Genomic DNA, 56,606 nt, shown 5'->3' with positions numbered 1-56,606 from the left:
TCGCCCCCATGACCGCCGGTGGCGGAGCTCGCTGCGGTCGCGTCGCCGCCGTCGCCGCCGATGCCGCCAACGCCGGCGGCGGCGCCGGTACCCCCAGTCCCGCCGGTCCCGCCGTTGCCGCCGCTGCCGATCAATAGCCCGCCACGGCCACCGTCGCCGCCGGTCCCGCCGCCACCGGCGGTACCCCCGTGGGCTTGCCCCGAGAAGCTCTCGGCGTCCCCGCCGGCACCGCCGGCCCCGCCATTGGCGCCGCCACCGGGATCACCGCCGGCCCCGCCCTTGCCCCCGGTGGCCGACCCCGACGAGGCAGTGGCGCTTCCGCCGGCGCCTCCGGTACCGCCGGTACCGCCGGTCCCACCGGTATCACCGGTATCGCCGTTTCCCCGGTCAGGGGGCCATTGCCGCTAACGTTGCCGCCGGCGGCACCGGTTCCGGCCGTCCCGGTGGGGGTGGGGTTGACACCGTCTGCCCCGGCCAGGCCGGTCCCACCCTGGCCCCCGGTACCGCCATCGCCGAACAGGAACGCGTTGCCACCGTTTCCGCCATGCCCGGGACTACCGCCGTTGACGCCCGCCATGGCGGTCCCGCCTTGGCCGCCGATGCCGCCGTTGCCCCACAACAGGCCGCCGGTGCCGCCGGTGCCGCCGGTGGCACCAGCCCCACCGACACCTCCGGTGCCGCCGCTACCGAGCAACCCCGCGTTGCCGCCGGCGCCGCCATTTTGGCCGGGCGCACCGGAGCCGCCGGTGCCGCCGTTGCCGATCAAGATGCCGCCGTCGGCGCCGTTGGCCCCGCTGCCGGGTGCGCCGTCGGTGCCGTTGCCGATGATGGGACGGCCCAACAGCGCCTGGGCGGGTGCGTTGACCAGTCCCAGCACGTCGCGTTCGAGGACCTGCAAGGGCGAGACATTGGCGGCTTCGGCACTGGCATAGGCCAGTCCAGCGCCGCTCAGCGTTTGGGTGAACCACTGATGAAACTGCCCGGCTTGGACACTGAGTGCCTGATAGGCGCGGGCATGCGAGGAGAACAGGGCGGCCACCGCCGCCGAAACCTCATCCGCGCCGGCGGCCTGCAGCACGGTCGTCGGCAGCACCGCCGCGGCATTGGCTGTGTTGAGCGCGGCGTCGATACGTGCCAATTCAGTCGCCGTCGATGCCAGTAGGTCTGACGCCGCCACCACGTATGACACCGCTGTACTCCTAGATATGAAAGGTATGAAAACCGTTGTTGACTTTGCGGGCCAACGCTACCGTCAAATTTCGCTGAAAGTTATTGTCTTGGAGAAAACTTCGAGACAACTAATTCATCCGGAAGGGAATTATCGCGCCGCTTATTCGGGAGCCAGAAAACCCACCGGACCGGAGGCGACACACACCGCCAATGCGGTGGTATTGGCTCGCACGGTGATCACATCGCCGGCGCCTGGCAGCCGGGCGTAGACTCGGTTGAGGCCCGGATGCACCGGAACTTTGCGCTCGGGTCCCTCCGGCAGCGCCAGCGTTATCGACCCGTCGCTGTTGGCAAGATAATTGAGTTCAACGGTCCAGTCGGCGGGCAGCAACGGGCCGTCCAGGACCAGCCGTGCGGGCTGGTCTGGCTGCGCGAAATAGCCGCATTGGGGCATGGGGCCGGGAACAATCGTCCGTATCCAGGTAACTCGCGCATCGACCAAATTTCCAGAGCTGGTAAACATTCTCAGTTTGGTTGTCGCCGTCGCGAAATCGGGGCGGTTCGGCAACAGTGCGAACATATGGCTGGCCAGGTTTTCCGGCCAGGCCACCCGTTGCAGCACCAGTGGATCGACTTCTTGATCCAGTAGCGGGGCATTCGAATTTATCTGGGCGCCAGCCAAGCTCGCTTCCGCATTCTGCAGGTATGACTTGGTCGGGTTGTCGCGCCAGCTGGTCAGAAAGGTCGCCGTCGAGTATAGGCTGCTGGCCAGGAATAGCATCGCCGCGGCGGTGATCGTGCTGGCCCGGACGCGCGAGGCATTCAACCAATCTGACGGCCGATTCGCCGCGGTCAAGGCGACGGCGGCCAACAGCGCCAACACCACCACCAGATCGGGGAAATAGCGCAGCGTCTGCGCCAATTCCAGGGCGGTGAACCGCGATGAGCGCATCAGGTAGATCGGCACCTGGCAGGCGACGGCGTAGCCGGCCGCGGTCAGCCACACCGCGCCGATGCGTCGTTTACGGATCAGCGACAAGCCGAGTAGCCCGGCCAGCACCAGCCATCCGAGCGCCATCACCGTCGGCGGCGGCGTCGCCCACGGGGACGCCGGGGCCCAGCGATCCCAGCGCCACGGTCCGCCGGCCAGGCCCCCCACGATGCCGTGCGTGATCGATCGACACAGCAGGTCCCAGGTCATTGCCAGATCCCCACTCCAGCGCTTCTGGTCAACCACGGCCAGATAGAGCACCATCCAGCCGGCGGTCAGCGCCAGCGCCGCCGTCCACAACCGGATCCCGGCCTGCCAGGCCGTGCGCAGCGGACGCTTGTCGCCGCCGACATGGCAGACCAGGGCGCTGACCGCGAAGGCGACGAACGGGACCACCGCCGCCTTTTCGAAGAACAGCAGGCCGGCGAAGTAGGCGAGCACCGCGCTCACCGCGTATCGCTGGTTACCGGTGCGGATCAGCAGGATCGCGTCACCGCACACCCAGGCCAGCGCCGCCAGCAGCGGCAGCGAGTTCAGTGCCGCCGCCCACCACGCGAATCCGGGCACCCCCAGCGGGGTGAACAGCGCGAACGTCAGCGGGATGAGCAAGACCCGGCGCCAGCCCAGGATCACGTAGAGCGCTCGCAGCAGCGCTAGCGATGCCAGCAGCTGCAGCACCACCAGGCTGATCGCGGGTCCGGTCCAATCCAGCGGCATCAGCCGGATGATGATGCCGGCAATCAGAAATGCGCCGGGCATGACGTGGCCGTCATGGTCGTCGAACAGGTAGGTCGCCGAGAGCAGCTCCTGGGTGCCGGCCCGGCCGACCAGGATCAAATCGTCCCAATAGAAATACCCCCGGAACGCCAGCACGGCGCGGACCCCCAGCTGAATCATGATCAGCGCGATGGCGGCCACCGCGACCTTGGGCACGGGCCTGGTCCGGGTGGGCATGGTTATTTCTTACCGGTCGGTATTGTGTGCCGGTGCGTGCACTGGTCACCGGCGCGGCCGGTTTCATCGGATCGACACTGGTCGACCGTCTCCTGGCAGACGGTCACACGGTGGTCGGACTGGATAATTTCGCAACTGGCCGGGCGACCAATCTCGAGCATCTGGTCGACAACCTTGCGCATGTCTTCGTCGAAGCCGACATTGTGGACGCTGACCTGCAGGCAATTTTCGAGCAGCACCGGCCCGAAGTGATTTTTCATCTGGCGGCGCAAATCGACGTCCGCCATTCGGTGGCCGATCCGCAATTCGACGCCTCGGTCAATGTCATCGGTACCCTGCGGCTGGCCGAAGCGGCCCGGCTCACCGGCGTCCGCAAGGTGGTGCATACCTCCTCGGGCGGATCCATCTATGGCACCCCGCCGCAGTACCCGACCAGCGAGCGGGTGCCCACCGACCCGGCATCGCCGTATGCCGCCGGCAAGGTGGCCGGGGAGATCTACCTCAACACATTTCGGCATCTGTACGGCCTGGAGTGTTCCCACATCGCCCCGGCCAATGTGTACGGCCCGCGCCAAGACCCGCACGGCGAGGCGGGGGTGGTGGCGATCTTCGCCCAGGCGCTGCTGTCGGGTAAGCCCACCAAGGTGTTCGGCGACGGCACCAACACCCGCGACTACGTGTTTGTCGACGACGTCGTCGATGCCTTCGTCAAGGCGGGCAGCGACGTGGGCGGTGGCCAACGGTTCAACATCGGCACCGGCGTGGAAACCTCGGACCGCCAACTGCACTCAGCTGTGGCCGCGGCCTTCGGCGGCCCCGACGACCCGGAGTTTCACCCGCCGCGGCTGGGCGACCTGAAACGGTCCTGCCTCGACATCAGCCGGGCCGAAGAGGTGCTGGGTTGGCGTCCGCAAGTCGAACTGGCAGACGGGGTGCGGCGCACCGTCGACTACTTCCGGCGAACCCACGGCAGCTGATTGGCTGGGCCGGCCTCAGCGTGGCTCCGGTGTTTGAGCTCCTTCGAGCGCTATGGCGCGGGCCAGCCGCGCGTAGCGCAGCTCCAGGTCTTTGAACCGCATGTAGGTGCTCAGCGTGGTGAAGCTGAACGCCATGATCAGTGCGTAGAGCATCAGATCGGTGCCCCGGCGCACTCCGAACCAGTGTGCGACCACCGTGGTGTCGTCCGGTCGCAGCACCGCGTAGATACCGGCCAGGACGAATAGGACGTAGCCGACTTTGACCCATGCCCGCGACCGGGCGCTGCGGCGGGAGCGCAGCAGATAGAACAGCAACGCGATGATCGACCCGATCAACAGCACCTGGATCCAGTTCATCGTCGTATCCTCCCTCGCAAAAACCCGTCGAAAATGATGTTGACGCCGTTGAGCAGGGGCTGCCCTTTCGACTTCGAGTAGTCGGTGTAGAGCACCTCGACGGGTTCTTCGGCAACGCGCCAATGGTTTTCGGCGATCAGCATGACGAACTCGGTGGCGTGGCTCATCCCGCTCATGGTGATGTTCAGCCCATCGGCCACGGTCTTGTTGAACACCCGCAGGCCGTTGTTGGTATCGGTCAGGCCCAACCGGCGACCGCGCGGACTCAGGCGCGCCGCGGTCTGCAGCACAATTCGCTTCAGCAGGGGTGGGCGGCTCCCGACGGGCCGCCCGAAGCGGGTTCCGATCACCACGTCGACATCGCCGACCGACAACCGATGCACCATGGTGGCCAGGTCCTTGACGCGGTGCTGGCCGTCGGCGTCGAACGTGGCGAAGATCTGGGCTCCCGGCTGCTTACGGGCGTATTCGACCCCGGTCTGGATGGCCGCGCCCTGGCCCAGATTGATCGGATGAGCCACCACGTGAGCCCCGGCCCGCAGGGCGATATCGCCGGTGCCGTCGGTACTGCCGTCGTCCACGCACACCACATGGCCGAAGGTCGACCGCAGTTGCGCGATCACCTCGCCGATGACGGTGGCTTCGTTGAAGGCGGGAACGACGATCCAGACGTCGGGGTGATGCGTATCAATATCCATTTTCACGGCCATCTAGGCCCACAAATTACACGCTTGGCCAGGGCCCATCATCTGCTCGCGTATCCGGCGCGCGCCAGCGCGAGCAGATGAACACCGATCCCTACCAATGGGCCACACAACAGCGCCACCACCGTGCGGGCTTCCAGCGGCAGCGGCAACAGCAGCAGCAACCCTGATGCCGCTGTCGCGCTCACCCAGCCTAGTGAGTAAGCCCGGTGCAGTGCGGCCGCCACCGCCGCGGCTCCGGTGAGCGTCAACATGGCGATCGCCACGGCGGCCGCGGTCAGCCAGGCCAGCAGGGCGCCGCTGGCCTGATATTGCTGCCCGAAGGCCGAACGCAGTAGCCACGGGCCCACCGCTCCCGCGGCCAGCACCCCGATCACGCCGATACCGCCGATGAGTGCGGCCGGTGAGATCAGTGCCCGCAGTCGCTGCGCGCTCTCGTCGACGAAATGGGCGATGAGGTTTCCCTGCATCGCGGTCAGCGGCACCAGCAGCGGCGCACGGGTCAAAGTCACCGCCAAGATGATCACCCCGCCCTGGGGGCCGAGCTCGTTGGAGGTCAGCTTCAGCAGGACCGGAAAACCCATCACCAGAATCGCGCTGGCACCGGCGGCGGTGATCGAATGCGCGGCACCCCGCAGGAACGTTGCCGTGTTGCCCGGCGTCAGCAAGCGTGCCGTCGCGCGCGCGACGGGCGAAGCCAGCAGCAGAATCAGCCAGGAGACCGAGCCCGCCACCGCCGCCCACAGGAAGCCGACCAGACCCCACCCGATGGCAAACGTTGCCGCCGAGACCGCCACTCGGATTATCGCGTCGGTCACCATCAACGATCCGTAGTGCGACCACCGGTTGGTGCCGGCCAGCATGCCCAAAAGCGTGGCATGCAGACAGAATCCGGCCAGTCCCACACTGAGCAGTCCCACCGACAACCAGCGGTCCTCCACGAACACCCGCCCGCTCCACAGCGGCGAGCTGCCCGCGATCACCACGGCCGAGGCCAGTCCGACCATCCCGGCGATCCGCAGGGGATGAGTGCGGCCTCCTTCCGGCACGACGTCTAGGTACTGCGCGGAGCGGACTTCGCGCGTGGCTTCTTGCAGCAGCCCGTTGGCGGCGCCGGAAACCAGGCCGAATGCGCCCCAGAACACCCCGAACACGGAGAAGCCGCTGGGAGCCAAGTCCCGGGCGGCCAGATAGATCACCGTGTAACCGCACAGCGCGGTGACCGCGGTGGCGGTGCCGACGCGCGCCACGCTGCCTCGCGCGATCGCCCCCCCAGAGGCGCCCGCCGCTCCCGTTGTTCCCCCTACTTCGGTCACCCTGGCAGCACTAACGGCCAACCGACCTGATGCTGGGCACGTTTGCAGCCACGCTTGCAAATACTAAGCGTGCGGGGCGTGGGTGCTCGCCAGGCCGGTTCGGCGTTGTTTTGGCTTGCCCTGAGGGGCTCTCGGGTATAGATGAAATGCACTGGAAAGGACCCATGACAACGATCCGCGTGTTCGGGTTGTCGCTGCTGGTAACCGCGGCGGCTTTGGTTGCCGGGTATTGGCACGGCGGAGTGACCGCGCTGTTCCTGCTGGTGGTGCTGGCGATCCTGGAGATATCGCTGTCGTTCGACAACGCCATCATCAACGCCACGATCCTCAAGCAGATGAGCCAGTTCTGGCAGCAGATGTTCCTGACCATCGGGATCGTGATTGCCGTCTTCGGAATGCGGCTGGTGTTCCCGCTGACCATCGTCTGGGTTACCGCGGGTCTCGATCCGGTCCGCGCGATGAGGTTGGCGCTGAACCCGCCGCCCGGCGGCGCGCTGGACTTCCCGGACGGCTCACCCAGCTACGAGAAACTGATCAGCGCGGCCCACCCCCAGATCGCGGCGTTCGGCGGGATGTTCTTGTTGACGCTGTTTCTGGACTTCGTGTTCAACGACCGTGAGATCAAGTGGCTGAAGTGGATTGAGGCGCCGTTCGCCCGAATCGGGCGGCTGGGTCAGGTCCACGTGATGGTGGCGTGCGTGACGCTGATCTTCGCTGGTCCCGGGTTGACGGATTCCAGCGACGACCTGGGCACCGTGATGGTCGCCGGGCTGCTGGGTCTGGTGACCTACCTCGTGGTCAACGGCTTGAGCCGGGCGTTGCAGCCGCCTCGGGTCGGTGCCGGACCTGGCGAACTCGCCGCCCAGGGGGCGGTGGGCAAGGCCGGGTTCATGCTCTTCATGTACCTCGAGGTGCTCGACGCCTCGTTCTCCTTCGACGGGGTCACCGGGGCATTCGCGATCACGAGCGACCCGATCGTCATCGCGTTAGGGCTCGGCTTGGTGGGCGCCATGTTCGTTCGGTCGATCACGATCTATCTGGTCCGACAGGACGCCCTGGACCGCTACGTCTACCTCGAACACGGCGCGCACTGGGCGATCGGTGCGCTCGCGGTGATCATGCTGATGTCCATCGACCACCAACTGCAGATCCCCGAGTGGATCACGGCATCGATCGGCGTGGTGTTCATCGGGGCGGCGTTCACCAACAGCGTGGTGCGCAACCGGCGGGCCGGCGGCTAAGCCGGAAATCAGTGGCCGTCGGTCTTGAACCGCTCCACCGACCGCAACACCTCGGCCTCGGCCTCTTCGCGACCCACCCAGTCGGCCGCCTTGACGAACTTGCCCGGTTCGAGGTCCTTGTAGTGGACAAAGAAGTGCTTAATGGCTTCCAGCTCGAACGCCGGAACGTTGTCGATGTCCTGGATGTGGTCCCAACGATGGTCGCCGGCCGGGACGCACAGCACCTTGTCGTCGCCACCCTTTTCGTCGACCATCCGCAACATTCCGACCGGCCGAGCCTCCACCAGCACACCCGGGAACAGCGGCTCCGGCAGCAGTACCAGGGCGTCCAGCGGGTCGTCATCTTCGCCGAGGGTGTCCTCGATGAAGCCGTAGTCGGTGGGGTAGGCCATCGGGGTGTACAGGTAGCGGTCCAGTTTGACCCTGCCGGTCTCGTGATCGACCTCGTACTTGTTGCGCTGGCCCTTGGGAATCTCGATAGTCACGTCGAATTGCATCGCGTGGCTCCTTTGACTTAGTGAGGCCAGAAGAGGCCTGGGATTAGGTCAAATGCGTCCGGTGACATCCTAGTGCAGCGGTCCTGTGGGCCTGCTGGGTGGCCGGTTGGGCACAATGGGACCGGAAAGACAGGAGAGTTATGGGTCCCAAACGTTGGCGGAAATCCACCCAGGTGTTCCTTGGGGTGGCCGTGCTGGCGTTTGTCGCCGCCGTCGTTGCCGCCGCAGCGTTCTTCACCGTCGGTGGCCGCGCGGCCAGTGCGCGGTTGGTGGTGCCGCCGCCGCGTCCACCGACGGTCAAGCCCGCGGTCACCGCCGTGGCCGACACCGGTGTGGTGCCCAACTCGGGCGCGATGGCCGCCGCGCTGGCGCAGGCCGCGTCCGATCCGAACTTGGGCAAGCTGGGCGGTCGGGTCAGCGATGCGCTGACCGGGCAGGTGCTTTGGCAGCAACTCGACGACGTACCCCTGGTGCCGGCATCGACAAACAAGGTCCTGACCGCCACCGCGGCGCTGCTCACCTTGGACCGTCAGGCCCGGATCAGCACCCGCGTGGTGGCCGGTAGCCCCAGCGGCCAGGGGTCGGTGGTGTTGGTCGGAGCCGGGGATCCGACGCTGTCGGCGGCGCCGCCCGGCGTCGAAACCTGGTACCGGGGCGCGGCGCGCATCAGCGACTTGGTCGATCAGATCCGCCGCAGTGGCATGACGCCGACATCGGTGCAAGTCGACATCTCCGCCTTTACCGGGCCGACGATGGCCCCGGGCTGGGATCCGGCTGACGTCGGCAACGGTGACATCGCCCCGATCGAGGCGGCGATGATCGATGCCGGTCGCGTCCAGCCGACCACGGTCAACTCCCGACGGTCGCTGACCCCGGCGTTGGACGCCGGACGCGAACTGGCCAGGGCCCTTGGTCTGGATCCCGCAACGGTCAGTATCGCCTCGGCTCCCGCTGGGGCGCGCCAGCTGGCCGTGGTGCAGTCGGCGCCGTTGATCGAACGGCTCTCCCAGATGATGAACGCCTCGGACAACGTGATGGCCGAGTGCATCGCCCGCGAGGTCGCGGCCGTCATCAACCGTCCGCGCAGCTTCAGCGGCGCGGTCGATGCGGTGACCACCCGGCTGAACACCGCCCACATCAACACCACCGGCGCGGGGCTGGTGGATTCCAGTGGGCTTTCGGTTGACGACCGGCTGACAGCCCGGACGCTCGACGACGCGATACAGGCCGCGGCGGGGCCGGATCAGCCCGCGTTGCGCCCGCTACTGGATCTGCTGCCGATCGCCGGTGGTAGCGGCACTCTCGGGGAACGCTTCCTGGACCGGGCCACCAACCTGGGCCCGGCGGGCTGGTTGCGGGCCAAGACCGGCTCGCTGACCGCCATCAACTCCTTGGTCGGTGTGGTCACCGATAGCAGCGGACGCGTGCTCACGTTTGCGTTCATCTCCAACGATGCCGGGCCGAACGGACGCAACGCGATGGACGCGTTGGCCACCACGCTGTGGTCTTGCGGGTGCACAACATGACCGCGGCCTCGGATGTGACCCTGGGCAACACCGTCGACTGGCAGTTTGCGGCCACGGTGGGGGAGCGGCTGGCCCGCCCCGGTCCGCCGTCCAGTGACTACACCCGACGCCAGGCGGTCGACGAATTGATGCGCGCGGCCGAGCAAGCGGAGCCGCCGGTGCGCGACGTCACCGGTTTGATCACCACCGGTGATGTGCCCGCGGCCCGCGTTGTGGACCGGCCGGAGTGGATACGGGCCGCCGCGGAGTCGATGCGGGCCATGACCAACGGGGCCGAGAAGCCGCGCGGGCTGCTCACCGGGCGTATCACCGGTGCGCAGACGGGTGCGGTGCTGGCGTTCGTGGCCTCGGGAATTCTCGGTCAGTACGATCCGTTCGCCGCCGCGGACGGGGCCGGCATGGGCGGTCTGCTGCTGGTGTATCCCAACGTCATCGCCGTTGAGCGACAACTGCGGGTCGACCCATCCGATTTCCGGCTGTGGGTCTGCCTGCACGAGGTCGCCCACCGGGTCCAGTTCACCGCCAACCCGTGGTTGGCCGGCTACATGCAGCAGGCGCTCGGTCTGCTCACCACCGAACCCGCCGACGACATCGGACAGGTGGTGAGCCGGCTGGCGAACTTCGTGCGCAACCGCGACGATCCTGGCGACGATTCGGGCAATGTGACGGGGATTCTCGGTGTGGTGCGTGCCGTGCAGTCCGAGCCGCAGCGTCAGGCGCTGGATCAGCTGCTGGCGCTGGGCACGCTGTTGGAGGGCCATGCCGAACACGTGATGGATGCGGTGGGGCCGATGGTGGTGCCCTCGCTTGCCGTCATCCGTCGTCGCTTCGACGAGCGCCGGCAACGCAAGCAGCCGCCACTGCAGCGGTTGTTGCGCGCGTTGTTGGGCTTCGACGCCAAACTCAACCAGTACACGCGCGGCAAAGCGTTTGTCGACGACGTGGTGGCCCGGGTCGGGATGAAGCGGTTCAACACCATCTGGACGAGTCCGCAGACGCTGCCCCTGCCGGCTGAGCTGGAGAATCCGCGGCGATGGATCGACAGGGTGCTGTAGCGCAACTGCGCAGGGCCGTCGAGAAGTTCGCGTCGACCCATCTCGACGCCACCGACCGATGGAGTATCGGGCTGTCCGGCGGTCCGGATTCGCTGGCGCTCACCGCCGTGGCGGCGCGGCTGCGGCCCACCACCGCGCTGATCGTCGACCACGGCCTGCAGCCGGATTCGGCCGCGGTCAGCGAAACCGCCCGGGCCCAGGCCGTCTCGTTGGGTTGCGTGGCCGCACGGGTGCTCCGGGTCCAGGTGGGCAATCCGGCCGGGGCCGGGGGTGGGCTGGAGGCGGCGGCGCGCACCGCCCGCTACGGCGCGCTGGACGCCCACCGCGATGGCCCGGTGCTGCTGGCCCACACCCTCGACGACCAGGCCGAGACGGTGTTGCTGGGGCTCGGCCGCGGTTCGGGCGCTCGCTCGATCGCCGGCATGCGTCCGCACGATCCACCATGGTGTCGGCCCCTGCTGGGGGTGCGTCGCGGGGTGACCCATGACGCGTGCCGGGAACTGGGTCTGACCGCATGGCAGGACCCGCACAACAGCGACCGGCGCTTCACCCGGACGCGGTTACGTGCCGAAGTGCTGCCGCTGTTGGAGGAAGTGCTGGGTGGGGGTGTGGCCGCGGCGTTGGCGCGCACCGCGACCGCGCTGCGCGCGGACACCGAGCTGCTCGACGCCATCGCCGCCGAGGCGCTGCCCACCGCCGTCGTCGATTTCGGCCTGGACACCAGCGTGCTGGCTACGCTGCCCGACCCAGTGCGTCGGCGAGTGATCCGCAGTTGGCTGCTGGCCGGCGGGGCGATCGGGCTGACCGACAAGCAGATCAGGGGCGTGGACGCGCTGGTCACGGCCTGGCGAGGCCAGGGCGGGGTGGCGGTCGGATCGAATTTGAAGGCGCGGCGTCTGGTCGCCGGACGAGGTGGCGGCCTGCTGACTTTGCGGTCCGAGCCAATCTGAGTCGGTGAAGATGGGGACTGGCGTTGGTTGTTCGGGCGCGGACATGGCACGCTGTGCACGTGGCCCAGAGCTCCTCGGCGATCACCCCCGGACATGCAGGCGAGTTGTACCCAGGTGATATCAAATCCGTGCTGCTCACTGAGGAGCAGATTCAGCGTCGAATAGACGAGCTCGCGGCCCAGATCGGCAACGACTATCGCGAGCTGGCCGACACCAGCGATCAGGACCTGCTGTTGATCACGGTGCTCAAGGGCGCCGTGCTGTTCGTCACAGATCTCGCCCGTGCGATTCCGTTGCCTACGCAATTTGAGTTCATGGCGGTCAGCTCCTACGGGTCCTCGACGTCGTCGTCGGGAGTGGTGCGGATTCTCAAGGACCTGGACCGCGACATCGCCGGTCGCGACGTGCTGATCGTCGAGGATGTCGTCGACTCCGGCCTGACGCTGTCCTGGCTGTTGCGCAACCTCAAGAGCCGGCAACCCAAGTCGTTGCGGGTGTGCACCTTGCTGCGCAAGCCCGAGGCGGTGGGGGCCAACGTCGACATCACCTACGTGGGCTTCGACATTTCGAATGACTTCGTGGTGGGTTACGGCTTGGACTACGACGAGCGCTATCGCGACCTGTCCTACATCGGCACCCTCGATCCCAGGGTCTACCAGTAGCGAGCGCGCTCTGCCGACCTGAAACTCAGGTCAGCTCCCACACCGCGGTCACCGAGAAGCTCACCGTCTGCTGGCCTGGTTCCAGCGGCACCATCGAGGTGCGTGGCGCCGGCGTGTTCATCTCGCCGGGCGAGGGCCTGGTGCCGACTCCTTCGGATATGGAAAGCACCGTGCCCAGCCGCAGCCCGGACAACTGGGCGTATTGCTGCGCGCGGCTCTTGGCGTCCTCGAATGCCCGGGCGCGCGCGTCCTTGACCAGTTGCGAGTCGTCCTCGATCGAGTAGCTCACCGAACTGATCCGGGTGGCGTCGCCGCCGGTGTTGACGATCAGTTCCAGTAGGCGTGATGCGGCATCGGGTGGACGGATCTTGACTTCGATCGCATTATCGGCGCGATAGCTGCTGATCGCCGCCGCTGCGCCGGGCTCTGGGCTGGTGTACTGGGGCTGTAGCGACACCTCGGTGGTGCGAATGTCCTTACGGTCCACCCCGGCGTTCGCCAGGGCGTCGATGACCGCCTGCTGCCGAGCGTTGGCCTGGCTCATCGCGCCGGTGACGTCCTGAGAAGTGAACTCAATGCCGACCTGCGCGGTCAGGGTGTCCGGGATGCCCTGCACCTGCCCGGACCCGAACACGGTCACCTGACGTGGATTTGCGCCGGGCGCCGCCGCGGTGTGGGAGTCGCACCCGCTCAGGCAGCCGGCGGCCGCACCGGCCACGGCCAAGGCGATCAATCTGCGGGCGAATCCCGGTGTGCTCCATTGGATTGGCATGCCTGGCACCCTAGTCGCCGCGCGGAGTCGACCGGCGGGTGCGCCGTTGTCGGCTCCCAGATGTTCTCAATTCACTTCTTGTTCATCTTTGATTCCTGGGAAAGCGCCGGCCCCCGTGACCGGACATTGGTGCCCGAAAGACTGTCAGCAAATTTCATATTGACGACCTTTACGTTGAAAAATTCCAATCCAACCCAAGTTTGACTCAACAATTCTGCACCTCCACAGCAGACCCAGTTTTTGTGCTTTGCAAGAGTCGGCTAGTCCGACGTCGAGCCGTGGGCCCCGGTTGGGCCACCACCCCCCGCCCGGGTACTTGCCGCCGCGGCGCGACCGGGGCCGTGGTCTTGGTGATAGCGCCGGGTCGCGGCCCGGCGCTGCGGCCAGAATCCGCCGCTGAACAGGTTGATTAGCGGCAATTTGTTGATTAGCAGGGGGCTGTCCAGGGCGGCCGCGGGCGGGGCATGGCGGGGATGCAAACCGTCGGAGGCGGGTGGCTGGGGCTTTCGGCGCGGCCCCGTCGCTCGCCCGGAAGGCACGACAGAAGCCGTCTGTCCTCGATATGGGCAAAATTCTATCGAACTCAAATCATATTTGATCCAAATATGTTTCATACAAAAGAAGATATTTACCTGCGCGTTTGGCACAGCAAATGAATTGTTACCGACTCAGCAGTGAACAGGCTGTGTGAAGCCTGTGGTTTTCCTGCGTATCTGCCCCAGGGCTCCGGCGTTGTTGATTAGCAGGCTTGTGAGCTGGGGAATTGTGGATTGAGGAGGTCTAGGCGGCGGTTGGCGGTCAAAGCGGTGATCCGGCAGGCTTCGGCGATGTTGTCGGCGCCGTTGAGGCGGTGCAGATTGATCGCGGTGTTGCGTAGCGTTGCTAGGACCTGTGCGCCGTTTCCGGTATGTGCCCTTTGACGGTCTTCGTCGAAGGTGACGTCGCGTATCCAGTGCAGGCTGTTCTCGATTCCCCAGTGTTGACGCATCCAGGTCATGATCGCGGTAGGGCGGGCGTGCTCGAACGGCAGGCTGCAGATGGCATAGACCACCTCCACGCTGCGCTGGTCGGTGGCGGTGATCAAGCGTTCACGAATGATCCGGATGATTTGTTTTGCGTAGGGGAAGCCGATTCCTCGTGCAGCGGTGATGATTTGCAGGGTGCGGGTCTCGACACGGCCGTGGCCGCGGGAGTCGTCGGTAGCGGCTGCGGGCACCTCGGCCCAGGGCAGCGCGGTGATACGCGCAAGTATTTTGGCTTGGTTGGACTTGACGATCATCAGGTAGTGCGACTTCAAGGTGGCGCAGATCAACTTCGCGGTGACGACCTGGGTATGCATCGCATCCACGGTGACCAGCCACCGCAAGCTACCCGGCAGCAGCGTGAGCAGGGCACGTACGCAGGGAATTTCATTGCTTTTCTCGGCGACAGCGAGTTGACCGAGCACCAATCGGGCACGGTGGGCGAACACCGACACGAGATGCGTGGCTGTCGCTTTGGCGCGTAAAGGCACCACGCAGCATCTTGCCGTCCAACGCGATCGGCACCAATCCACTGGGGTCGCTGCTGGCCACGTGTGCAGTGAAGTAACTGCCCATCCTGGCGTTGAGGTCGGCGGGGTCTAGCCGAGACAAAACAGCGCGGAAGGTCTTCTCACTGGGCCGCCGGAACCGGACCCCTAATTAGGCCAACACATCATCGGGAGCGGTGGCCGCCCATGTGGCAAAAACAGCATAGCCGCGCATCCCCGCGGCAGTGGCCAGAACCGCGATCGCCAACAAAGCCATCAGCGAATACCTCCGACCGCGTGGGTCCCTCGGGTCTGGCACCGAGGCCAACACATCGAGAAACTCCGATCCGATGAGCTCGCTGCGCTCACCAGGACTCCAGCGGTCGAACACCTCTGGAACCGACGACACAGGCAATACTGAAACGGTAGGCACGGGCAACTCCAGACCAACGACGAACAGTAACCAACTCGATCGTTCTCCAGATAGCCCGTGCCTACACTCCGGCCCCAATAGCGCGGCACCAAAGATCATCAACCCAGCTCACAAGCCTGCTAATCAACAACGCCGGAGCCCTGGTATCTGCCCTAACGTGTCCTGCGATCTGCTTCAGCAATGGGGGACGGACAGTCATCGGTCACCGAAAGCTGTTGCTGCAATTAAGAATTGAGGGAGAGGGAAACTCATGTCGATCATGCTTGCGCAGACAGATGTGCTGGCAGCGACTGCGGCGGAATTGCAGTCCATCAACGTGGCGGTGCAGGCCGGGAACGTCGCGGCCGCGGTACCGACCACCGGCGTGGTGCCCGCCGCCGCCGATCTGGTGTCGCTGCTGACCGCGTCGCAGTTTGCCGCGCACGCCCAGCTGTATCAGCAGATTGGAGCCCAGGCGGTGGCGGTTCAGGAGCAGCTGGCCACCACGCTGGGCATCAGTGCGGGTTCGTACGCGGCCACCGAGGCCGCCAACGCGGCCACCATCGGCTAGGAGACACCGGGTCATGTTGGATTTCGCGCAATTGCCCCCGGAGGTCAACTCCGCGCTGATGTATTCCGGGCCCGGCTCCGGGCCGATGCTGACCGCCGCCGCTGCCTGGGACGTGTTGGCCGCCGAGCTGCAAGCAACCGCGTCCACCTACGACGCTTCGGTGACCGAACTGACCGACGGACCCTGGCAGGGGCCGTCCGCGGCGAACATGGTCGCGGCCGCCATGCCCCAGGTGGAGTGGTTGAGAAACACAGCCGCACTTGCCGAGCAGGCCGGTAGTCAAGCCGTGGCCGCGGCCGGAGCCTACGAGGCGGCCTTTGTCGCGACGGTCCCGCCGCCGGTGATCGCGGCCAACCGGGCGTTGTTGATGGCCCTGATGGCGACGAACTTTCTCGGACAGAACACGGGCGCTATCGCGGCCACCGAGGCGCAGTACGGCGAAATGTGGGCGCAGGACGCGGCGGCAATGTACGGCTATGCCGGCTCGTCGGCGGCGGCCGCGCAGTTGGCGCCGTTCGACCCGGCGGCGCAGACCGTTAGCGCGGCGGGCCTGGCCAATCAGGCCGCCGCGGTCGGTCAGGCATTGAACGGGGCGGTGGACTCACAGGCACTGGCGGAGATTCCCAAGGCGCTGTCGCAGCTGGCCGGAATATCCAACGAGCCCCCTTGGCTCACCGACCTTACTGGTGCGATCGGTCTGACCGGGCATGCCTGGAACTCCAACGGTGACGGAATCATCGTGGGCGGCGCCTTGGGTGACATCGTCCAGGGAGTGACCGGCTCCGCCGAAGTGGATGCCGGTGTATTCATGGACACCTTCAGCAAATGGGTGAGTCCGGCCCGGTTGGCGGTAACTCAGTTCAAGGACTATGTGGGCTTGGCCCATGACCTGCCCAAGTTCGCTCAGGAAGGCGCCAAAGTGGCGGCCGAGGCCGCCAAGGAATTGCCGGCGGTACTGCCGTCGCTTCCGGGCGTCGGTCTGGGCGGGATTACCGGAGCCGTCGGTAAGGCGGCGTCTGTCACTGGGCTTTCGGTGCCAACCTCGTGGATGAACTCCGTCGGTGCCGCGGCGAACCCGGCGATCGTGACGGTCAACAGCCTCGGGGCCGCCGCGGCCGAGCCGGCGCAGGCGGCGGTGGGCGGAGTGCCACTGATGCCCGCCAGTGGGGTCGGGCGCGGAATGGCGGCGCACTTCGCCGCGCCGCGCTATGGCTTCAAGCCGACGATGGTCGTGCACCCGCCCGCCGGAGGGTGACGAAGAACACATACGATCAACGCGAGGTGATCGCACTGCTGTACAGCGGGATCTTCGAGGGAAGGGGCGAGGCTCGCGATTCACCTTGATCTAGCAACGGATTTGACAACTCGTACACGAGAGGCATTCGCATGACCACTCGTTTTATGACCGACCCGCACGCGATGCGGGACATGGCGGGCCGTTTCGAAATGCACGCCCAGACCGTCGAGGACGAGGCCCGCCGGATGTGGGCGTCCTCGCAGAACATCGCCGGCGCGGGCTGGAGCGGTATGGCCTCGGCAACCTCACTGGACACCATGGGCCAGATGAACACCGCCTTCCGCAACATCGTCAGCATGCTGCACGGGGTGCGCGACGGGCTCGTTCGCGACGCGAACAACTACGAGCAGCAAGAGCAGGCCTCCCAGCAGATCCTCAGCAGCTAGCACCGGCCCGACACTTTCGACTCAGGAGGACAAAACCAATGACCATCAATTACCAGTTCGGCGATGTCGACGCCCACGGCGCGCTCATCCGCGCCCAGGCCGCCTCCTTGGAGGCCGAGCACCAGGCCATCGTTCGCGATGTGCTGGCTGCCGGTGACTTCTGGGGCGGCGCCGGTTCGGTGGCTTGCCAGGAGTTCATCGCCCAGTTGGGTCGCAACTTCCAGGTGATCTACGAGCAGGCCAACTCGCACGGCCAGAAGGTTCAGGCCGCCGGCAACAACATGGCGCAGACCGACAGCGCCGTCGGCTCCAGCTGGGCCTGAGTCCGCGGCAGGTACGCAGCGGCCCTCATCGGGCCGCGTGATGGCTTACCCGCCTCCCGGGGGTGATACCTGGGAGGCGGGTAAGTCCGTTTATGGGGCAGTTGACCTGGGTGTTGATGTCGACGCGCGTTCGGGTGACCGCCGTGCACTTACCTATTTCCGCATTTGCGGTGCCGAAACCATGGTGGCCCCCTAGGTCATTGATCTCCGGTTGGTCGGGGCCAATATGTCCTGCGGCAACAAAAATACAATCCCTATTGATAAGCGTCGTACACAATCTGGACAAGCGGGGCGGATTTCGTCGGAGAGCCCTCCGCTGTCAACCGGGGGGTTGCCCCGAGGAGGCGCTGGCTGCAGGTGGCAAAAGGCCAGGTGGGGTCGAATCCGGTCGGCTAATACCGCTGGTCGGCGACGACACGCGCCGCGCCGAAAATTCCCCTCATGCCGCGTTTTGCGCCCCTTGGGGACTTGAATTCATCGAATGCGAAGCGTTTGGGCATTGTGAAATAGGGCTCAGATGTGCCGCCGAATTTGAATCGTTGTTAAACCGATTCTGAACAAGATGTTTACGCCTGGTGTTGGTCATCTCTCGTGGTTTTTGTAGTCCCTTGAGTCCCTTGAGTCCCTTAGCCTGATTGCCGATCAGCGTCAGCGCCGTTCGTCGCTGGACGTTATTGGCTCAATTGGTTCTTGAGAGGAGAGCGATGTCGCACGTGACTGCTCAGTCGGAGATTGTGGCTGGAGTCGCATTGGAGCTGCAGGCCATCAACTCGGCGGCGCGCGCCGGGGACGAGGTCGCGGTAGCTCCGACGACAGGAGTGGTCCCCCCGGCGGCAGACCTGGTGTCGATGTTGACGGCAGCCCAGTTCGCCGCGCATGCAAGGGTGTATCAGGCGATCAGCGCTCAGGCCGCGGCGGTACAGGATCAGCTGGTGACCGTGCTGGGTATCTCCGCTGGTTCGTATGCGGCAACCGAGGCCGCCAACACCGTCGCGGTCAGCTAGGCGAGGCCGCACATGCTGGATTTCGCGCTCCTACCGCCAGAAGTCAACTCCACGTTGATGTATTCCGGACCGGGTTCAGGATCGATGTTGGCCGCCGCGGCGGCTTGGCAGGCGCTGGGCGCCGAGTTGCAGTGCACTGCGGACTCTTATCGTTCACTGCTGTCCGGGCTGGTTTCCGGACCATGGTCGGGGCCCGCCGCCGCGGCCATGTCGGCTGCTGCCGCGCCGCATCTGGCCTGGCTGAGCGCAACCGCCGCGCAGGCTGAACAGGTCGGGAGGCAAGCGGCGGCGGCGAGTGCCTACGAGGCGGCGTTTGCCGGGATGGTGCCGCCCGCGGTGGTAGCCGCCAATCGGGCGATGTTGGCGACGCTGGTGGCGACCAACCTCTTCGGTCAGAACACCCCGGCCATCGCGGTAGTGGAAGCCGAGTACGCCGAAATGTGGGCTCAGGACGCGAATGCGATGTACCAATATGCGGCGACGGCCGCGGCGGCGGCCGACCTGACCTCGTTCGTTCCGCCTCGGCCCGCTACCACCGCGAACGGACCGGCCGCTCAGGCCGCCGCAGTCGGCCGGGCCACCGGCGATCTCCTCGCGGGGGATGCGCAATCGTTGCAGCAATTGGTGGAACAGCTGCCCAACGCGCTGCGGGGACTCTCGGAGGCGGCGTTGGTGCCCTCGCTGGAACGGATCTTGCGTGCGCTCGGCCTGATCGGCTGGAAGTGGACGCCCAACGGCGACGGGATCGTGTTAAGCGGCGCACTCGGCGCACTGATAGCGGGTCTCACCGGGTCGTCGACGCTGGATGCCAGCACGCTATCGAACACCTATATCAGGCTGGTTTCGCCCTTCCGGCTCACCACCACGGCGTTGAAAGACATCGACGGTTTGTCCCACAGTCTCTTCCCGGCTGCCGCGCATGCGGGCCAGGAAGCCGCCAAGGCGGTCGAGGCCCTGCCACAAGCGCTGCCGAAACTGCCGTTGTCGGGCGTGTCGAGTGGTCCCGGGGGGATTGGCAGGGCCGCCCAGATCGGGGGTCTGTCGGTACCCAACGCTTGGGCGAGTTCGATGCCCGGGTTGGGCCGCGTTGCAACCGTTCCGCTCAGCTCCGTTGCCGCTGCCGCCGCGGCCGCCGACCCCAGCCAACATGTCTTTGGCGGCTTGCCGGCTCATGGCACACCCGCGCGCGGCTTCGCCGCCTCGGCGGCCCCTCCCCGATATGGGTTTCATCCCAGGGTGATGACGCGCCCGCCGGCCGCCGGCTAGGCCAACGCGCCGCGACGTCGGGGTAACCGGGCTACGGAGTGACGAGAACCTTGCAGTGGCGTTCGGGGTCGGCGAGGTCGTCAAAGGCGGCGCCGACCCCGGCCAGGTCCACCTCGCCGGTGATGAGCGGGCTGACGTCTATGAGTCCCTCGGCTAGTGCCCGCAGTGAAGTGGCGAACTCTTCGGGGTCATAGGCGAGCACAAACTGCACGTTGATCTCTTTGGTGATCGCGAAGAACGGATGCACGGTGTCGGGCTGCATGCATACCCCGGCGACGATCAACCGGGTGCCCGGACGTGCCCGCAGAATTACCTCGTCGATCATCCCCGGGACTCCCACCGCTTCAAACACCACGGTGGCCTTGACGTGCTCGAACGGTGACGAGACGGCCGGGTCGACCGTCTGGTGAGCTCCCATGATGCTGGCCAGCTCGCGCCGCTTCTGCGAAAAGTCTGATGCCACAATCGTTTCGACACCGCGCATCCGCAGGGCCGCGATGATCGCGATGCCGATCGGCCCGCAACCGAGCACCAGGGCGGTGTCGCCAACGTCGACGCCGGCCTTGTTCACCGCATGTAATCCCACCGCCATGGGTTCGGTCAGGGCGGCATGCCTGAAGTCCAGCCCATTGGGGACGGGCAGCAGCAGCGGCGCCGAGAGCAACATCCGCTCGGCGTACCCGCCGATGGTGTCGTTGCTGGAGAAGATGGGCTCGACTCCCTTGGCGGACAGCAACACCGGGATGGACGTGACGAGCGTCCCCGCGGGGTAGGTGTCGGTGTCGGGTCCGGCCTCGATCACCTCGGCGCAGAACTCGTGACCCATGAAGACATCACGGCTCAGGTCGGTGTTTGTGTAGCCGTCGCCGTGTGAGAGTCGCGAACTCATTGCCAACACTTCTGGCCCATGCGCGGCGAAATGCAGGTCCGATCCACAGATTCCGCATGCTCGCACTCCGACCAGCACCTGGCCCGGCCCGGGGGTGGGTTCGGCCACATCGTCGCGATAGGTCATGTGTCCATTGCGCAGCACGGACGCCCGCATCAGGTCTGACCTTCTCCGCGCTCGGTCACGTGTTCGGTAATTGCCGCTAGCACGGCTTGACCGGCGCGGCCGATCAAGTCCTCACGCTTGTCCCTGGCCCATTCGTGCGAGGCGCGCGGCGCCTCGAGTTGTCCCTTGAAATACGGAATCACCTTGCGGGCAAACAGATCATAGGAATGGAAGGTCGCTTGCGGTGATGCCCAGTCATGCCCGAGTAGCAGCAGAGTCCCGAAGCCGCCCGAGCGATTGAGCAGATCTTCGATGTATGCGATCGCGTCCTCGGGGGTTCCGATGCAGCAATTTCCCTTGGCCGCATAGTCTTCCACGAACTCGCGAGTGCCTTCGGCGCCGTCCGTCGCGTTGGACAGCGGAACGAACCCGGCCGCGCCGAAGTACTTCGAGAAATCCGGCAGCCCGTAGATGCAGTCTTGGATCGCCTGGTCGCGGGTATCCGACAGGTGCATGATGGACAGCACGCGCCAATCGCGGCGGTTGGGCTCCGCCCGGCCGACCTTGGCGGCCTGCTCGCACACCACCTGCCAGGTGTTCTCGAGCGCCGCATAGCCGCCGGGCACCGACATCGACAGCGACAGCAGCGACGTACCCAGGCTGCCGGCCAGCCGTGGACCCGACGGCGAGATCATGGCTGCCGTCGAGATCTCGGGATAGGGCCAGGTGTACGGGCGGATGTGCAACTGCGCGTCGCGCAGGGTGAACCAATCGGAGTGGCGGTCGATGCGTTCACCCGGTGCGGCGCGCAGCAGAGCCAGGATCGCTTCCAGGGATTCCTGCATCATCCGGCGCTGGTCGATCGGATCGATGCCCATCATGTAGGCGTCCGATGGCAGCGCCCCCGGGCCCGTGCCGAACATGACCCGGCCCCGGGTGAGGTGATCGAGCAGCACCCATCGGTCGGCCACCATGAGCGGGTGATGATACGGCAGCGACACCACCCCGGTGCCCAGCCGGATGTGCTTGGTCCGCTCGGCGGCGGCCGCAATGAATACCTCCGGGCAGGCGATCAGCTCGTAGCCGCCGGAATGGTGTTCACCAAACCAGGCCTCGTCGTAGCCGAGGCGGTCCAGGGCGACAACGCGCTCCATGTCGTATTCCAGAGCCACCGTCGGCGATTGGCCAGTCGGGTGAAACGGTGTGATGAAGACTCCGAATTTCAGCGGCGCATCGGTCACCATTGCACTCCTTTGAGGAAGTCGAGAAGTGTGGCGTTGACCTCGTCCGGCCGTTCCTGCTGCAGCCAGTGCCCGGCGCCCTCAACCATCACTTCGCGGTATGGACCGGTGATCACTTCCGATGCCCGATCGCTACGGGCGAAAGACAACACCGGATCCTTTGTGCCGGCCATGAACAACGACGGAACCGTGATGGTGGCGCCCTCGAGATCGGCGGTGGTTTCCCAGTTGCGGTCGAAATTGCGGTACCAGTTGAGCCCGCCGGTGAATCCGGTGCGGGTGAACTCGCTGATGTAATGATCCAGCTCGTCGCGACTGATCCAGCTGGGCGGCGCGTCGGGCTCCGGCAGTCGGTCGATGAAGCCCTCGGGGCCGGGGGCGACCATCCGCAGGGCCGCGCCCTGATCGGTCGGGGATCGTTGGCCGCCGATCATCCGGCGCATCGTGCGAGCCGGGTCACCATTGAGTTCGGCGTCGGCCACCCCGGGCTGCTGGAAATAGAGGATGTAGAAGAAGTGCTCGCCGAAGCGCTGGCGGAATGCCTGGATTGGCGGCACCTGGGCGCGGGGCAACACCGGAACGCTGAGGCCGGCGACCGCGGCGACGCGGTCGGGGTGCAGCAAGGGCGCATTCCACACCACGACAGCACCCCAGTCATGGCCCACCCAGGCGGCACGCTCGGCGCCGACGTCGTCGAGCAGTCCTACCAGGTCCGCGGTCAGCTGGTGGATGTCGTAGTCCTCGATCGCTTCGGGGCGAGAGGAACCCCCGTAGCCGCGTTGATCGGGGGCCAGCACGTGGTAGCCGGCCTCGGCAAGCACCGGGATCTGGTGCCGCCAGGAATAGGCCAGTTCGGGGAAGCCGTGGGCCAATATCACCACCGGCGCACCCCGCTCGCCGGCCTCGGTCACGCGCAACCGCACGCCGTTGGTGTCGACTAACCGCTCGGTTGATGTAGCCACCATTTCACCAAAGCACAACGCCACATCGGTGAGAAGGGCTTGTTGTTGAGGGTGGCCGCCGCCCGGCCGCGGTCCGCTTTGCCCGATCGTGCCCGCTGCGCAACCCGCCGGTGTGAGCCATGCCTTTCGCCGGATTGCCGTGTTACTGCAACCATCCGGAACTACCGGTCGTTGGTCTAGCGGTAGCCTTGACATTTCCAGCTGCGTATTTGGAAGGACCAGGCCGGCACGGCCGAAGATTGATGAACCGAAAAAACGTGATCCGCACCGTGACGGCGGTCGCCGTGGTGGTGGTGCTCGGCTGGTCGTTCTTCTACTTCAGTGACGACACCCGCGGTTACAAGCCGGTCGACACCTCGGTGGCGATGTCACAGATCAACGCCGACAACGTCAAGAGCGCGCAAATCGATGACCGTGAGCAGCAGCTGCGGCTGGTCTTGAAGAAGAGCAGCAGCGACACCGACGGTTCCGACAAGGTCATCACCAAGTACCCCACCGGTTACGCGGTCGACCTATTCAATGCCTTGACCGCCAAGAACGCCAAGGTCAGCACGGTGGTCAACCAGGGCAGCATCCTGGGCGAGCTGTTGGTTTACGTGCTGCCGCTGCTGCTGCTGGTGGGCCTTTTCGTGATGTTCTCCCGCATGCAGGGCGGCGCCCGGATGGGCTTCGGCTTCGGGAAATCGCGTGCCAAGCAACTGTCCAAGGACATGCCCAAGACCACATTCGCCGACGTCGCCGGCGTCGATGAAGCGGTCGAGGAGCTCTACGAGATCAAGGATTTCCTGCAGAATCCGTCCCGCTACCAGGCGCTGGGCGCCAAGATCCCCAAGGGCGTGTTGCTCTACGGCCCGCCGGGAACCGGTAAGACGTTGCTGGCTCGCGCCGTGGCGGGCGAGGCCGGGGTGCCGTTTTTCACCATTTCCGGATCCGACTTCGTCGAGATGTTCGTCGGGGTGGGTGCATCCCGGGTGCGGGACCTGTTTGAGCAGGCCAAACAGAACAGCCCATGCATCATCTTCGTTGACGAGATCGACGCGGTCGGCCGCCAACGCGGCGCCGGCCTCGGTGGCGGCCACGACGAGCGGGAACAGACCCTCAACCAGCTGCTGGTCGAAATGGACGGGTTCGGCGATCGCGCCGGCGTGATCCTGATTGCGGCCACCAACCGGCCCGACATTCTGGACCCGGCGCTGCTGCGTCCCGGTCGCTTTGACCGCCAGATCCCGGTCACCAATCCTGACCTCGCCGGACGCCGGGCGGTCCTGCGGGTGCATTCCAAAGGCAAGCCGATCGCTGACGGCGCTGACCTGGACGGGCTGGCAAAACGGACTGTCGGCATGACCGGGGCCGATCTGGCCAACGTCATCAACGAGGCGGCGCTGCTCACCGCCCGCGAGAACGGCACCGTCATTACCGGTCCCGCCTTGGAGGAGGCGGTAGACCGGGTCATCGGCGGCCCACGCCGCAAAGGGCGGATCATCAGCGAGCACGAGAAGAAGATCACCGCCTATCACGAGGGCGGTCACACCCTGGCGGCCTGGGCGATGCCCGACATCGATCCCGTTTACAAGGTCACCATCCTGGCCCGGGGACGAACCGGTGGTCATGCGGTAGCGGTGCCCGAGGAGGACAAGGGGCTGCGGACCCGTTCGGAGATGATCGCGCAGCTGGTCTTTGCGATGGGCGGGCGCGCCGCCGAGGAATTGGTGTTCCGGGAGCCGACCACGGGTGCGGTGTCCGATATCGAGCAGGCGACCAAGGTCGCTCGGGCGATGGTCACCGAGTACGGCATGAGCGCGCGGCTGGGCGCGGTCAAGTACGGCACCGAGCACGGTGACCCGTTCTTGGGCCGCTCCATGGGCACCCAGTCGGACTACTCGCACGAAGTCGCCCGCGAAATCGACGAAGAGGTGCGCAAGCTCATCGAGGCGGCCCACACCGAAGCGTGGGAGATTCTCACCGAATATCGCGATGTGCTCGACACCCTGGCCGGCCAGCTGCTGGAAAAGGAAACACTGCACCGGCCGGAGCTGGAGTCGATCTTCTCCGACGTGGAAAAGCGGCCCCGACTCACCATGTTCGACGATTTCGGCGGCCGGATTCCGTCGGACAAGCCGCCGATCAAGACACCGGGCGAACTGGCCATCGAGCGCGGTGAGCCCTGGCCGCAGCCGATGCCGGAGCCGGCGTTCAAGCAAGCCATCGCGCAGGCTACCCAGGCGGCGCAGTCGGCCAGCGAAGGGACCGGCCGCGGCCCCAACGGCTCTCGAGGCGCTGACGCGAACCCCGGCAGCCATCCCGACTACGGCGCCCCGGCGGGCTGGCGCGCTCCCGGGTGGCCCCCGCCGTCGGAGCGGCCGCAACCATCGGGCTATTCCCCCGATCAGCCATCGGACACCGACGAGTCGTCCGAGCAGCAGGACAGGGACGTAAGCCGGTCCAACCCCCCGGCCCACGGCTGACGAACGGAGAGTTGCAATGACGCAGCTGGATTCCCGAACCGAGGCAACGACCACCCGGGCGTTCGACCAGCCGCGTGCCGAGGCCGCCGTCCGCGAGTTGTTGCTTGCGATCGGCGAGGACCCGGACCGGGGCGGTTTGCGCGACACCCCGGCCCGCGTGGCCCGTGCCTATCGCGAGATCTTCGCGGGGCTTTACACCGACCCCGACGCGGTACTGAACACCATGTTCGACGAAGACCACGACGAGCTGGTGCTGATCAAAGAGATTCCGTTGTACTCGACGTGCGAGCACCACCTGGTCTCGTTCCATGGGGTGGCTCATGTCGGCTATATCCCGGGCCGGGATGGCCGGGTGACCGGGCTGTCCAAGATCGCCCGGCTGGTGGACCTCTACGCCAAGCGTCCTCAGGTGCAGGAGCGGCTCACCAGCCAGATCGCCGACGCCCTGGTCAAAAGGCTCGGACCGCGCGGGGTGATCGTGGTGGTCGAAGCCGAGCACCTGTGCATGGCGATGCGCGGGGTCCGCAAGCCCGGTGCGGTCACCACGACCTCGGCGGTGCGTGGGCAGTTCAAGACCGATGCCGCTTCTCGGGCCGAGGCGCTGGACCTCATCCTGCGTAAGTGAGTTCGCGGCCTGTGCAGGTTATGGGCGTATTGAATGTCACGAACGACTCGTTCTCCGACGGTGGGCGCTACTGCGACGAGGCCAAGGCCATCGAGCACGGTCTGGCGCTGGCGGCCGAAGGTGCGGACATCATCGACGTCGGGGGGGAGTCGACTCGGCCGGGCGCCGCGCGGGTTGACCCGGCCGTCGAGGCGTCCCGCGTCTTGCCCGTCATCAAAGAACTGGCCGCGCGCGGTATCAAGGTCAGCATCGACACCACCCGCGCGGCCGTAGCGTGCGAGGCGCTGCACAAGGGCGCGCAGATCGTCAACGACGTGTCCGGAGGGCGGGCCGATCCGGCAATGGCCCCGCTGGTCGCCGAAGCCGGTGTGCCGTGGGTGCTGATGCACTGGCGGCCGGTGTCCGACGACAACCCACATCAGGTGCCGAACTACCGCGATGTGGTGGCCGAGGTGCGCGCCGAGCTGCTCACCGCCGTGGATGATGCGATAGCCGCGGGCGTTGGCCCATCGAATCTGATGATCGATCCCGGCCTGGGCTTCGCCAAGGCCGGACAGCACAATTGGACGCTGCTGCACGCCCTGCCGGAGTTGGTCGCCACCGGGATCCCGGTGCTGGTGGGAGCGTCTCGAAAGCGCTTCCTCGGGTCGTTGCTGGCCGGCCCGGATGGTGCGGTACGGCCGCCGGACGGGCGGGAAACGGCGACCGCGGTGATTTCCGCATTGGCGGCGCTGCACGGCGCATGGGGTGTGCGGGTGCATGATGTGCGGGCATCCGTCGACGCCCTCAAGGTCGTCGACGCGTGGCAGCGGGCTGAAAGGACTGGGCGCGATGGCTGACCGAATCGAGTTGCGGGGCTTGATTGTTCATGGCCGCCATGGGGTCTACGACCATGAGCGGGTAGCCGGGCAACGGTTCGTCGTCGACATCACCATGTGGATCGACTTGGCCGACGGCGCCCGCAGCGACGATCTGGCCGACACCTATGACTATGCCCAATTGGCGCAGCGCGCGGCCGAGATCGTCGGCGGGCCGCCGCGCAACCTGATCGAGACGGTCGGTGCCGAGATCGCCGACGAGGTGATGAACGACGAACGGGTACATGCCGTCGAGGTGGTCCTGCACAAGCCGCAGGCCGCCATCGCGCAACCGCTGGCTGACGTGGCGGTGGTGACCCGGCGGTCGCGGCGCGGGGGGCGTGGTTCGGTGATCCCCGCGGACCGAGCGGTATGAGTTCGGTAGTGCTGTCGGTCGGTTCCAACCTGGGCGACCGCCTGGCGAACCTGCGTTCGGTGGTCGACGGACTCGGCGACACGTTGGTCGGGGCGTCGCGTGTCTATGAGACCGATCCGTGGGGTGGGGTGGCCCAGGAGCCGTTCCTCAACGTGGTGCTGATCGCAGACGATCCCGCTCGCGACGGCCATGCCTGGTTGCACCAAGCTCAGGAGTACGAACGGGCGGCCGGCCGGCAGCGTCTGCAGCGGTGGGGGCCGCGCACGCTCGACGTGGATCTGGTCGCCTGTTACCAGGCCGGCCCGGCCGGTCGTACCGAAGTGCGCTGCAACGACAGCATCCTGACGCTGCCACACCCATTGGCGCATCAGCGGGCCTTTGTCATGGTCCCTTGGCTCGACGTTGACCCCGCGGCCGAACTGACCGGACCGGAGGGCCCGCGCCCGGTCGCCGCGCTGCTGGCCGGGCTGCCGCCGGCCGATCGGGCAAGCGTGCGGTTGACCTCGCTGACCGTGGCAGCCTGATGGGACCGACCCGTAGGCGCGACCTGGCCGCCGCCGCGATCGGGGCGGCGGTCGCCGGCTATCCGATGGTGCTGGTGTTGTTCCGGTCGTTTCCCCCGCTCACGGTGTGGACCGGGCTGTCACTGCTGGGGGTTGCGATCGCCGAGGCGCTATGGGCCCGCTTCGTAAGAGCCAAGATCAACGATGGCGAGATAGGGGATGGATCCGGACAGCTGCATCCTCTGGCGGTGGCTCGCAGCCTGATGGTCGCCAAGGCATCGGCCTGGGTGGGTGCGCTGGTGCTGGGCTGGTGGATTGCGGTCTTGGTGTATCTGTTGCCGCGGCGGTCCTGGCTGCGGGTGGCGGCCGAAGATATGACCGGCGCCCTGGTGGCGGCCGCAGGCGCGCTGGCGTTGATCGTTGCCGCTTTGTGGCTGCAAAATTGCTGCAAGTCGCCGCAGGAGCCGCCCGAGCGGGGCGAGGGCGCGGAAGGCTGACCACTCCCGCGGCCCGGGCCGCCGGCGTTGCTGGCTGCGGCACGGACTTTGCGGGAGAATCGCCGGACCGGCGCGACACGTGGATGCAGGTCGCGCGGGTACAGTCAGGCCATGACCGTTCTGTCCCGCGGCGCCCGGGTCCGGCGCGGCGGCCGCAGGCCGGGTTGGGTGCTATTGACGACGTTGCTGGTTCTGGCAATTGGAGCTAGTTCGGCACTGGTTTTCACCAATCGGGTGGAACTGCTCAAGCTCGCCGTGGTCCTCGCGCTGTGGGCCGCGGTCGCTGGTGCGTTTGTGTCCGTGCTCTATCGTCGCCAGGCCGAAGCGGATCAGGCGCGGGCGCGCGACATGAAGCTCGTCTACGACCTGCAGCTGGATCGCGAGATCTCGGCCCGCCGCGAATACGAGCTGGCGGTGGAGTCGCAGTTGCGTCGCGAGCTCGCCGCCGAGTTGCGGGGCGCGGCCGCCGACGAGGTGGCAGCGTTGCGCGCCGAATTAGCTTCGCTGCGAACCAGTTTGGGAATCTTGTTCGATGCGGACCTAGAACAGTGCCCGGCGCTGGAGACGGTGGACAGGGAGTCGCGCACCGCCCGCGCTGTCGCCGATCGGCTCCAAAACGGCGAGAGTCCAGCCACCGACTGGCTGCCCAGTGACCGGATTGCCATGGCCCGTCGAGACGAAAATCTCAACCGCGCCGAGGAAGCGATCATCGATGTGCCGGAGGTAGGCGTGCCGCCTCTGGACGAGCGTGACGTGCAGCCGGGTAGGGGACCGTTTCTGCAGCCCCCGCCGCCCGCGCCTCCGGGCCCCGAACACCCCGCCGAGTGGGTCGGGCCGCCCCAGGAGGCTGCGCCGGTTCAGCCTGACCTGCACTACGAGCCGCATCGTCGACCGCCGCCCGCGCCACCAGTACCCAATGCCGAACCCTCGCCTTGGCGACCGGTTGCCGCGGACGGACAGTGGTTGCCCCCCGGCGCTCCGGGCAGCCACTGGGTGGCCGAGGAGGCGGCTGGCGCCGAAACGCAGGACCGGTCTTCGGGTCGACGCCGCCGTGCCCGGCATTACGATTCCGACGAGGACCAAGGTGACATCGGTGAGTTCGACCGGGAATACGGCGGCAGACGGTCGCGATCTCGTCATTCCACCGACTACCGCGACTATGGGGTGGGCCGCCTGGGAGCGGGGCCGCCTCCAGGCCCCGGACCAGCCCAACCGCCACCAATGGCACCCGCTGCACCGCCGTGGCCGGGCCCCCAGCCCGCCGAGCCCGCGGCGCCCCGGTTGGCCCCGCCGCCCGCACCCGACCTTGCCTCCCGTCATCGCCGCCCGGAAGAAGAACGCCCCGATGTGGCGGGCTCGCATGACTCTGACTCGCAAAGCGGTGGTCAGTCCGTCGCTGACCTGATGGCACGGTTGCAGGTGCAGCCTTCCGGCGGCGGCCGGCGCCGGCGCCGTGACGGCTGAAATGGGTGTCGACCAACAAATCGACTACAGTCTTAGTGACCGTCCGGTACCCGGTCATCCACGGGACTGGAACGAACGAAGAAACCTGTGAGGTCGTCTGCGATGGTGCAGCTCGACGGTTTGCGCCCGGCCAGGCTCAAGGTGGGGATCATCTCGGCCGGCCGGGTAGGCACCGCCCTGGGGGTCGCGCTAGAGCGCGCCGATCATGTCGTGGTGGCATGCAGCGCCATTTCGCACGCGTCGCTGCAGCGGGCGCAGCGCCGGTTGCCCGATACCCCGGTGCTGCCGCCGCCGGATGTCGCCGCATCGGCCGAGTTGCTGGTGCTGGCCGTCACCGACAGTGAACTGGCGGGTCTGATATCGGGTCTGGCCGCCACGTCGGCGGTGCGGCCGGGCACCATCGTGGCGCACACATCCGGCGCCAACGGGATTGGCATCTTGGAGCCCCTGACTGCGCAGGGTTGCATACCGCTGGCCATTCATCCGGCGATGACCTTCACCGGCTCCGACGAAGACATCAATCGGCTGCCCGATACCTGCTTCGGAATCACCGCGGCTGACGACGTCGGGTATGCGATCGCCCAATCGCTGGTGCTGGAGATGGGCGGCGAACCGTTCTGCGTGCGCGAGGAAAGCCGCGTGCTCTACCACGCGGCCCTCGCACATGCGAGTAACCACCTCGTCACCGTGCTCGCCGATGCCCTCGAGGCCTTGCGCACCGCCTTGCGTGGACAAGAACTGCTCGGCCAGCAATGCGTCGACAACCAGCCCGGCGGTATCGCGGAACGCATCGTCGGACCGCTAGCCCGAGCGGCCCTGGAAAACACGCTGCAGCGGGGTCAGGCCGCGCTGACCGGGCCGGTCGCGCGCGGTGACGCCGCCGCGGTCGCCGGCCACCTGGCCGCGCTCACCGAAGCGGACCCGCAACTGGCGCAGGCGTATCGGGTGAACGCCCTGCGCACCGCCATGCGGGCCCATGCACCGGGGGATGTGGTGGAGGTCTTGACGCCATGAGAGCGAATGCCGGCCGGGCGCCCGTCTTCAAGCCGGGCGAACTCAACATCTACTCGGCGCCGCGTGACGTCGGCGAGGTCAGCCGGGCGCTGCGCCACACCGGCCGCCGGGTGATGTTGGTCCCCACGATGGGGGCCCTGCACGAGGGCCATCTGGCGCTGGTGCGGGCGGCCAAACGCACGCCCGGTGCGGTGGTCGTGGTGTCGATTTTCGTCAACCCGCTGCAGTTCGGTGCCGGCGAGGATCTGGACGCCTACCCACGAACCCTCGATCAGGATGTGGCGAAACTGCGGGCCGAAGGTGTGGAAATCGCGTTCACCCCGACCGCGGCGAGCATGTACCCCAACGGTCTACGCACCACCGTGCAACCCGGCCCACTGGCTGCCGAACTCGAAGGCGGTTCGCGACCAACCCATTTCGCCGGGGTGCTGACCGTGGTGCTCAAGCTGCTACAGATCGTGGCTCCCGACCGGGCGTTCTTCGGTGAGAAGGATTATCAGCAGCTGGTGCTCATCCGGCAGATGGTTGCCGACCTCAACGTCAACGTGCAGGTGATCGGCGTGCCGATCGTGCGTGAACACGACGGACTGGCGATGTCGTCGCGCAATCGCTATCTGGACCCGGCGCAACGGGAAGCGGCCATCGCGCTCTCGGCGGCGCTGACGGCCGGGGCACATGCGGCGACCGCCGGTGTCCAGGCTGCGCTGGATGCGGCGCGCGGTGTGCTCGAGGCCGTCCCCGGGATCGTCGTCGACTATGTGGAACTGCGCGACGGCGAGCTCGGCCCGGTTTCCCCCAGCGGATCTGGCCGGTTGCTGGTCGCCGTCCGGTTCGGCACCACCCGGCTGCTCGACAACGTGGCAATTGAGATCGAAAGTATCGCCGGCACCGACGGGCAGCCTGTCGGGCCGGACGGGCGTGTCCAATCACCTTGGAGGAATTGATGTTACGGACAATGTTGAAGTCGAAGATTCACCGCGCCACCGTCACGCAGGCCGACCTGCACTACGTCGGGTCGGTGACCATCGATGCCGACTTGATGGATGCCGCGGATCTGCTCGAAGGTGAACAGGTGACCATCGTCGACATCGATAACGGTGCTCGCTTGGTCACGTATGCGATCACCGGCGAACGCGGTAGTGGCGTAATCGGGATCAACGGTGCCGCGGCGCATCTCGTACACCCCGGCGATCTGGTGATCCTGATCGCCTACGGGACCATGCAGGATGCCGAGGCACGCGCCTACCAGCCGCGGATCGTGTTCGTCGACGCTGACAACAAGCAGATCGACGTGGGCCACGACCCGGCTTTTGTGCCCGCATTCGACATTCCCGGGGCGGAGGAGCTGTTGAATCCGCGGATCGGTGCGCGGTAACCGTGCTGCTGGCGATCGACGTCCGCAACACCCACACCGTTGTCGGTCTGCTATCGGGGGCCAAACAGCACGCAAAGGTCGTGCAGCAATGGCGGATACGGACCGAATCCGAAGTCACCGCCGATGAATTGGCACTGACGATCGACGGGTTGATCGGCGAGGATTCCGAGCGGCTCACCGGTGCGACCGGGTTGTCCACGGTCCCGTCGGTGTTGCATGAGGTGCGGATCATGCTGGAGCAGTATTGGCCGTCGGTCCCGCACGTGCTGATCGAACCTGGGGTACGCACCGGTATTCCGCTGCTGGTCGACAACCCCAAAGAAGTGGGTGCCGACCGGATCGTCAACTGCCTGGCGGCATATCAGCAGTTCGCAAAGGCGGCCATTGTCGTCGATTTCGGATCATCGATATGCGTGGACGTGGTGTCGGCCAAAGGCGAATTCCTGGGCGGGGCGATCGCACCCGGCGTTCAGGTTTCTTCGGATGCCGCCGCGGCCCGTTCGGCGGCACTTCGGCGCGTCGAGTTGGCCCGGCCGCGCTCGGTGGTGGGTAAGAACACGGTGGAATGCATGCAGGCTGGTGCGGTATTCGGTTTTGCCGGGCTGGTTGACGGCCTGGTGGCGCGGATTCGTGAGGACGTTAAGGGTTTTTCAGCCGACGACGATGTCGCGGTGGTGGCGACCGGGCACACCGCGCCGCTGCTGCTGCCCGAACTGCATAGCGTCGAACACTTCGACGAGCACCTGACCCTGCATGGATTACGGCTGGTCTTCGAGCGCAATCGGGAGGCTTAGCGCGGTCGGCTGAAGCCGGCGCGCTAGCCGCCACCCGGCGACCATGCGTCCCGGCCGATTCCGGTCGGGAGCAATCTTTAGGGCGGGTTTCGCGCGCCCGGTGCCCGCGCGATGAGTGCTCAGGCGAGTTCATTTAAGCTGGCACGTCGTGAGCTCCGCCGAGTCAGACATTCCCGAGCAGTTCCGAATCCGTCGGGACAAGCGTGCTCGGTTATTGGCAGAGGGGTATGACCCCTATCCGGTAGCCATCGAACGCACTCACACGTTGGCCGAGATTCGTGCCACCTATGCCGACCTACCGACAGATTCGGCGACCGAGGACATCGTCGGTGTCGCGGGTCGAGTGGTGTTCGCGCGTAACACCGGGAAACTGTGTTTTGCGACACTGCAGGACGGCGACGGCACCCAGCTGCAGGCGATGATCAGCCTCGACAAGGTGGGCCGCGAATCGCTGGACAGGTGGAAGGCCGACGTCGACATCGGTGACGTCGTCTACGTGCACGGCACCGTGATCAGCTCCCGTCGGGGCGAACTATCGGTGCTCGCCGATTCCTGGCGGATGGCTGCCAAGGCCTTGCGGCCGCTGCCGGTCGCACACAAGGAGATGAGCGAGGAGTCGCGGGTTCGTCAGCGCTACGTCGATTTGATCGTGCGTCCGCAGGCGAGGGAGGTCGCGCGACAGCGGATTGCGGTAATCCGTGCGGTGCGTAATGCGCTGGAGCGGCGCGGGTTTCTCGAAGTCGAAACGCCAATGTTGCAGACCTTGGCCGGCGGCGCTGCGGCGCGGCCGTTCGTCACCCATTCCAATGCCCTCGACATCGATCTTTACCTGCGTATCGCGCCGGAACTGTTCCTCAAGCGTTGCATCGTGGGCGGTTTCGACAGGGTCTTTGAACTAAATCGGGTGTTCCGAAACGAAGGGTCTGATTCCACCCATTCCCCGGAATTCTCCATGCTGGAGACGTATCAGACCTATGGAACCTATGACGATTCGGCCCTGATCACCAGAGAGCTTATTCAAGAAGTTGCTGACGAGGCGATCGGAACCAGACAACTCTCGATGCCTGACGGCAGCGTGTACGACATCGACGGAGAATGGGCAACTATCGAGATGTATTCCTCCTTGTCGGAGGCACTGGGGGAACAGATCACGCCAGAGACGACGGTTGCTCGCTTACGTGACATCGCAAGCGGACTTGACGTAGAGATTGACAACAGTGTTTTTGGTCACGGCAAACTTGTCGAGGAACTCTGGGAACATGCTGTCGGCAACAAGTTGACGGCGCCCACATTTGTCAAGGATTTCCCAGTCGAGACAACGCCATTGACTCGTCAGCACCGCAGTATCCCCGCAGTAACCGAGAAGTGGGATCTCTACGTGCGCGGAGTCGAACTGGCTACCGGGTACTCGGAATTAAACGATCCCGTCGTCCAGCGGGACAGATTCGCTGATCAGGCCCGTGCGGCGGCCGCGGGTGACGACGAGGCGATGCAACTTGACGAAGATTTTCTGACGGCTCTGGAGTACGGGATGCCCCCGTGTACTGGAACTGGAATGGGCATCGATCGGTTGTTGATGTGTTTGACCGGACTGTCAATTAGGGAGACAGTTTTGTTCCCGATTGTTCGCCCTCACTCCAACTGAACTGCCGGTGGTTGTGTCTGGATTGAGAATTTTGCTTACTTATGGCACATTGGTGCGCGGGGAGACTATCCATCCTGTATTGCGACGCATAGGAAGAAACGCGAGGGTAAGCCAATGGCTAAGAAAGTTACCGTCACCTTGGTCGACGATTTCGACGGTGCCGGTGCTGCTGACGAAACGGTTGAATTCGGGCTTGACGGGGTGACCTACGAGATTGACCTTTCTTCCAAGAATGCCGCGAAACTGCGCGGTGATCTGAAGCAATGGGTTGCGGCGGGTCGGCGCGTCGGTGGCCGGCGACGTGGGCGTTCGGGATCCGGACGTGGCCGCGGCGCTATCGACCGCGAGCAAAGCGCAGCCATCCGGGAATGGGCACGCCGTAATGGGCACAATGTGTCGACCCGTGGCCGTATCCCGGCCGACGTCATCGACGCATTCCACGCTGCCGGTTCATAGCGATCTCGATCTATTACCGTCGCCCAGGCTAAGCCTGGGCGACGGTGCTATGTCATTTTCGCTCGTGGCGAAACCGATCTTCGGCCGACACGGGAAACACTTCGGCGGTTTTCCTCGTTAACGTGTTGCGGTTCTGTTGTAGCAGGAAAAAAACGAGGCCGGCGCGGCTTCTCGGGCGCCGGGTCTGGGTCACGGGTGTATCTGATTCGGGTGATTCGGGCCCCACACCGGAGTTGCAGCCGGGAACCGCACGGCACTGCAAGGTTGTTATGAAGCCTGGCAGGCCGACCATTACAGTGGACTGCAGGTACGCGGGGCCGAGCTGGACTGGTTCAGGACCGACCAAAGTACCGATGAGGGAGAGCAGGTAACCGCCGATGTTCGAACGTTTTACCGACCGTGCCCGCCGGGTCGTTGTCCTGGCGCAAGAAGAGGCCCGGATGCTGAACCACAACTACATCGGCACCGAGCACATTCTGCTGGGGCTAATCCATGAAGGCGAAGGCGTTGCGGCCAAGTCGCTGGAGTCGCTCGGGATCTCGCTGGAAGGTGTGCGCAGCCAGGTCGAAGAGATCATCGGCCAGGGCCAGCAGGCACCGTCCGGGCACATCCCGTTCACTCCGCGCGCCAAGAAGGTGCTCGAACTCAGCCTGCGCGAGGCGCTGCAGCTCGGCCACAACTACATCGGTACCGAGCACATCCTGCTCGGCCTGATTCGCGAGGGCGAGGGTGTGGCCGCCCAGGTGCTGGTCAAGCTGGGCGCCGAACTGACCCGGGTGCGCCAGCAGGTGATCCAGCTGCTGAGCGGCTACCAGGGCAAGGAGGCCGCCGAGGCAGGCACCGGCGGCCGGGGAGGGGAGTCCGGCTCTCCCTCCACGTCGCTGGTTCTCGACCAGTTCGGCCGCAACCTGACCGCGGCTGCCATGGAAGGCAAGCTGGACCCGGTCATCGGCCGCGAGAAGGAAATCGAGCGGGTCATGCAGGTGCTCTCCCGGCGCACCAAGAACAACCCGGTGCTCATCGGCGAGCCCGGCGTGGGCAAGACCGCTGTGGTCGAGGGCCTGGCGCAGGCCATCGTGCACGGCGAGGTGCCCGAGACGCTGAAGGACAAGCAGCTCTACACGCTGGACCTCGGCTCGCTGGTCGCGGGTTCGCGCTACCGTGGTGACTTCGAGGAACGCCTGAAGAAGGTGCTCAAGGAGATCAATACCCGCGGCGACATCATCCTGTTCATCGACGAGCTGCACACGCTGGTCGGGGCGGGTGCCGCCGAGGGCGCGATCGATGCCGCAAGCATCCTCAAGCCCAAGCTGGCTCGCGGCGAGCTGCAGACGATCGGTGCCACCACCCTCGACGAGTACCGCAAGTACATCGAGAAGGACGCCGCGCTGGAGCGCCGTTTCCAGCCGGTGCAGGTGGGGGAGCCGACGGTCGAGCACACCATCGAGATCCTCAAGGGCCTGCGGGACCGCTACGAGGCGCACCACCGCGTGTCGATCACCGATTCCGCGATGGTGGCCGCCGCGACGCTGGCCGACCGCTACATCAACGACCGGTTCCTGCCGGACAAGGCGATCGACCTGATCGACGAGGCGGGCGCCCGGATACGGATCCGTCGCATGACCGCGCCGCCAGACCTGCGCGAGTTCGACGAGAAGATCGCCGACGCGCGCCGGGAGAAGGAATCGGCGATCGACGCCCAGGACTTCGAGAAAGCGGCGAGCCTGCGCGACCGGGAGAAGCAACTGGTGGCGCAGCGTGCCGAGCGTGAAAAGCAATGGCGTTCGGGCGATCTCGACGTGGTCGCCGAAGTCGATGACGAACAGATCGCCGAAGTGCTGGGCAACTGGACTGGCATCCCGGTGTTCAAGCTCACCGAGGCGGAAACCACCCGCCTGCTGCGGATGGAAGATGAGCTGCACAAGCGGATCATCGGCCAGGAAGACGCGGTCAAGGCGGTCTCCAAGGCGATCCGCCGCACCCGCGCCGGGCTGAAGGACCCGAAGCGCCCGTCGGGATCGTTCATCTTCGCCGGCCCGTCCGGTGTCGGTAAGACCGAGCTGTCCAAGGCGCTGGCCAACTTCTTGTTCGGTGACGACGACGCGCTCATCCAGATCGACATGGGCGAGTTCCACGACCGGTTCACCGCGTCCCGGCTCTTCGGTGCTCCGCCCGGATATGTCGGCTACGAAGAGGGCGGCCAGCTCACCGAGAAGGTGCGGCGCAAGCCGTTCAGCGTGGTGCTCTTCGATGAGATCGAGAAGGCACACCAGGAGATCTACAACAGTCTGTTGCAGGTCCTCGAGGACGGCCGGCTCACCGACGGCCAGGGCCGCACGGTCGACTTCAAGAACACCGTGCTGATCTTCACGTCGAATCTGGGGACATCCGATATTTCCAAGCCCGTCGGCCTCGGGTTCAGCCAGACTGGCGGCGAGAACGACTACGAGCGGATGAAGCAGAAGGTCAACGACGAGCTCAAGAAGCACTTCCGGCCGGAGTTCCTTAACCGCATCGACGACATCATCGTCTTCCACCAGCTGACTCGCGACGAGATCATCCGGATGGTCGACCTGATGATCGGCCGCGTCGCCAACCAGCTCAAGAGCAAGGACATGGCGCTCGAGCTGACCGACAAGGCAAAGTCGCTGCTGGCCAAGCGCGGTTTCGACCCGGTCTTGGGTTCTCGTCCGCTGCGGCGAACCATTCAGCGTGAGATCGAGGACCAGCTCTCGGAGAAGATCCTCTTTGAGGAGGTCGGTCCGGGACAGGTCGTCACCGTCGACGTCGACAACTGGGACGGCGAGGGCGCCGGTGAGGACGCGAAATTTACGTTCACCGGTACCCGCAAGCCGCCGAGTGAGCCGGACCTGGCAAAGGCCGGAGCACACAGCGCCGGGGGACCTGGGCCCACCGAGCAGTAACCGAACACTCTGAAAACATGTGACGGGCTTGCCTCTGGCAGGCCCGTCACATGTTAAGCGGACGTTGCGAGCTGCTTCCGATTTCCTGAAAGTTCGTTGAAGCTCCGCATGTCGCGGCGGGACATGGCGATACGTTTCTATTGATCTATCCGGCAGTGATCAGGCCGATGCTGGGTTGCGTCATGTGCCGAGGAGGCGAGCCATGCCGCTAGTTTTTGCCACACCGGAGATCATCGCGGCCGCAGCAACGGACTTGGCGCAGATTGGGTCGGCGAACAGCGGGGCCAACACCGCGGCGGCGGCTCCGACCACCGAAGTGCTTGCCGCCGGTGCCGATGAGGTCTCGACGGTCGTTGCGTCCCTGTTCTCCCGCTACGCCCAGGCTTATCAGGTGCTGGGCGCCGACATGGCGGCCATTCATGACCAGTTCGTGCAGGCCTTGAACGCCGGCGCAAATTGGTATGCCGGTGTGGAGTCGGCCAACAGTTCGACGCTACAAACCGTGCAGCAGGACGTGTTGGGGTTGATCAACGCACCCACGCAGGCCCTGCTGGGGCCGGGGCTGATCGGCGACGGTGCCGCGGGAACCGCATCGCACCCCGATGGGTATGACGGGGGGTTCTTGTACGGCAGCGGCGGTAGCGGCTACAACAGCGCCACCTCCGGAGTGGGCGGCGGTGCCGGCGGGGCCGCCAGCACGGCCGGCGGTAGCGGCGGTCTGGGCGGCGCCGGCGGTGCCGGCGGAGACTCGGAATTTGCCGGCGGCAATGGCAATACCGGTGGCGACGGCGGCACTGGCGGGACCGGCGGAGCCGGCGGCGATGGCGGCAACGGTGGTGCGGGCGGCGCGGGAGGTCTGCTAGGGCACTCGGGTAACCCCGGGCTTGGCGGCGAGGGCGGTACCGGTGGCGGTGGTGGCGACGGCGGTCATTGGGGCGACGGTGGGGGCCCCGGAAGTGGATCGCGCAGGGGCATGTCTGGATCCCATGGCAGTTACGGACAACCCGGGGGTTCAGGCGCGGACGGGGCGCACGGCCAGCCGGGCTGATTTTGTCGATCGACCCCTGGGAACTACCAGTTTACACTGGCCGGTGTTGTTTCATTGTTGTTGATGGGCGACGGAATCTGGTGAAATTCCAGAACGGTCGCGCCACTGTCTAGTCAGACCCGGCGCCCGTCATCGGCTACCCAAGTGGGGCGCGAGATCCCCAGAAGGAGTTGACCGTGGCGAACTCTCAGGCCGCCCAGGCCGGTTCGGTTGACCTATCGGCGGGAAGCGCAGCGGTGTGGCTGGCCGCCACGGCTGTCCTGGCGCTGTTGGCGATCTATTTCGTCGGCATCGATCAAGGGGCGGTATCGCTGGTGGGCGGCGATACCCACGTTCATGAGTTATTCCACGACGCCAGGCATTTGCTCGGCTTCCCGTGCCACTGAGCCGGGCGGCTAACGTGGAGCGGCGGCTGATCGCACGAGGTCTGCTGGCGGGGGCGGTGGGTGCCGTGTTGGCGTTCGTGTTCGCCCGGCTGTTCGGCGAACCCATCATCGGCCGGGCTGTCGAATTCGAAGACGCCCGCACCGAAGCTGCGCACGCTCACGGGGTGCACGAGCACGGTGCGGAATTGTTCAGCCGCGGCGTGCAGGCCAACGCTGGATTGGGTTTCGGAGTCCTGATTTTCGGCCTCGCGGTGGGAGCCCTTTTCGCCGTTGTGTTTTGTCTGGTGTACGGACGCGTGGGAAACTCGTCGGCAAGCCCCGCACCGCGGGTGCTTTCGATTCGGCTAGCGGCGCTGGCCTTCACCGTGGTGTATCTGGTCCCGTTCGTGAAGTATCCGCCCAACCCGCCGGCGGTCGGTCAAGCGGACACCATCGGTGCACGCACCCTGTGGTACCTGGTCATGGTGGTGGCGTCGGTGATGTTGTCAATCGTGGCCGTCTATCTGGTGCGGTGGCTCTCGATGCGGATGGACATGTTCAATGCCGGGTTGCTTGCGGCCGGTGCGTACCTGGTTGCGGTCACGGTGGTCATGGCGATCCTGCCGACTGTTGCCGAGATACCCCAGGGCTTTCCCGCCGATGTCCTCTACGAGTTCAGGTTGGTCTCGCTGGGAACCCAACTGGTGTTGTGGGCATCCATCGGACTGGTCTTCTCGGTGCTGGTAGGGCGAGGGCTGGACGAGCGGGCCGATAGCGGACGGGTGCAAAGCGCCGCGGCGTGACTGTTCGATGACCGATGTCACGCGGTTGATCCTGGTGTCGCATGGGATGACCGACGCGATGGCCGTCGGCCGCTTTCCCGACGACGAGCCGCTCAACCACACTGGTCGCCGATGGGCGGCGCCATTGGAGAGCAACCGCGACTCGCGGCAATACGCCGGGCCCGAGCGGCGTTGCTGTCAAAGCGCGGAGCTGCTGGGACTGCGAGCGGTCACCGAGCCGCGGCTGGCCGATCTGGATTGTGGGCATTGGCGCGGTTCGAGGCTGGCCGACATTGCGCCCGCTGACCTTACGGCGTGGCTGAGTGATCCCGGGCAAGCGCCGCACGGCGGTGAGTCGATTCTCGAGTTGATTGATCGGGTCGCCGGATGGTTGGCGTCGTTACAAGGAAATACGGTCGCGGTGACCCATCCCGCCGTAATCAGGGCAGCAATTCTAGTTGCCCTCGACGGCTGCCCGAAGTCGTTCTGGCGCATCGATGTTGCACCGTTAAGTCGGATAGCGCTGCATTACCGCGATCGGCGCTGGACACTGCGCCTTTAGCGGGTTGGAAAGTCCCCGATCTACCCGCCCTGCGCAATTGGCCACTCCAACAATCGGTTCGGAGCTGTGGCTGCGGTTGCGCGGCCGGATTTCGTGCGTCGCGACCATCCAAGGTTGGTTGGAAAGCGCGGGTGAATAGACCGTGGTAGCTTATCGACACTGTTGTAAATTTTAGGCTTGTTAATGGGCCGATTGGGCCCCTTCTGAGATCAATCCAGGAGGGCGGTGGCGATGTCGCAAATGGCGCGTCCGGTTCGGGCTTCGACAACTCCCGCGCGGATTACGTTATTGCTGAACGATATTCGACTGCTTATTGAACCGAAGCAGCGAGCTGTGATCGATAATCTCTCGCCTGAGCTGCGGCTTTGCGCAGGGTTTCCAGGGCTCCGGCGTTGTTGATTAGCAGGCTTGTGAGCTGGGTTGATGATCTTTGGTGCCGCGCTATTGGGGCCGGAGTGTAGGCACGGGCTATCTGGAGAACGATCGAGTTGGTTACTGTTCGTCGTTGGTCTGGAGTTGCCCGTGCCTACCGTTTCAGTATTGCCTGTGTCGTCGGTTCCAGAGGTGTTCGACCGCTGGAGTCCTGGTGAGCGCAGCGAGCTCATCGGATCGGAGTTTCTCGATGTGTTGGCCTCGGTGCCAGACCCGAGGGACCCACGCGGTCGGAGGTATTCGCTGATGGCTTTGTTGGCGATCGCGGTTCTGGCCACTGCCGCGGGGATGCGCGGCTATGCTGGTTTTGCCACATGGGCGGCCACCGCTCCCGATGATGTGTTGGCCTAATTAGGGGTCCGGTTCCGGCGGCCCAGTGAGAAGACCTTCCGCGCTGTTTTGTCTCGGCTAGACCCCGCCGACCTCAACGCCAGGATGGGCAGTTACTTCACTGCACACGTGGCCAGCAGCGACCCCAGTGGATTGGTGCCGATCGCGTTGGACGGCAAGATGCTGCGTGGTGCCTTTACGCGCCAAAGCGACAGCCACGCATCTCGTGTCGGTGTTCGCCCACCGTGCCCGATTGGTGCTCGGTCAACTCGCTGTCGCCGAGAAAAGCAATGAAATTCCCTGCGTACGTGCCCTGCTCACGCTGCTGCCGGGTAGCTTGCGGTGGCTGGTCACCGTGGATGCGATGCATACCCAGGTCGTCACCGCGAAGTTGATCTGCGCCACCTTGAAGTCGCACTACCTGATGATCGTCAAGTCCAACCAAGCCAAAATACTTGCGCGTATCACCGCGCTGCCCTGGGCCGAGGTGCCCACAGCCGCTACCGACGACTCCCGCGGCCACGGCCGTGTCGAGACCCGCACCCTGCAAATCATCACCGCTGCACGAGGAATCGGCTTCCCCTACGCAAAACAAATCATCCGGATCACTCGTGAACGCTTGATCACCGCCACCGACCAGCGCAGCGTGGAGGTGGTCTATGCCATCTGCAGCCTGCCGTTCGAGCACGCCCGCCCTACCGCGATCATGACCTGGATGCGTCAACACTGGGGAATCGAGAACAGCCTGCACTGGATACGCGACGTCACCTTCGACGAAGACCGTCAAAGGGCACATACCGGAAACGGCGCACAGGTCCTAGCAACGCTACGCAACACCGCGATCAATCTGCACCGCCTCAACGGCGCCGACAACATCGCCGAAGCCTGCCGGATCACCGCATTGACCGCCAACCGCCGCCTAGACCTCCTCAATCCACAATTCCCCAGCTCACAAGCCTGCTAATCAACAACGCCGGAGCCCTGGCAGGGTTTCATATCGGCTGGTGGGAACCCGATGGGCGCGATAGTTCGGTGCGCCATGGCGAGGCTGTTCGGCCGGCCCTGTCGATTACCTGCGTGCGCGCAGCTGGCGGGGCAATGGATGCCGCGATTCCAGCTGCGGTAGCGGTCGAGTTGGTGCACGATTGTTCGTTGCTGCACGACGACATCATGGATGGTGACGTAACTCGGCGGCATCGCCCGGCGGCGTGGGTGGTCTACGGCGTACCGATGGCGATACTCACCGGTGACGCGCTGCTGGTGCTGGCGTTGGACTTGGTTCACGAGGGGGCCTCGGGCTCGGCGTTACGCAAAGCGGCACTGGAGTCGTGCGCCGGCCAATCCGCCGACCTCGCCTTCGAGCAACGCACCAAAGCCTGGTTGCGCGAATGTCTTGAAATGGCACAACAGAAGACGGGCGCTCTGTTCGGCGTGGCGTGTCAATTGGGTGCGCTTGCGGCCGGCGCCGACAGTCTTGTTGCCGACCAGTACGCGCAGTTCGGTCGCCACTTGGGACTCTCTTTTCAGCTGGTCGACGACATTCTCGGAATCTGGGGCAGTGAATCGGTTACCGGCAAACCCGTGTTCTCCGATCTGCAGTCGAGAAAAAAGTCGTTGCCGGTGGTAGCCGCGCTGTCCTCTGGTACGGCGGCGGGCGCCAAGCTGGAAACCCTGCTTGGCGGCACTGAGGCCCTCAGCGATCATGAGCTGTCCTACGCCGCTGACTTGATTGAGGATGCGGGTGGCCGGGCTTGGGCGGAGGGCGAGGCGCTGCGGCATCGCGGCCTGGCTCTTGACGCTCTGGCTGCCGCCGAACCAGAGCCGACCGCGGCGGAGGATTTGCTGGCCCTGGCTGAGCTGATGACCGTGCGGGTGGCGTGATGCCCCGAGCGTGCGGCCGTTTCGCGGGGCTGTCCCCGACGAAGTGTCCGGGATTCGGGTATCCATCAGGGCTCCGGCGTTGTTGATTAGCAGGCTTGTGAGCTGGGGAATTGTGGATTGAGGAGGTCTAGGCGGCGGTTGGCGGTCAATGCGGTGATCCGGCAGGCTTCGGCGATGTTGTCGGCGCCGTTGAGGCGGTGCAGATTGATCGCGGTGTTGCGTAGCGTTGCTAGGACCTGTGCGCCGTTTCCGGTATGTGCCCTTTGACGGTCTTCGTCGAAGGTGACGTCGCGTATCCAGTGCAGGTTGTTCTCGATTCCCCAGTGTTGACGCATCCAGGTCATGATCGCGGTAGGGCGGGCGTGCTCGAACGGCAGGCTGCAGATGGCATAGACCACCTCCACGCTGCGCTGGTCGGTGGCGGTGATCAAGCGTTCACGAGTGATCCGGATGATTTGTTTTGCGTAGGGGAAGCCGATTCCTCGTGCAGCGGTGATGATTTGCAGGGTGCGGGTCTCGACACGGCCGTGGCCGCGGGAGTCGTCGGTAGCGGCTGTGGGCACCTCGGCCCAGGGCAGCGCGGTGATACGCGCAAGTATTTTGGCTTGGTTGGACTTGACGATCATCAGGTAGTGCGACTTCAAGGTGGCGCAGATCAACTTCGCGGTGACGACCTGGGTATGCATCGCATCCACGGTGACCAGCCACCGCAAGCTACCCGGCAGCAGCGTGAGCAGGGCACGTACGCAGGGAATTTCATTGCTTTTCTCGGCGACAGCGAGTTGACCGAGCACCAATCGGGCACGGTGGGCGAACACCGACACGAGATGCGTGGCTGTCGCTTTGGCGCGTAAAGCACCACGCAGCATCTTGCCGTCCAACGCGATCGGCACCAATCCACTGGGGTCGCTGCTGGCCACGTGTGCAGTGAAGTAACTGCCCATCCTGGCGTTGAGGTCGGCGGGGTCTAGCCGAGACAAAACAGCGCGGAAGGTCTTCTCACTGGGCCGCCGGAACCGGACCCCTAATTAGGCCAACACATCATCGGGAGCGGTGGCCGCCCATGTGGCAAAACCAGCATAGCCGCGCATCCCCGCGGCAGTGGCCAGAACCGCGATCGCCAACAAAGCCATCAGCGAATACCTCCGACCGCGTGGGTCCCTCGGGTCTGGCACCGAGGCCAACACATCGAGAAACTCCGATCCGATGAGCTCACTGCGCTCACCAGGACTCCAGCGGTCGAACACCTCTGGAACCGACGACACAGGCAATACTGAGACACAGGCAATACTGAAACGGTAGGCACGGGCAACTCCAGACCAACGACGAACAGTAACCAACTCGATCGTTCTCCAGATAGCCCGTGCCTACACTCCGGCCCCAATAGCGCGGCACCAAAGATCATCAACCCAGCTCACAAGCCTGCTAATCAACAACGCCGGAGCCCTGGGGTATCCATGAACCGCGGCAATGTTCGTCCGAAGTTGGTACTGGGTGTCATCGTTTTGGGCAGCTTCATCGCATCTATCGATTTGACCATCGTCAATGTCGCGCTGCCCACGTTGTCTCGTGCGTTGCAGGCCAGCAACGCCGAACTGCAGTGGATCGTCGATTCATATGCGATTGCTGCGGCCGGATTGCTCTTGGCGGCAGGCAATCTAGGCGATCGCTATGGCAGGCGCGGCTGGCTCACAATCGGCCTTGTCATTGTCGGCGCCTCGTCTGCGGTGGCCGCCAGTGCCGGCTCGGCGCAAGCGGTCATCGGGGCACGCGCGGTGATGGGGGTCGGTGCCGCGATCATCTTTCCGACATCGCTGGCGCTGGTCACAAATGTATTCGTTGATTCGACGCACCGCGCCAGAGCAATTGGAGTCTGGTCGGCGGTCACTGGCATCGCGGTGGTTATTGGGCCATTTCTGGGCGGATGGCTGATAGAGCACTTCTCGGTGGGCTCGATCTTTTGGGTAAATGTACCGATCGCGGTCGTCGCCATAGTCAGCGTAAATATGTTTGTACCAACTTCGCGCAAGCCCGATCGCCCACCACTTGACCTGCCGGGTCTGCTCGTATCGACCGTCGGCGTCACCGTCTTGACCTACACGCTCATCGAGGCGCCCAACATCGGCTGGGCCAGTGCGAGAACCGCTGCGGGCTTTGCGCTCGCGGTCGTCTTGCTCGCGGTGTTCCTCTGGTTGGAGCGAAGAACTTGGCACCCAATTCTTGATCTGTCGATCTTCGCGAACCGCCGGTTCTCCGGAGGGACCGCGGCTGTCACAACCGCCTATCTGGTGATGTGCGGCTTCATCTTCGTTGCCACGCAGTACCTCCAATTTGTGGCTGCCTACCGCGCGTTCGATACGGGAGTGCGGCTGGTGCCGCTTGCGTTCTCCTATGCGGGCCTCAGTGTCAGCGCTCCGCGCATTGTCGAACGGGTGGGTACCACCGCAGTGGTCACCAGTGGCCTTGTGATGGTGGCGGTTTCCGTGGCCTGCGCGGGTGGCTTCGACGCCGGCACGCCGTATTGGCTGATCGCGGCGGTGATGGCCGCGCTCGGCAGCGGACTGGGCCTCACCATGGCCCCGGCCAGTGAGGCGATCATGGGTTCATTGAGCCCGACCGCCGCCGGTGTCGGGTCGGCGGTGACCGGGGTGGCTCGCCAACTCGGGGCATGCCTGGGAGTGGCCATCGTGGGCAGCGTCTTCGCATCGGTCTACCTGAGGTCGATGAGCAGTAATGCGGCGTTACATGGCCTCGATCCGGCGGCGCGTGCCGCGATGCGGCAGTCGATGGCGGCAGCCAAGCAGGTGCTCGACCAACTCCCCGTCGGGGAGGCGCCAGCCATCCGGCATGCCGTCGAATCGGCATTCCTGGAAAGCTTTGGCGTCGGTTGTCTGGCGTGTGCGGTTTTCGCCGCGGTCGGCGCGGTCGTGGTCGCATTCCTGTTGCCCGCGCGCGGTGAGGTCCGCGACGACGTTGCGGTGTCGGTGGCGGCCTCGGCCATCGGGCCAGCTGAAGGAGGCAAATGACCCACGAGCGAGACCCGCATGAGAATTCGGGCACTGGTCGGAGCCGGCGGGTCCTGGTGATAATCCCGACGTACAACGAGCGGGAGAACCTGCCCCTGATCCACCGGCGCGTCAAGGATGCCTGCCCAGACGTGCATGTTCTTGTCGTTGATGACGAAAGTCCGGATGGCACTGGCCAACTCGCTGACGAGCTGGCCGCCGCCGACCCCGGCTGCACATACGTGTTGCACCGCAACGTCAAGGACGGTCTGGCCGCGGCCTACCTGCAGGGTTTCGTCTGGGGTATGCAGCGCAATTACTCGGTGCTAGTCGAGATGGACGCCGATGGTAGCCACGCTCCCGAACAGCTGCACCGACTGTTGGAGGCTGTTGAGGCGGGCGCCGATCTGGCCATCGGGTCCCGATATGTGCGCGGCGGGACGGTACGCAACTGGCCACGGCGACGGCGCGTGTTGTCCAAGGCGGCCAATACGTACTTGCGGTTGATACTGGGTGTCGGTGTCTATGACATCACCGGTGGCTATCGGGCCTATCGCCGCGAGGTGCTCGAGGCACTCGACCTCGACACTCTCGAATCCAGGGGCTATTGCTTCCAAGTTGAAATGACTTGGCGCAGCCTCAATGCCGGCTTCGCCGTGGTGGAGGTGCCGATTACCTTCACCGAGCGGGAGGTCGGTGCCTCAAAGATGAGCGGATCCAACATCGGCGAGGGAATAGTCCAGGTCGCCCGATGGGGCGTCAAAGACCGACTGCGGGGTCTGCGAACCGCCCGAATTTCGCTTGCCGCCCAGCGGTTCGCAGCCGCGGTATGGACCGCTATTCGGGAGCGACGAGCGCGAAGACCTGCTTGGCGACCTGCAGCATCCATCCGGTCACATTCGGTCCATGGTCACGCGGCCAGTTCAGCTGGAAGCTCACCACCCACGGTTGCCCGGTCTTGTCCTCCGCATACCAGCTGAAGGTCAAGTCTCCCGGCAGACCACCGGCTTTCGCGCCGATGTAGGGCCAGTAGTTGCGGTCTAGCGCAATGCCCGCGACGGCGGACAGGATCTTTCGCACCGGTGCGGCGGGACCGACCGCATCGGCCTGCAGTGCCAGGTGGGCCCGGCAGATGTCCTCGGCGCTGCCATACCATTCGGCACCGTAGTTTGAGGCCGGGGTGTGGGCACGAGTCGGATCGGGGCGGTACGGAGTCGAATCGGCCTGTTCGAGTAATGCCGCTCGCTGTTGCGCAGACGCCTGCTTCCATTGCTCCCGCAGATCGGGTTGACCCCAACCCACCGAGAACAGCTCATACATGGTGGGGAAAGGAGTCATGCTGGCCGGATCGTGATGGCCGGCGGTGGCCAGCGCCTGCTCGATGGTGTGCTTGCCCAGCCGCCCGATCAGCAAGTCGGTGGCCATGTTGTCGCTATTGGCGATCATTTTCTCGGCCGCCCGGCGTACCGAAACATGGTCGCCGGGAGATAATTCCAGGCCAGAGGAGCCGACGGCCTTGCTCTTGGCGGTAACGGTCAGCTGGTCGTCCCAGGATGCGGTGCCGCTCTTGATTGCATCCGCCAGGGCATGCAGCACGTACAACTTGAAAATCGATGCCAGGGGTAGAGGTTGGTTGGTGTTGGTGCCCGCGACTCGAGTGCACTGTCCCTTTTCGACCTTGGACACCTGGTAGGAGTATCGGGCGCCGGTCTTGCTCAATACGGCATCGACGTCGCGCCAGGCGGTGATTGTCGGTGGGGGAAGCGTCTCGAGTTCGAACCGGTCCACCCAGCCGCCGTCATCGGTGTGCAGGCGGATGTCCTGTCGCGCGCCGTAGGAGGAGGTCAGGTGCAGCGTTGTCACGCTGGCGCTGATGTCCACACTGTCGAGGGCGAACGGCCGGTCCCACCAGAGTCCCTCCATGGTGGCTTCGACCGAGTCGACCTTGCTGGGCGCGGCCAGCGTGGCCACTCCGGCCGGGCCGATCGGCCAGTCCGAATTGAGCATGTCCATGGTCTGCTGGGCGCGCAGACCCGGTGGAGTCACGGTGTCGATCCGGCGCTGCGGGTTGGCCGCGTTGGCCGATGGGGTTGGCGAGGACGAGCACCCAGGTGTCAGCGTCAGCACCAGCGCCGCGGCGGCGGTGAGCACCGTCGCGCGGCGCAGCCGGTTGCGGCGCCGGCTAGTCAGCCGGCGTGTTCCCTGCAACGTCGAGCACAACCTCGAATTCCAATAGCGAGGCGCCGGTTGACACGGGATTGGCCCGTTCGCCGGCATGAGCTTCTTTGGCGGGCCCGTTCGCCCAAGCCTGGAACGCTTCATCAGACTCCCAGTGTGTCACCACGAAGTAGCGGTCTTCACCCTTGACTGGACGCAGTAATTGAAAGCCGAGAAAGCCCGGAGAGTTATCCACCGCGTGCGCGCGGTGGGCGAAGCGCTTTTCCAGTTCGGGGCCAGCGCCGGCCGGCACCGAGATTGCATTGATCTTCACCACTGGCATTCGGCTAGGTTACCGCGCCTGGCTCAAGCGTCGGCACGCCGCGCAAGATAGGTCTATGCCCACCGATCTGTTGACCTATCACGGCGGAGAGGGAGAGCCGTTGGTCCTGGTGCACGGGCTGATGGGCCGGGGCAGCACTTGGTCGCGTCAGCTGCCGTGGCTGACTCGCCTCGGTGCCGTGTATACCTACGACGCGCCCTGGCACCGCGGCCGCGACGTCGACGATCCGTATCCGATCAGCACCGAACGTTTCGTGGCCGACCTGGGTGAGGCGGTGGCCGAGCTGGGCGGGCCGGCCAGGCTGGTCGGACATTCGATGGGTGCCCTGCATTCGTGGTGTTTGGCCGCTGAGCGTCCCGGGCTGGTGTCGGCGTTGGTGGTCGAGGACATGGCGCCGGATTTCGTCGGCCGCACCACCGGCCCGTGGGAGCCGTGGTTGCACGCACTTCCCGTTGAATTCGATTCGGCCGATCAGGTATTCGCGGAATTCGGGCCGCTTGCCGGGCAGTACTTTCTGGAAGCCTTCGACCGCACGGCCACGGGGTGGCGCCTGCATGGGCACACCTCGCGGTGGATCCAGATCGCCGCTGAATGGGGTACGCGCGACTACTGGGCACAATGGCGGGCGGTGCGGCAGCCGGCGCTTCTGATCGAGGCCGGAAACTCCGTGACGCCGCCGGGCCAGATGCTTGCGATGGCCGAAGTCGACCGGTCAACTAAATATCTGCATGTTCCCGAGGCCGGACATCTGGTCCACGACGAGGCGCAGCTGGCGTATCGGCAGGCTGTCGAGGCGTTCCTGGCCGCCGAGCGCGTTCGGTAACGAGCTCCTACTCTTCGCCGGCCAGGGCGAAGAGCCCATCGGCAGTTTGGGTGACCAGGCCATCGGCCAGCAGCGAGTACAGCGCCCGGTCCCGCTGCGCGGTATCGGTCAGCCACGCCACGTCCAGCTGCGCACGAGTGACCGGCCCATTGTTGTCGCGCAACACATCTAGCAGCCGTCCGCGCACTTGGCGATCGGTTCCGGCGTAGGTCTGAACGCGCCGGGCCGGGCAGGTTGCGGGCGGATAGCCGGCCCGCCGCCAGGCGCACTCGGCAAGCGGGCACTGTCCGCATCGCGGCGCCCGGGCGGTACACACCGTCGCACCCAGCTCCATCAGGGCCACCGAAAACCGCGGCGCCAGCTCGTCGTCGGGCAGCAGTGCGGACACCTCGGCATGGTCCCGGGTGGCCGACGGTGAACCCGCTTCGGCGCGGCCATGGACGGCTCGGGCCACCACCCGCCGGACATTGGTGTCCACCACCGGAACCCGCTGCCGGTACGCGAAGCAGGCCACCGCTCGTGCGGTGTAGCTCCCGACGCCGGGCAGGGTCAGCAGGGTATCGACGTCGTCGGGAACCACGTCGTCGTGGTCACCGGCGATGACCATGGCGCATTCATGCAAGCGCTTGGCCCGCCGTGGATAACCCAACTTGCCCCAGGCGCGCAGCACATCGGCGGCCGTCGCCGTCGCCGTCGCCGATGCGGTGGGCCAGCGCCGCACCCAGTCCGGCCAGATCGACAGCACCCGCGATACCGGGGTTTGCTGCAGCATGAACTCGCTGACCAGGATCTGCCACGGGCTCACGTCGGGCGCCCGCCAGGGCAGGTCGCGGCAACAACGCTCATACCAGGCGACAAGATTAGTGGCCGGTATGTGTTCGGGGCAGGTCATCGAAGGTTGCGGCACAATGGCTGGCATGCCCAACACCAATCCGATAACCGCCTGGAAAGCACTCAGTGAGGGTAACGAGCGATTCGTCGCCGGCAAGCCCCTGCACCCCAGTCAAAGCGTCGATCACCGTGCCAGCCTGGCTTCCGGGCAGAAGCCGACGGCGGTCATCTTCGGGTGCGCGGACAGCCGCGTGGCCGCCGAGATCATCTTCGACCAGGGCCTGGGCGACATGTTCGTGGTCCGCACCGCCGGTCACGTCATCGACTCGGCCGTGTTGGGCTCCATCGAGTACGCGGTTACGGTGCTCAACGTGCCGCTTGTGGTCGTGCTCGGCCATGACAGCTGCGGGGCCGTCAACGCGGCTTTGACGGCGATCAACGAGGGCAGCGTGCCCGGTGGTTACGTGCGGGACGTGGTGGAGCGGGTGGCTCCGTCGATTCTGATGGGTCGGCGGGACGGCCTGAAGCGGGTCGACGAGTTCGAACAGCGCCACATTCAGGAGACGGTTGCCCAGCTGATGGCGCGGTCGACGGCGATATCGAAGCGAGTCGCGGCGGGCACGCTGGCCATCGTGGGGGTCACCTACCAGCTTTCCGACGGACAGGCGGTGCTGCGCGACCATGTCGGTGATATCGGCGCATAGGGGCGGTTAGGGCACGTCTTGGAGAGCCCCTAACATGGCCGTTCCCCAGCTAACCCGGCGACACGCCGAGTCGGGTCAAACGAGTCGGCGTGACCTGGGCCTACGGTGTGAATGTGCTGGATCTGGAACCGCGTGGCCCGCTACCCACCGAGATCTACTGGCGGCGCAGGGGACTGGCCCTGGGCATCGCGGTCGTAGTGATCGGGGTGGCCGTCGCCGCTGTGATCGCCTTCGTCGGGAGTAATGCGGGCGCCAAGCCTGCCAATGCCGATAAACCGGCGGGTGCGCAAGACCATCCGGGGTCAAGTGCGCCGCAAGCGCCGCAACCGGCCGGGCAGACCGAAGGTAATGCTCCGGGCGCGCCGCCGCAGGGGCAGAATCCGGAGACACCCACCCCCACCGCCGCGGTACAACCGCCGCCGGTGCTCAAGGAGGGCGACGACTGCCCGGATTCCACGTTGGCCGTCAAGGGTCTGACGAACGCGCCCCAGTACTACATCGGTGACCAGCCGAAGTTCACCATGGTCGTCACCAATATCGGGCTGGTGGCCTGCAAGCGGGACGTGGGCGCCGCGGTGCTCGCGGCCTACGTGTACTCGCTGGACAACAAGCGGTTGTGGTCCAACCTGGACTGCGCGCCATCCAATGAGACCTTGGTCAAGACATTTGCCCCCGGTGAGCAGGTGACTACCGCGGTGACGTGGACCGGGATGGGATCGGCGCCCAAGTGCCCATTGCCGAGGCCCGCGATTGGGCCCGGAACCTACAACCTGGTCGTGCAGCTGGGTAACCTGCGGTCGCAGCCGGTTCCATTCATCTTGAATCCTGCGCCGCAGCCTCCCGGTCCGTTACCGGCTCCCGGCCCGGCTTTGGCGCCACCGCCCGAGGCGCCGCCCGCCCAGGGCGGGTAGGCGGGCGCACGTCACTGGTCGGCGATCGTCGACTCGGCCAGCTGCGATAGCCCCTCTCGGACGTGAGGGGCCCACGTCGAGCCGATGCCTTCCACCGATTGCAGGTCGCTGGCGCTGGCCGCGAGCAAGCCCTGCAGGCTGCCAAAGGCCCGGACCAGCAGGTCGGTATGGCTGAACTGCAGCCGCGGGATGCCCGACATGGCGCGGTAGCCGCGCGGGCTCAGCGCCGAGTCCTGCGCCTCGGTGGTGGACGGATATCCGAAGATCTTCGCCAGCGCGTTGAAATCGAGTAGCTCGGTGTCGGTGATGGCATCCAGCTCGTCGAGGGTCGCGGTGATCTGTGCGGTGGCCAGCGGTTCGTGGTTGGCGTAGTAATCCCGGACAATCAACTCCCGGGCGGTTTCGTTGTCGCCGAGCAACTCCTCGAGCTGCAGCCGCAGTTGTCGCCCATCGGTGCCGAGTTCGACCACGTCGTTGTCGATCTCGATGCCGATTCGCCGCACCAACTCGAGTCGCTGCACCACCGTCATCACGTCGCGCAGCGTCACGAAATCCTCGATCTCCGCGCGGGATAGCTGCCGGCTGACCTCGTCGAGCCTGGTCTTGTACCGCTCCAGGGTCGCGATGGCCTGGTTGGCGTGCGACAGGATGGTGGCCGAATCGCTCAGCACGTGTCGCTCACCGCCGACGTAGACGGTCACGATGTTCATCGAGTGGCTCACCGAAATCGCCGGATAGCCGGTCTGGATGGCGGCCCGTTCCGCCGAACGGTGGCGGGTGCCCGATTCGTCGGTGGGTATCGACGGGTCCGGAACTAGCTGCACGTTGGCCCGGATGAACCGGCTGCCATCGGTGGACAGCACCACGGCGCCGTCCATTTTGCACAGTTCCCGTAACCGGGTGGGCGCATAGCGCACATCGAGGGGGAACCCGCCGTCGCAGATGGCCTCGACGTTCTCATCGTGGCCCAGCACGATCAGGGCTCCGGTGCGGCCGCGCAGAATGCGCTCTAGGCCGTCCCGTAGCCCCGTGCCGGGCGCCAGCCGGGCAACAGCCTCACGAAGTGTCGGACGATTCACAGCGTGCATTCTGCTATGCGTCCGCCGCTAGTGGGAGGTGTCTAGCCGATGCACCTTCGCCGAAGGGGCGCTGCGGTGGTCGGCGATGTCGATCATGTGCTCGAGTGCGGCCACGATTGTGGGCGCGCAGAGCGTGCGCAGGCCCGCCGGCACCGCCTCGCAGCCGGGCGGGACCAGTGCGATGTTGAATCCCTGCCGGGCGGCCTCGGCCAGGCGCCGGTCCATCCCGTTGACCCGCCGCAGGTCGCCCGCCAGGCCGACCTCGCCGATCATCACCGCGGTGGTGGGTAGCGGCAGGTTCGCATACGCCGAGGCCAGTGCGATCGCGACGGCCAGATCCGATGAGGGATCGGTCAACCGCATCCCGCCGACGGTGGACAGATACATGTCGTTGACGGCCAGTGCCAGCCGCGCGTGTTTTTCCAGGACGGCGCTGATCATGGCGGCCCGGGCATGGTCGATCCCGCTGACAGCGCGTCTGGGTGCCCCGCCGTTCGGCGTCGCCAGCAACGCCTGGACTTCCCCGATAAGGGGGCGCTTTCCATCCAGGGTCACCGTGATCGCGGTGCCGGGAACCGGTGTGGGGCGTTGATCCAGGAACAGGTTGGACGGATCGGCTACGCCCTCGATCCCGTTATCGTGCAGCAGGAAGCAACCCACCTCGTCAGCCGCGCCGAACCGATTCTTGACGCCACGGACCATTCGCAACCCGCCGTTGCGGTCGCCTTCGAAGTGCAGCACGACGTCGACCAGGTGTTCTAGCGAGCGGGGGCCGGCGATGGCTCCATCCTTGGTGACGTGCCCGACGAGAATCAGCGCGAAGCCATTGGACTTGGCCGCCGCGGTGAGCGCGGCGGTGACGGCGCGCACCTGTGTCACCCCGCCGGTAACGCCGTCGACCTCGCTGGTGGACATCGTCTGTACCGAGTCGACGATCACCAATGCCGACCCAACCGTGTCGATGTGGTCCAAGACCGCGTGCAGGTCGGATTCGGCGGCCAGATAGATCTCCGCGCTGTTGTCGATCGCTGAGACCTCGGAGATATCGGGGGCCGCCGGGCCGCCGCAGCCGATCCGGTCGGCGCGCAGCCGGATCTGCCCCGCGGACTCTTCGCCGGAGATGTACAAAACGCGTTGCCCCGACTGCGCCCAGCGGTGGGCCACTTCGAGCAGCAGCGTCGACTTGCCGACACCGGGCTCGCCGGCCAGCAGCGTCACCGAACCCGGCACCACACCGCCGCCGAGCACCCGGTCGAGTTCGTCGATGCCGGTAGGGCGGTGCCGGCTGAGATTGGGCTGGACGGAACTTATCGGAACGGCCTGCGACGTCGGTACCGCCGGACCGTGCTCCCGGCGACCCAGGCGACTGCCTCCGCCGACTGCGCTGAGAACGGACACTTCTTCGACGGTGCCCCAGCTGCTGCACTCCGGGCATCGCCCCACCCACTTGGCGGTGAGATACCGGCAGTCCGCGCAGCGGTATTGCAAACGTGCGTTGGCCACGCGGTGACCGTATCGGCTGGGTCTGACAGCCGGCCGGACGCTTAGTGCTTGTCTGGCTCGGCGGCTTCCACGTGCGGCTCGGCCAACGGCGCGGAAATGGGCACCATCACCGAGCCCTGCCCGGCCTTCTCGAAGTTGAAGGTGAAGTTGTACATCAGACCGTTGGTGATCGGCTTGGCCAACGCGACGGTGGCCTTGGCCGATTCATTCGAGTCCAGCGGACCCGGTGCGACGAGCTGGCCGTCCGGTGTGCCGATGAACAACATGCCGCCCGCCGGTAGTTGAGCGTCGCCGGTCATCGTGACCTTGCCGATGTCGCTGGTGATGCTGACGAGCCGATCCGACAAATCCGGTGACTGGTTCACTGCCACCAGCACCAAGTCCACATTGTGGCCGGGACGCAGGAAATCACTGGTCCGTTGGAGGGCCTGGATGCGGATGTCGCGCAGCGCGACGTTGTTGATGGTGAGCCTGTTGCCGTTGACCGCCGACTCCTGCGACGCGGTTTGCGAGATCTGACCCGCTCCACAACCGCTGAGCAGGGTGGCAGTCAGAGCGACCAGGCCGACCGATACGAGGCGGATTTTGAACAGGTTCACTCGAAGCCTCCCGCTGGGTTCGGAGCATCGTCGATCACATGACGGCGTACTGACACCGATTCGACTATGCACAGTAGTAGGTAGCCGCCGCGGACGGTAGCGCAGGCGGCCTCGGCGCCGTCGTGGCGTCGCGATGGTTGGCGCCAGACCCGCGTGATCGGCGCCCCGACCAGGGCCGCCGGGGTGGTGAGCCTCGGCTTGGTCCAGCCGTAGTGAGACGGGATGTCTTCCCGGTTGTCGGGTTTGGGTGGGCGGTCACATGTTCGCTGGCTGTGGGCGTGTCGGGGGTCGTCGAAGCGGCCGCGAACAGGGCTGGACGATGCACGTTTTGCACCTCCTGTCAACCCCCAATGTTGAGCCGCGATGCCCCTGACCTGCACCGTTGGACCGCAGTCGTTAGGGGGGCGTGTTAGCATGGAGTGACGAAAGGGGCCTAAATCAGATGATCTTCAAGGTCGGTGACACCGTTGTCTACCCACACCACGGTGCTGCGTTAGTCGAGGCGATCGAAACCCGGACCATCAAAGGGGAACAAAAAGAGTATCTCGTCTTGAAGGTGGCGCAGGGCGACCTGACGGTTCGAGTGCCCGCTGAGAACGCTGAGTACGTCGGAGTTCGCGATGTCGTCGGTCAGGAAGGCCTCGACAAAGTCTTCCAGGTGCTGCGCGCCCCGCACACCGAAGAGCCGACCAACTGGTCCCGTCGTTACAAGGCCAACCTGGAGAAACTCGCTTCGGGCGATGTAAACAAGGTGGCCGAGGTGGTTCGCGATCTGTGGCGTCGCGACCAGGAGCGCGGTCTGTCGGCCGGCGAGAAGCGCATGCTGGCAAAAGCCCGCCAGATTCTGGTCGGCGAACTGGCTCTGGCCGAAAGCACCGATGACGCTAAAGCGGAAACAATCCTCGACGAGGTTTTGGCCGCCGCTTCCTGATATCCCGAGTCGTTAGGTGGCCGGGGGAACCCAGGGCGTCGCCGCGATTGTTCCGGCCGCAGGGTCGGGTCAGCGGCTCGCGGCTGGCGTGCCTAAGGCGTTCTATCAACTCGAAGGTCAAACTCTGGTTGAGCGAGCCGTCAGGGGCTTGCTCGAATCCGGGGTGGTGGACACCGTCGTGGTGGCG

The 56,606-nt window shown here is 65.5% G+C and carries 53 protein-coding genes and 5 pseudogenes (2 of these 58 cut by a window edge); 39 read left to right on the top strand and 19 right to left on the bottom strand.

The annotated features are described in order from the left end of the window. Together CKW46_RS00575 and CKW46_RS00570 are read right to left on the bottom strand one after the other, a co-directional pair. Positions 1 to 1,189: pseudogene (locus CKW46_RS00575) on the bottom strand (PE family protein); it reaches 691 nt to the left of the window's first position. 141 nt (positions 1,190 to 1,330) lie between these two features. Further along, positions 1,331 to 3,115, bottom strand: a complete 1,785-nt coding sequence (locus tag CKW46_RS00570; RefSeq protein ID WP_117436356.1) for a hypothetical protein — start codon at positions 3,113 to 3,115, stop codon at positions 1,331 to 1,333. Between the two features lie 32 nt (positions 3,116 to 3,147). On the opposite strand from CKW46_RS00570, the gene CKW46_RS00565 reads away from it, so the two are divergent. Beyond that, positions 3,148 to 4,092, top strand: a complete 945-nt coding sequence (locus CKW46_RS00565; RefSeq protein WP_482053489.1) for an NAD-dependent epimerase/dehydratase family protein — start codon at positions 3,148 to 3,150, stop codon at positions 4,090 to 4,092. 15 nt (positions 4,093 to 4,107) lie between these two features. Here the strand turns inward: CKW46_RS00565 and CKW46_RS00560 are convergent, their stop codons facing one another. From CKW46_RS00560 to CKW46_RS00550, 3 genes are read right to left on the bottom strand one after another with little or no spacing between them, the layout of a single operon-like run. Next, positions 4,108 to 4,449, bottom strand: coding sequence for a DUF2304 domain-containing protein (locus CKW46_RS00560; RefSeq protein WP_011741846.1), 342 nt, complete (start codon positions 4,447 to 4,449; stop codon positions 4,108 to 4,110). Continuing rightward, entirely contained in the window at positions 4,446 to 5,159 is a 714-nt protein-coding gene (ppgS, locus tag CKW46_RS00555; RefSeq protein ID WP_015357471.1) for a polyprenyl-phospho-N-acetylgalactosaminyl synthase PpgS, read from the bottom strand. Before ppgS ends, CKW46_RS00560 begins: the two co-directional genes overlap by 4 nt. A 35-nt stretch (positions 5,160 to 5,194) precedes the next feature. Next, positions 5,195 to 6,490, bottom strand: a complete 1,296-nt coding sequence (locus CKW46_RS00550; RefSeq protein WP_482052652.1) for a hypothetical protein — start codon at positions 6,488 to 6,490, stop codon at positions 5,195 to 5,197. A gap of 143 nt (positions 6,491 to 6,633) precedes the next feature. Between CKW46_RS00550 and CKW46_RS00545 the strand changes: the two genes are divergently transcribed. After that, positions 6,634 to 7,710, top strand: coding sequence for a DUF475 domain-containing protein (locus tag CKW46_RS00545; protein ID WP_015357469.1), 1,077 nt, complete (start codon positions 6,634 to 6,636; stop codon positions 7,708 to 7,710). Between the two features lie 8 nt (positions 7,711 to 7,718). Here CKW46_RS00545 and CKW46_RS00540 read toward each other — a convergent pair whose 3' ends face one another. Next, the gene (locus CKW46_RS00540; RefSeq protein WP_015357468.1) at positions 7,719 to 8,207 is read right to left on the bottom strand and encodes an inorganic diphosphatase; all 489 of its coding nucleotides are present in this window, start codon (positions 8,205 to 8,207) and stop codon (positions 7,719 to 7,721) included. 140 nt (positions 8,208 to 8,347) lie between these two features. On the opposite strand from CKW46_RS00540, the gene dacB reads away from it, so the two are divergent. The 4 genes from dacB to hpt are packed head-to-tail and all read left to right on the top strand — an operon-like array spanning position 8,348 to position 12,400. Then, complete coding sequence (gene dacB / locus CKW46_RS00535) at positions 8,348 to 9,733, top strand: D-alanyl-D-alanine carboxypeptidase/D-alanyl-D-alanine endopeptidase (RefSeq protein WP_482052651.1); 1,386 nt, start codon at positions 8,348 to 8,350, stop codon at positions 9,731 to 9,733. Then, on the top strand, positions 9,730 to 10,788 hold the full coding sequence (locus CKW46_RS00530) for a zinc-dependent metalloprotease (protein ID WP_482052650.1): 1,059 nt from the start codon (positions 9,730 to 9,732) through the stop codon (positions 10,786 to 10,788). Before dacB ends, CKW46_RS00530 begins: the two co-directional genes overlap by 4 nt. Next, complete coding sequence (gene tilS / locus CKW46_RS00525; protein WP_086084791.1) at positions 10,767 to 11,738, top strand: tRNA lysidine(34) synthetase TilS; 972 nt, start codon at positions 10,767 to 10,769, stop codon at positions 11,736 to 11,738. Before CKW46_RS00530 ends, tilS begins: the two co-directional genes overlap by 22 nt. Positions 11,739 to 11,791: 53 nt before the next feature. After that, complete coding sequence (gene hpt, locus CKW46_RS00520; RefSeq protein ID WP_012396643.1) at positions 11,792 to 12,400, top strand: hypoxanthine phosphoribosyltransferase; 609 nt, start codon at positions 11,792 to 11,794, stop codon at positions 12,398 to 12,400. Positions 12,401 to 12,425: 25 nt separating this feature from the next. Here hpt and CKW46_RS00515 read toward each other — a convergent pair whose 3' ends face one another. Continuing rightward, entirely contained in the window at positions 12,426 to 13,172 is a 747-nt protein-coding gene (locus tag CKW46_RS00515; protein ID WP_012396642.1) for an SIMPL domain-containing protein, read from the bottom strand. 739 nt (positions 13,173 to 13,911) lie between these two features. Then, positions 13,912 to 15,115 (bottom strand): annotated as a pseudogene (locus CKW46_RS00510) (ISAs1-like element IS2404/ISMul1 family transposase). A gap of 250 nt (positions 15,116 to 15,365) precedes the next feature. On the opposite strand from CKW46_RS00510, the gene CKW46_RS00505 reads away from it, so the two are divergent. The 6 genes from CKW46_RS00505 to CKW46_RS00480 all read left to right on the top strand — a co-directional run bounded on the left by CKW46_RS00505 (position 15,366) and on the right by CKW46_RS00480 (position 19,941). After that, positions 15,366 to 15,665: a PE family protein gene (locus CKW46_RS00505; RefSeq protein ID WP_012396641.1), complete on the top strand. Its 300-nt coding sequence runs from the start codon at positions 15,366 to 15,368 to the stop codon at positions 15,663 to 15,665. A 13-nt stretch (positions 15,666 to 15,678) separates the two neighbouring features. Next, positions 15,679 to 16,920: a PPE family protein gene (locus CKW46_RS00500; RefSeq protein WP_015357463.1), complete on the top strand. Its 1,242-nt coding sequence runs from the start codon at positions 15,679 to 15,681 to the stop codon at positions 16,918 to 16,920. 131 nt (positions 16,921 to 17,051) lie between these two features. Beyond that, on the top strand, positions 17,052 to 17,348 hold the full coding sequence (gene esxM, locus CKW46_RS00495; RefSeq protein ID WP_015357462.1) for a type VII secretion system effector EsxM: 297 nt from the start codon (positions 17,052 to 17,054) through the stop codon (positions 17,346 to 17,348). A 38-nt stretch (positions 17,349 to 17,386) separates the two neighbouring features. Continuing rightward, positions 17,387 to 17,671: a WXG100 family type VII secretion target gene (locus tag CKW46_RS00490; RefSeq protein WP_015356960.1), complete on the top strand. Its 285-nt coding sequence runs from the start codon at positions 17,387 to 17,389 to the stop codon at positions 17,669 to 17,671. A gap of 704 nt (positions 17,672 to 18,375) precedes the next feature. After that, positions 18,376 to 18,675, top strand: a complete 300-nt coding sequence (locus CKW46_RS00485; RefSeq protein WP_117436451.1) for a PE family protein — start codon at positions 18,376 to 18,378, stop codon at positions 18,673 to 18,675. Positions 18,676 to 18,687: 12 nt separating this feature from the next. Further along, positions 18,688 to 19,941 carry a PPE family protein gene (locus tag CKW46_RS00480; RefSeq protein ID WP_117436452.1) on the top strand — a complete coding sequence of 418 codons (1,254 nt, stop codon included), beginning with the start codon at positions 18,688 to 18,690 and terminating at the stop codon, positions 19,939 to 19,941. A 31-nt stretch (positions 19,942 to 19,972) separates the two neighbouring features. Here the strand turns inward: CKW46_RS00480 and CKW46_RS00475 are convergent, their stop codons facing one another. From CKW46_RS00475 to CKW46_RS00465, 3 genes are read right to left on the bottom strand one after another with little or no spacing between them, the layout of a single operon-like run. Next, positions 19,973 to 20,986, bottom strand: a complete 1,014-nt coding sequence (locus tag CKW46_RS00475) for a zinc-binding dehydrogenase (RefSeq protein WP_015357460.1) — start codon at positions 20,984 to 20,986, stop codon at positions 19,973 to 19,975. Next, positions 20,986 to 22,179, bottom strand: a complete 1,194-nt coding sequence (locus CKW46_RS00470; protein WP_117436453.1) for an LLM class flavin-dependent oxidoreductase — start codon at positions 22,177 to 22,179, stop codon at positions 20,986 to 20,988. Before CKW46_RS00470 ends, CKW46_RS00475 begins: the two co-directional genes overlap by 1 nt. Beyond that, entirely contained in the window at positions 22,173 to 23,138 is a 966-nt protein-coding gene (locus tag CKW46_RS00465) for an alpha/beta fold hydrolase (RefSeq protein ID WP_085981943.1), read from the bottom strand. Before CKW46_RS00465 ends, CKW46_RS00470 begins: the two co-directional genes overlap by 7 nt. Positions 23,139 to 23,380: 242 nt before the next feature. Between CKW46_RS00465 and ftsH the strand changes: the two genes are divergently transcribed. From ftsH to CKW46_RS00365, 20 genes and pseudogenes are all read left to right on the top strand, one after another. Beyond that, a complete protein-coding gene (gene ftsH / locus CKW46_RS00460) occupies positions 23,381 to 25,603 on the top strand; it encodes an ATP-dependent zinc metalloprotease FtsH (protein ID WP_096369580.1) in 2,223 nt (740 codons plus the stop codon). 16 nt (positions 25,604 to 25,619) lie between these two features. Then, the gene (folE, locus tag CKW46_RS00455; RefSeq protein ID WP_012396632.1) at positions 25,620 to 26,228 is read left to right on the top strand and encodes a GTP cyclohydrolase I FolE; all 609 of its coding nucleotides are present in this window, start codon (positions 25,620 to 25,622) and stop codon (positions 26,226 to 26,228) included. Next, a complete protein-coding gene (gene folP, locus CKW46_RS00450) occupies positions 26,225 to 27,067 on the top strand; it encodes a dihydropteroate synthase (RefSeq protein ID WP_117436454.1) in 843 nt (280 codons plus the stop codon). Before folE ends, folP begins: the two co-directional genes overlap by 4 nt. Next, the gene (folB, locus tag CKW46_RS00445; protein ID WP_015357456.1) at positions 27,060 to 27,461 is read left to right on the top strand and encodes a dihydroneopterin aldolase; all 402 of its coding nucleotides are present in this window, start codon (positions 27,060 to 27,062) and stop codon (positions 27,459 to 27,461) included. The genes folP and folB overlap by 8 nt, the downstream gene beginning before the upstream one ends. Next, positions 27,458 to 27,985: a 2-amino-4-hydroxy-6-hydroxymethyldihydropteridine diphosphokinase gene (gene folK, locus CKW46_RS00440; RefSeq protein ID WP_011741826.1), complete on the top strand. Its 528-nt coding sequence runs from the start codon at positions 27,458 to 27,460 to the stop codon at positions 27,983 to 27,985. The genes folB and folK overlap by 4 nt, the downstream gene beginning before the upstream one ends. After that, the gene (locus tag CKW46_RS00435) at positions 27,985 to 28,461 is read left to right on the top strand and encodes a DUF3180 domain-containing protein (RefSeq protein WP_020785189.1); all 477 of its coding nucleotides are present in this window, start codon (positions 27,985 to 27,987) and stop codon (positions 28,459 to 28,461) included. The genes folK and CKW46_RS00435 overlap by 1 nt, the downstream gene beginning before the upstream one ends. Before the next feature lie 111 nt (positions 28,462 to 28,572). After that, the gene (locus CKW46_RS00430) at positions 28,573 to 29,925 is read left to right on the top strand and encodes a DUF6779 domain-containing protein (RefSeq protein WP_015357455.1); all 1,353 of its coding nucleotides are present in this window, start codon (positions 28,573 to 28,575) and stop codon (positions 29,923 to 29,925) included. A gap of 102 nt (positions 29,926 to 30,027) precedes the next feature. Continuing rightward, complete coding sequence (locus CKW46_RS00425; protein WP_036450626.1) at positions 30,028 to 30,939, top strand: Rossmann-like and DUF2520 domain-containing protein; 912 nt, start codon at positions 30,028 to 30,030, stop codon at positions 30,937 to 30,939. Next, entirely contained in the window at positions 30,936 to 31,883 is a 948-nt protein-coding gene (gene panC, locus CKW46_RS00420; RefSeq protein ID WP_117436455.1) for a pantoate--beta-alanine ligase, read from the top strand. Before CKW46_RS00425 ends, panC begins: the two co-directional genes overlap by 4 nt. Continuing rightward, positions 31,883 to 32,314 (top strand): aspartate 1-decarboxylase, encoded by a 432-nt coding sequence (gene panD, locus CKW46_RS00415; RefSeq protein ID WP_012396624.1) that lies wholly within the window; start codon positions 31,883 to 31,885, stop codon positions 32,312 to 32,314. Before panC ends, panD begins: the two co-directional genes overlap by 1 nt. A gap of 2 nt (positions 32,315 to 32,316) precedes the next feature. After that, on the top strand, positions 32,317 to 33,108 hold the full coding sequence (locus tag CKW46_RS00410) for a type III pantothenate kinase (protein ID WP_020785185.1): 792 nt from the start codon (positions 32,317 to 32,319) through the stop codon (positions 33,106 to 33,108). Positions 33,109 to 33,256: 148 nt separating this feature from the next. After that, positions 33,257 to 34,753: a lysine--tRNA ligase gene (gene lysS / locus CKW46_RS00405; RefSeq protein ID WP_015357451.1), complete on the top strand. Its 1,497-nt coding sequence runs from the start codon at positions 33,257 to 33,259 to the stop codon at positions 34,751 to 34,753. A gap of 114 nt (positions 34,754 to 34,867) precedes the next feature. Then, complete coding sequence (lsr2, locus tag CKW46_RS00400) at positions 34,868 to 35,209, top strand: histone-like nucleoid-structuring protein Lsr2 (protein ID WP_011741818.1); 342 nt, start codon at positions 34,868 to 34,870, stop codon at positions 35,207 to 35,209. A gap of 377 nt (positions 35,210 to 35,586) precedes the next feature. Continuing rightward, on the top strand, positions 35,587 to 38,133 hold the full coding sequence (gene clpC1, locus CKW46_RS00395; RefSeq protein WP_015357450.1) for an ATP-dependent protease ATP-binding subunit ClpC: 2,547 nt from the start codon (positions 35,587 to 35,589) through the stop codon (positions 38,131 to 38,133). Between the two features lie 202 nt (positions 38,134 to 38,335). Beyond that, the gene (locus tag CKW46_RS00390) at positions 38,336 to 39,181 is read left to right on the top strand and encodes a PE family protein (RefSeq protein WP_117436456.1); all 846 of its coding nucleotides are present in this window, start codon (positions 38,336 to 38,338) and stop codon (positions 39,179 to 39,181) included. A 176-nt stretch (positions 39,182 to 39,357) separates the two neighbouring features. After that, positions 39,358 to 39,567 carry a CbtB domain-containing protein gene (locus CKW46_RS00385; protein WP_117436458.1) on the top strand — a complete coding sequence of 70 codons (210 nt, stop codon included), beginning with the start codon at positions 39,358 to 39,360 and terminating at the stop codon, positions 39,565 to 39,567. Between the two features lie 14 nt (positions 39,568 to 39,581). Further along, positions 39,582 to 40,349, top strand: coding sequence for a CbtA family protein (locus CKW46_RS00380; RefSeq protein WP_117436457.1), 768 nt, complete (start codon positions 39,582 to 39,584; stop codon positions 40,347 to 40,349). Positions 40,350 to 40,356: 7 nt separating this feature from the next. Next, positions 40,357 to 40,890: a histidine phosphatase family protein gene (locus CKW46_RS00375; RefSeq protein WP_012396617.1), complete on the top strand. Its 534-nt coding sequence runs from the start codon at positions 40,357 to 40,359 to the stop codon at positions 40,888 to 40,890. Between the two features lie 522 nt (positions 40,891 to 41,412). Beyond that, a pseudogene (locus tag CKW46_RS00370) lies at positions 41,413 to 42,616 on the top strand (ISAs1-like element IS2404/ISMul1 family transposase). Positions 42,617 to 42,729: 113 nt separating this feature from the next. After that, on the top strand, positions 42,730 to 43,533 hold the full coding sequence (locus CKW46_RS00365; protein WP_499018593.1) for a polyprenyl synthetase family protein: 804 nt from the start codon (positions 42,730 to 42,732) through the stop codon (positions 43,531 to 43,533). A gap of 86 nt (positions 43,534 to 43,619) precedes the next feature. On the opposite strand, the pseudogene CKW46_RS00360 reads toward CKW46_RS00365, so the two are convergent. Then, positions 43,620 to 44,780 (bottom strand): annotated as a pseudogene (locus tag CKW46_RS00360) (ISAs1-like element IS2404/ISMul1 family transposase). After that, positions 44,666 to 44,938: a transposase gene (locus CKW46_RS00355; protein ID WP_499018591.1), complete on the bottom strand. Its 273-nt coding sequence runs from the start codon at positions 44,936 to 44,938 to the stop codon at positions 44,666 to 44,668. Before CKW46_RS00355 ends, CKW46_RS00360 begins: the two are co-directional and overlap by 115 nt. A gap of 52 nt (positions 44,939 to 44,990) precedes the next feature. Between CKW46_RS00355 and CKW46_RS00350 the strand changes: the two genes are divergently transcribed. Together CKW46_RS00350 and CKW46_RS00345 are read left to right on the top strand one after the other, a co-directional pair. Next, positions 44,991 to 46,559 carry an MFS transporter gene (locus tag CKW46_RS00350; protein ID WP_117437635.1) on the top strand — a complete coding sequence of 523 codons (1,569 nt, stop codon included), beginning with the start codon at positions 44,991 to 44,993 and terminating at the stop codon, positions 46,557 to 46,559. A 38-nt stretch (positions 46,560 to 46,597) separates the two neighbouring features. Then, a pseudogene (locus tag CKW46_RS00345) lies at positions 46,598 to 47,311 on the top strand (polyprenol monophosphomannose synthase); the annotation flags it as partial. 64 nt (positions 47,312 to 47,375) lie between these two features. On the opposite strand, the gene CKW46_RS00340 reads toward CKW46_RS00345, so the two are convergent. Then, positions 47,376 to 48,746: a serine hydrolase gene (locus tag CKW46_RS00340; RefSeq protein ID WP_482052645.1), complete on the bottom strand. Its 1,371-nt coding sequence runs from the start codon at positions 48,744 to 48,746 to the stop codon at positions 47,376 to 47,378. Next, positions 48,721 to 49,038: a mycobilin-forming heme oxygenase MhuD gene (gene mhuD, locus CKW46_RS00335; protein WP_012396612.1), complete on the bottom strand. Its 318-nt coding sequence runs from the start codon at positions 49,036 to 49,038 to the stop codon at positions 48,721 to 48,723. Before mhuD ends, CKW46_RS00340 begins: the two co-directional genes overlap by 26 nt. 55 nt (positions 49,039 to 49,093) lie before the next feature. On the opposite strand from mhuD, the gene CKW46_RS00330 reads away from it, so the two are divergent. Then, positions 49,094 to 49,861 carry an alpha/beta fold hydrolase gene (locus CKW46_RS00330; RefSeq protein WP_012396611.1) on the top strand — a complete coding sequence of 256 codons (768 nt, stop codon included), beginning with the start codon at positions 49,094 to 49,096 and terminating at the stop codon, positions 49,859 to 49,861. A gap of 7 nt (positions 49,862 to 49,868) precedes the next feature. Here CKW46_RS00330 and CKW46_RS00325 read toward each other — a convergent pair whose 3' ends face one another. Next, positions 49,869 to 50,780 (bottom strand): iron-sulfur binding domain-containing protein, encoded by a 912-nt coding sequence (locus CKW46_RS00325; RefSeq protein WP_036426184.1) that lies wholly within the window; start codon positions 50,778 to 50,780, stop codon positions 49,869 to 49,871. Here CKW46_RS00325 and CKW46_RS00320 point away from each other — a divergent pair. Both CKW46_RS00320 and CKW46_RS00315 read left to right on the top strand, forming a co-directional pair. Next, entirely contained in the window at positions 50,779 to 51,396 is a 618-nt protein-coding gene (locus CKW46_RS00320; protein ID WP_117437632.1) for a carbonic anhydrase, read from the top strand. The genes CKW46_RS00325 and CKW46_RS00320 overlap by 2 nt on opposite strands. Before the next feature lie 113 nt (positions 51,397 to 51,509). Next, a complete protein-coding gene (locus CKW46_RS00315; RefSeq protein WP_085979928.1) occupies positions 51,510 to 52,307 on the top strand; it encodes a hypothetical protein in 798 nt (265 codons plus the stop codon). A gap of 11 nt (positions 52,308 to 52,318) precedes the next feature. Here CKW46_RS00315 and disA read toward each other — a convergent pair whose 3' ends face one another. Genes disA through CKW46_RS00300 form a run of 3 tightly spaced genes read right to left on the bottom strand, consistent with a single transcriptional unit; the run spans position 52,319 to position 55,488 of the window. Beyond that, positions 52,319 to 53,395: a DNA integrity scanning diadenylate cyclase DisA gene (gene disA, locus CKW46_RS00310; RefSeq protein ID WP_015357441.1), complete on the bottom strand. Its 1,077-nt coding sequence runs from the start codon at positions 53,393 to 53,395 to the stop codon at positions 52,319 to 52,321. A gap of 18 nt (positions 53,396 to 53,413) precedes the next feature. After that, on the bottom strand, positions 53,414 to 54,889 hold the full coding sequence (gene radA / locus CKW46_RS00305) for a DNA repair protein RadA (protein WP_482052644.1): 1,476 nt from the start codon (positions 54,887 to 54,889) through the stop codon (positions 53,414 to 53,416). A 41-nt stretch (positions 54,890 to 54,930) separates the two neighbouring features. Continuing rightward, positions 54,931 to 55,488 carry a copper chaperone PCu(A)C domain-containing protein gene (locus tag CKW46_RS00300; protein ID WP_012396605.1) on the bottom strand — a complete coding sequence of 186 codons (558 nt, stop codon included), beginning with the start codon at positions 55,486 to 55,488 and terminating at the stop codon, positions 54,931 to 54,933. 442 nt (positions 55,489 to 55,930) lie between these two features. Between CKW46_RS00300 and carD the strand changes: the two genes are divergently transcribed. Both carD and ispD read left to right on the top strand, forming a co-directional pair. Next, positions 55,931 to 56,419, top strand: a complete 489-nt coding sequence (carD, locus tag CKW46_RS00295) for an RNA polymerase-binding transcription factor CarD (protein WP_003419482.1) — start codon at positions 55,931 to 55,933, stop codon at positions 56,417 to 56,419. A 16-nt stretch (positions 56,420 to 56,435) separates the two neighbouring features. Next, positions 56,436 to 56,606 carry the 5' portion of a 2-C-methyl-D-erythritol 4-phosphate cytidylyltransferase gene (ispD, locus tag CKW46_RS00290; protein WP_117437629.1) on the top strand. 513 nt of this gene lie beyond the right edge of the window, so 171 of the gene's 684 nt are visible here — the first part of the coding sequence; it begins with the start codon at positions 56,436 to 56,438; its stop codon lies off the right edge, out of view.

The sequence above is a fragment of the Mycobacterium liflandii genome, assembly GCF_022354805.1.
Taxonomy (GTDB): domain Bacteria; phylum Actinomycetota; class Actinomycetes; order Mycobacteriales; family Mycobacteriaceae; genus Mycobacterium; species Mycobacterium marinum.
Note: the sequence above shows the minus strand (reverse complement) of the source record. Positions and strands in the feature narration are given on the sequence as shown.

Coding starts and splice junctions, on each gene's coding strand:
- CKW46_RS00485 (WP_117436451.1), top strand. CDS start 18,376: ATGTCGCACGTGACTGCTCAGTCGGAGATTGTGGCTGGAGTCGCATTG.
- mhuD (WP_012396612.1), bottom strand. CDS start 49,038: ATGCCAGTGGTGAAGATCAATGCAATCTCGGTGCCGGCCGGCGCTGGC.
- CKW46_RS00325 (WP_036426184.1), bottom strand. CDS start 50,780: ATGCCAGCCATTGTGCCGCAACCTTCGATGACCTGCCCCGAACACATA.
- folB (WP_015357456.1), top strand. CDS start 27,060: ATGGCTGACCGAATCGAGTTGCGGGGCTTGATTGTTCATGGCCGCCAT.
- CKW46_RS00435 (WP_020785189.1), top strand. CDS start 27,985: ATGGGACCGACCCGTAGGCGCGACCTGGCCGCCGCCGCGATCGGGGCG.
- CKW46_RS00570 (WP_117436356.1), bottom strand. CDS start 3,115: ATGCCCACCCGGACCAGGCCCGTGCCCAAGGTCGCGGTGGCCGCCATC.
- clpC1 (WP_015357450.1), top strand. CDS start 35,587: ATGTTCGAACGTTTTACCGACCGTGCCCGCCGGGTCGTTGTCCTGGCG.
- CKW46_RS00430 (WP_015357455.1), top strand. CDS start 28,573: ATGACCGTTCTGTCCCGCGGCGCCCGGGTCCGGCGCGGCGGCCGCAGG.
- panC (WP_117436455.1), top strand. CDS start 30,936: ATGAGAGCGAATGCCGGCCGGGCGCCCGTCTTCAAGCCGGGCGAACTC.
- carD (WP_003419482.1), top strand. CDS start 55,931: ATGATCTTCAAGGTCGGTGACACCGTTGTCTACCCACACCACGGTGCT.
- dacB (WP_482052651.1), top strand. CDS start 8,348: ATGGGTCCCAAACGTTGGCGGAAATCCACCCAGGTGTTCCTTGGGGTG.
- CKW46_RS00560 (WP_011741846.1), bottom strand. CDS start 4,449: ATGAACTGGATCCAGGTGCTGTTGATCGGGTCGATCATCGCGTTGCTG.
- CKW46_RS00330 (WP_012396611.1), top strand. CDS start 49,094: ATGCCCACCGATCTGTTGACCTATCACGGCGGAGAGGGAGAGCCGTTG.
- CKW46_RS00355 (WP_499018591.1), bottom strand. CDS start 44,938: ATGATCTTTGGTGCCGCGCTATTGGGGCCGGAGTGTAGGCACGGGCTA.
- ftsH (WP_096369580.1), top strand. CDS start 23,381: ATGAACCGAAAAAACGTGATCCGCACCGTGACGGCGGTCGCCGTGGTG.
- CKW46_RS00425 (WP_036450626.1), top strand. CDS start 30,028: ATGGTGCAGCTCGACGGTTTGCGCCCGGCCAGGCTCAAGGTGGGGATC.
- folK (WP_011741826.1), top strand. CDS start 27,458: ATGAGTTCGGTAGTGCTGTCGGTCGGTTCCAACCTGGGCGACCGCCTG.
- tilS (WP_086084791.1), top strand. CDS start 10,767: ATGGATCGACAGGGTGCTGTAGCGCAACTGCGCAGGGCCGTCGAGAAG.
- esxM (WP_015357462.1), top strand. CDS start 17,052: ATGACCACTCGTTTTATGACCGACCCGCACGCGATGCGGGACATGGCG.
- CKW46_RS00320 (WP_117437632.1), top strand. CDS start 50,779: ATGCCCAACACCAATCCGATAACCGCCTGGAAAGCACTCAGTGAGGGT.
- CKW46_RS00480 (WP_117436452.1), top strand. CDS start 18,688: ATGCTGGATTTCGCGCTCCTACCGCCAGAAGTCAACTCCACGTTGATG.
- CKW46_RS00505 (WP_012396641.1), top strand. CDS start 15,366: ATGTCGATCATGCTTGCGCAGACAGATGTGCTGGCAGCGACTGCGGCG.
- CKW46_RS00390 (WP_117436456.1), top strand. CDS start 38,336: ATGCCGCTAGTTTTTGCCACACCGGAGATCATCGCGGCCGCAGCAACG.
- CKW46_RS00350 (WP_117437635.1), top strand. CDS start 44,991: ATGAACCGCGGCAATGTTCGTCCGAAGTTGGTACTGGGTGTCATCGTT.
- CKW46_RS00530 (WP_482052650.1), top strand. CDS start 9,730: ATGACCGCGGCCTCGGATGTGACCCTGGGCAACACCGTCGACTGGCAG.
- panD (WP_012396624.1), top strand. CDS start 31,883: ATGTTACGGACAATGTTGAAGTCGAAGATTCACCGCGCCACCGTCACG.
- CKW46_RS00475 (WP_015357460.1), bottom strand. CDS start 20,986: ATGCGGGCGTCCGTGCTGCGCAATGGACACATGACCTATCGCGACGAT.
- CKW46_RS00540 (WP_015357468.1), bottom strand. CDS start 8,207: ATGCAATTCGACGTGACTATCGAGATTCCCAAGGGCCAGCGCAACAAG.
- CKW46_RS00515 (WP_012396642.1), bottom strand. CDS start 13,172: ATGCCAATCCAATGGAGCACACCGGGATTCGCCCGCAGATTGATCGCC.
- disA (WP_015357441.1), bottom strand. CDS start 53,395: ATGCACGCTGTGAATCGTCCGACACTTCGTGAGGCTGTTGCCCGGCTG.
- ppgS (WP_015357471.1), bottom strand. CDS start 5,159: ATGGCCGTGAAAATGGATATTGATACGCATCACCCCGACGTCTGGATC.
- CKW46_RS00375 (WP_012396617.1), top strand. CDS start 40,357: ATGACCGATGTCACGCGGTTGATCCTGGTGTCGCATGGGATGACCGAC.
- CKW46_RS00470 (WP_117436453.1), bottom strand. CDS start 22,179: ATGGTGACCGATGCGCCGCTGAAATTCGGAGTCTTCATCACACCGTTT.
- folE (WP_012396632.1), top strand. CDS start 25,620: ATGACGCAGCTGGATTCCCGAACCGAGGCAACGACCACCCGGGCGTTC.
- lsr2 (WP_011741818.1), top strand. CDS start 34,868: ATGGCTAAGAAAGTTACCGTCACCTTGGTCGACGATTTCGACGGTGCC.
- CKW46_RS00490 (WP_015356960.1), top strand. CDS start 17,387: ATGACCATCAATTACCAGTTCGGCGATGTCGACGCCCACGGCGCGCTC.
- CKW46_RS00545 (WP_015357469.1), top strand. CDS start 6,634: ATGACAACGATCCGCGTGTTCGGGTTGTCGCTGCTGGTAACCGCGGCG.
- CKW46_RS00500 (WP_015357463.1), top strand. CDS start 15,679: ATGTTGGATTTCGCGCAATTGCCCCCGGAGGTCAACTCCGCGCTGATG.